This window comes from Bacillus sp. FSL K6-1003 (genome assembly GCF_037964945.1).
Classification (GTDB): domain Bacteria; phylum Bacillota; class Bacilli; order Bacillales; family Bacillaceae; genus Bacillus; species Bacillus mojavensis.
In genome coordinates, this window is sequence record NZ_CP150176.1 from 2988567 (window position 1) to 3046237 (window position 57671).

Below are 57671 nucleotides of genomic sequence, written 5' to 3' on the forward strand. Positions count from 1 at the left end.
CTACCGAATCCTGAATGGCGTGTATGAGAGAGCGAAGTGAAGACGCCATATTGTTAAAGCTTTTGCCCAGTTCGCCCAGTTCATCTTTTGAACGGATATCAATCGTTTCTGTTAAATCTCCTTCACTGATCCGTTTTGAAGATCCAACAAGCTGTTTCAGCGGCGTCGTGATCGATCGAATAACCAATGTCATTACGATAATACCGACGAGAATGGCTGCAATCAGGACAATTGTTGCGAGGTGAAGTACAGGCTTAGCCGCATCATGAATCTCGTCCAGATACATCGTTCCGCCTATCTTCCATCCCGTTAGCTTGTTCGTATCAAAGGCCATTTTTTTCTTATCGCCGTTCATGCTGTATTGAAAATCGCCTTTATCGGCAGACAGCATCTGTTCAAGCCAGTCGCCTTTCAATTCGGTTCCTGAAGTCTCATTAGGATGCGCAACGACCTTTTTGTCTTTCGTCATAATAAAAGCATAGCCTTCTTTGCCGATGTTCACTTGTTTCGTCGTTTTCAGCAGGTTATCAATCGTCATGTTGATTGCGATAACGCCTGATCCGTCTTTTGTCTGCTGGGCAATCGTCACAACCATTGTGTTCGTAGATGCTGTTTTGTATGGATCTGTTATGACGACTTTGCCATTATTGGCAACCGCTTTTTTGTACCAGTCCCGTTCAACGGGATTATAATCGCTTGGCATCGGCAGATCTGGGTAACGGGTAAAGCGCCCGTCTTTGTCACTTGTATAAATAGATTCTACGTCTTTATTAATTTTAATATATTGTGAGAATTTCTCTTCAATGCTGGCATTGCTCTTTGCTTTATATTTCTTTTGTGTCAGCCATTCGCTGAAGTATTCGGCGCTGTTTTCTTTTTCTCCGATGCTGGTGTTAATGATTTCGTTTAGTTGCTGTACATTTTCTAATGCGCTTCCCATCATCTGTCTGTCGAGCGAGCTGCTGGCAGATCCATAAGCAATCGCCGCTAATATGGCAACTGGTATGACGAGAATCGATAGAAAGGAAACAAGAAGCTTCCGTGTAATTGATCTCTGTTTGATAAGTTGGAGTATTTTTTTCATCAGTTCATTTCTCCTTTTTTATGCTACCCTTCATATCGGCTGAAAATGGGTAAATATATACATTAAAAAAGAAGAAATTCAAGAAAAATAACTAAATCCCTATTAAAAATTAGTGATTAAGACCTATTAATCATCCAATTTAAATCGTTTTGTCAAATCTCGCAGCTCTTCAGACATTTTTTCAAGCGTCTGTGCCGATGAGCTGATTTCTTCCATGGAGGCAAGCTGCTCCTCGGCTGAAGCGGCGATATCTTGAATGCCGTCCGAACTTGCTTTAGAGATAGCGGCGATATCTATAGAAGCAGCGGATATTTCCTGAGAACCCGCCGACAGCTGTTCAACCGTCGCATTCATGTTTTGCAGTTCTGCGGCAATTTGATTCGTCATTTTTGATATATGGTTAAAGCTTTGTTTTGTTTCGTCTGTCATGACCAGGCCTGTTTCCACTTCTTTATTTACAGATTGAAGCACGTTTAATGATGTATGGATCTCTTTTACGATTTCGCTGATCAGCGATTCAATTTCCTTAGCTGAATCTGCCGACTGTACCGCAAGTTTTCTCACTTCTTCAGCGACCACAGAAAAGCCTCGTCCGTACTCGCCTGCTCTTGCCGCTTCAATGGCGGCATTTAATGCTAAAAGATTGGTTTGATCTGCGATGCCGTTGATAACACGTAAAATATTTGTGATATCCTTTGATTTAATTTCCAGGCCTTTGACCACCTGCTCCGCTTCTTTCACAGAATGATCAATCGTATTCATTTGGCCGGCTGTTCTCTGAACGAGTGTTTCCCCTGCGCTTGACACTTCGGTGGAATCTGCAGAGGTTTCTGTAATGACTGCCGCCGCCCGAGCCAGCTCTGCCAGTCCGTCGTTCATTTCGTTAATTTGTTCTGTTGTTGTCTCGATTCTGTCGCTCTGGTTTTCGCTTCCGTTTGAAAATTGTTCGATTGCCTTTGTAATGTGTTCAGTGGCCTTGCTTGTCTGATCTGCGGAAGCTGTCAGCTCTTCTGACGATGAGGCGACATGTTCTACAGAATCTTTGATGCCGTAGATCAGCGAACGGAGAGAGTGCGCCATATTGTTGAAGCTTTGGCTCAGAACCCCGAGTTCGTCTTTTGATGTGATTTCTATCGTTTCTGTTAAATCGCCTTTACTGATTTTTTCAGCTGACGCAACGATGCGTTTCAAAGGCCTTGTAATCGACCGAATGACAAAATAGGTCGCCGTGATTCCGGCTGCAATGGCAATGGCCAGAACAACTGATGCCATAACAAGCACCTTGCTTGCGGCATCATGGATCTCGTCAGCATACATCGTGCCGCTGATTTTCCAGCCTGTTGTTTCGCTTGTGGCGAACGCCATTTTCTTCTTCTTTCCTTTGTGCGTATATTCAAAGTCACCACTTTTGTCTTTGTAAAGTTTGTCTATCCACTCCCCTTCTAACTGCGTTCCCGCTTTTTCACCGGAGTAGGCGATGACTTCTTTATTTTGGCTGAGGATAAAGGCATAGCCTTCTTTGCCAATACTGATTTCTTTTGCGGTTTCCACAAGGTCATCGATTTTCATATCCATGGCGACAACGCCTGATCCGTCCTTTGTCTGGCGTGCAATGGTGACAACCATTTTTCCTGATGAAATGGATTCGTAAGGTTCGGTCACAATTGTCTTTCCTTTATTAGCCATGGCTTCTGTGTACCAGTCACGTTCTAAAGCATTAAAGTCGCTCGGCATGTCTGCGTGCGGATAGCGTGTGAATGTCCCGTCTTTACTGCTTGAAAACACCGCAGCGACATTGTCATTCATTTGAATAAATTGTTTAAATTCTTGTTTGAGTTCCGTTTTTTTCTTGTCTTTCAACTTGTCTGCTGTCGCCCAGTCGCTGAAAAACGCGAGGCTTTTTTCAGTCGTTTTGATCTTACCGTCAATAATGTTATCTAATATTTGAACGTTTTCCTTTGCGCTTTGCGTCATCTGTATGTCAAGAGATGCAACGGCTGATTGATAAGCGCTTACCGATAGTGCCGCAATTGGGACAATTAAGATCAGCAGGAAAGAAATAATGAGTCTCCTGGCAATTGATGATCTACGAATGGTGGTGAGTGTTTTTTTCATTCCTCTTGAACCTTCTTTCAATAATTTACAAATTATATCGGCTGATATTCCTTTATCTTACATTGAAAATGAAGGAAAAAATGAAAAATAGTTCTAAACTCACCGTTTTAGACAGGTCTTTTTTATTATTTCTTATACAAAAAAACAGCGCTTCATAGGCGCTGTTTTTTGCTCTTATTCAATTTTAAATTTTTTCGTCAGATCACGAAGCTCTTCTGCCATCTGCGCCAGGGTCGTGGCTGATGAACTGATTTCTTCCATAGAAGCAAGCTGCTCCTCGGCCGATGCGGCAATGTCTTGAATGCTTGCCGAGCTTTCTCTTGAAACATCGGCAATTCCGCTCACCGCTGCCGATACATGCTCTGATCGGCCTGACAGCTGTTCTACGGTTGTATTCATCGTCTGCAATTTGTCTGCAATCTCATTTGTCATGGTGAAAATACTTTGGAAGCTTTCCTTTGTATTGTCTGTGACAACCAATCCCGATTGCACTTCTTGATTAACGGCTTTAAACATGTGAAGAGAAGTTTCGATTTCTGCTACGATCTCCTGGATTAGTTTCTCGATTTCTTTAGATGAGTCTGCAGATTGAACGGCCAGTTTACGCACTTCCTCCGCTACAACAGAGAAGCCTCTCCCTGATTCCCCGGCCCGCGCCGCTTCAATGGCTGCATTTAATGCTAGCAGGTTTGTTTGGTCAGCAATCCCGTTGATGACTCGTAAAATACTCGTGATATCTTTTGATTTTCCTTCTAAGCCTTTCACCACTGCTTCAGCCTGCTGAACAGACTCATTAATTGAATTCATCTGCCCGACTGTCTGCTGGACAAACTTCTCGCCTGTACCCGCGATTTCCGTTGATTGAATAGATGCCTTCGTAATGTCTGATGATGTTTGTGAGACTTGCTGGAGCCCTTCATTCATCATGTTCAGCTGATGAGAGCTGGATTCCACTTTTTCGCTTTGCTCTTCGTTTCCGTTTGAGAACTGCTCAATTGCCATTGTGATATGCTCCGTCGCCTTGCTCGTTTGTCCGGCGGATGCAGTCAGCTGTTCGGATGATGCGGCAACATTATTAACCGAGTCTTGAATGGCGCTGATAAGCGAACGCAAGGATTGTCCCATTTCGTTGAAGCTTTCGCCAAGCTCTCCCAGTTCATCTTTCGACCGGATTTCGATGGTTTCTGTCAAATCCCCGCTGCTAATCATTTTTGATGACTGAACCAGACGTTTTAACGGTTTTGTGATCGAACCAACGATAAATAGGATTAATATTCCGCCTATAAGTATCGAAGCAATCAGCACAATCATGCCTGTTGTGAGAACAGATTTTGAGGCATCTTTGATTTCACTCATATACATGGTGCCGGCAATTTTCCAGCCAGTCAGTTGATTTGTCGTATATGTCATCTTTTTATCTTCATGATTCAGGGTATACTGCAGCTCGCCGCTGTCCTTGTCATACATTTTGGCAACCCAGTCGCCTGACAGCTTTTCACCAGCCTTATGGTTTTGATGGGCGACATATGTTTTGTTTTTCGTGGCGATGAAAACATAGCCCTCTTTTCCGACTTTAATCTGTTTCATCTGTTCCAACAGCTTATCAATTGTGATATCCATGGCAACGACACCTGAACCATCCTTCAATTCCTGAGCAATCGTTATGACCATGCTTCCGTCATTGGCTGCCACATAAGGATCGGTCACTATGATGTCACCGCCGGCTTTCATAGCATCCTGGTACCAAGCTCGTTTTCTCGGATCGTAGCCATCCGGTAATTTTTCTTTCGGTGCCTGTACATATGTGCCGTTTTCTGCCCCAGCGTAGATTCTGGCTACGTCTTGGTTAATAGAAACATATTGCGAAAACTTGGCTTTAAGCTCTTCCTGTTTGGATTTTCCTTTAAACGCAGAGCTTCTCAGTGATTCACTGAAAAAGCTGATGCCTTTCGCTTTTGCTCCTAAATCATTTGTAACTGTTGTATTAAATGAATCGACACTATTTTTCGCATTTCCCATGATTTCCTGATCCAGTTTTCCGCTTGCTGAGCGGTAAGAACTGAATTCCAATATAAGAATCGGAATAATTAAAATCACAACAAATGAAATCATTAGCTTTCTAGAAATTGACGGTTTTGTCAGCCAATTGATAAAAGTCTTCATATCCAGTTTCTCCTTCAGGTTTGATACACTATATATCGGCTGCTTTAAAAAGTTTTTAAAATCAGACGCAAGAAATTTCCTTTCCGGCTTTTTCTCTGTTTTTTAACTTTCATTGCCCGAGCCTTGTGCATAGTTTATAAAAAACAAGGGGGGCTTCAGATGATTATTATATCCGGACAATGGCTCCGTCCCCAAGACATTGAAAACTGGCAAATTGACAAGAACCTGAACCCGCTGCTAAAAGAATTGATTGAAACACCCGTTCAGTTTGATTATCATTCGATCGCTGAACTGATGTTTGAGCTTCATTTGCGCATGAATATCGTTGAATCGGCAAAAGCGCTGCATAAAAGCGGAGCGAAGTTCGCCACCTTTGTAAAAACATACGGGAATACAGCGTATTGGCGGGTTTCACCGGAAGGGGCTCTGGAGCTTAAGTATAAAATGCCGCCTTCAAAAGCGATTCGGGATATTGTAGAAAACGGCCCGTTTTACGCGTTTGAATGCGCGACGGCAATTGTTGTGATTTATTACTTAGCTTTGCTTAAAACCATCGGAGAAGAAAAATTCGACGCAGCCTTTGACAGAATTATTTTGTATGACTGGCATTATGAGAAATTGCCGATATATACAGAAACGGGACATCACTTTTTTCTTGGAGACTGTTTGTATTTTAAAAATCCTGAATTTGATCCGCAGAAAGCGCAGTGGAGAGGCGAAAATGTGATTTTATTAGAAAAGGACAAATATTTCGCTCACGGCTTGGGGATTTTAAACGCTCAGCAAATTATTGATAAGCTGAATTCCTTCAGAAGAAAAGGAGCCGTACAGTCCGCTTATCTCCTTTCACAAGCGACCAGGCTTGATATTCCGTCTCTCTATCCCATCACCCGCTAAAAACCCCACCGTCTATTTTGGGGACGATGGGGTTTCAAATGCTTTTCGTTTTCGATAGAAAGGGGCTGTGCCGACATACTGGTTCGCAGCCCATTCCATTTTTTCAAGGTCAGTTCTCGTCACGATGGGATCTTGGCTGCTCCACTTGATACATCGGACAAAATAATACCCTTGGATGGGAGCCATTGTAACTTTTGAATGAGGCCAGTCTTCAAATACAAACTCAATTTTCCCTTTCTTTTTATAAGAATATTGATGAATGTTCATCGTCTGTCACCTCTGTTGGTTACGTTACGATTGGCAAAGCTCAGCTATCAGCGTTCTCACGTCAGCGGATCTATTGAGCATTCCGACTGATTGCCCCGCCCACAGAGACATGTGACCGGAATCTTTGGCTGCGGCGGCATGTTTTCTCATTGGTTTTGTTAACGTGTTTTGCAATGGATAAGGAAGTGTATTTGCCTCTTCAGCTTGTTGCTCTTTCATCCATTGGTTGACTATACCCCTTGCAGGCTTTCCCGAAAACAATGCGGTAAGGCGTGTGTCTGTTCCATGTGCTTCTTTTAATTCCTGTCTGTACGTTTCAGAGGCTTCACTTTCCTCACACATAAGAAATGGAGTCCCGACCTGTACACCTTGGGCTCCGAGACAGTGAGCTGCTTGGACGCCGCGGCGGTCTGCAATTCCGCCTGCCGCAATCACGGGTACTGAAACAGCGTCTGCAGCTTGGGGAACCAGTGACATTAAGCCAATAGAAGACTCTCCGCTGACCGGCAGAAAAGAACCGCGGTGGCCGCCTGCTTCACTGCCTTGCAGCACGATGATATCCATTCCGTGCTCTTCCAGCAGGACGGCTTCTTGCGGCGAAGTAGCCGTTCCGATAAGACAGCACCCATTTTCCTTTAATACATGAATGCTTTCATCAGGCGGGATGCCGAACGTAAATGAACAGGCTCTTACATTGTATGTAAGAATCAGATTTATTTTTTGATGAAAATCCTCCCACTCTTCCTCTTCTGAAGGAAAAGCAGCCGCCTGTTCGGCAAACGGAATGTTCTTTTTCCATGTGTGAACCGTTTTGTCGTCCGGTGCCTTCCTTTTTTCCGGCACGAACACATTTACCTGAAAAGCGCTGCTGGTCAATTCCTGCATCTCGATGATTTGTTTTTCGAGCGTACCCGGACTGAGATATCCGGAAGCGAGACTTCCGAGTGCGCCTTCATTCGACACAGCGGCCGCCAGCCGAGGTGTGACCAGGCCGCCTGCCATCGGCGCCTGAATGACAGGCTTTGATAATGATAATGCTTTCATCCATTGAGTCATAGAAGCACCTCCTGTTAATCCATAATTTTGATATGGCATGTTCGGTGACGCGGGCCGTCAAATTCGCAGAAATAAATACCTTGCCACGTCCCGAGAATGAGCCGCCCATTTTCAATTATGACATGCTGTGAAGCGCCTACCGTACTGGACTTCATATGTGCAGCTGTATTGCCTTCTATATGGCGGTCCAGCTCATGATCCCATGGATAAATCTCATCAAATCTTCGGAGCATATCTCTTTTCACATCGGGATCGGCATTTTCATTAATTGTAATGCCTGCCGTCGTATGCGGACAGTAAATCAGCGCTGCCCCGTTTGCCACCCCTGTTTCTTGGAGAAACGCTTCCACCTCGTGAGTGATTTCAATCATTTCATCTCTTTTGTTTGTTTTGATTTGCAGTGTTTTCAGCATATCGTTTCTCCTTTCAATTCCCCTTCTCTTTGCATATTCGTTCTGTGTTCTTTTTTTCCTGTTACATCAGGCTCATAAACCTGAAGAAAACAAAAACTCCAGCTTTTTGCCGGAGTTTTATTGCCATAGGTATACTCTGGCTTCATAAGGTTTTAACAGCAGTGATGTCGTATGCTTGTGCGGTTCTGTTTCCATATTTGACAGGAGGAGTTTGTCAGTGGATAACGGCAATGCGGGATATCTGCAGAACGCCGGCGAACCCGTCAGATTTGCCACAATCAGTGCCGTTTGGCTCTCGTTTTTGCGAAGGTATGCAAAGATTTGCTGATCTTCCGGCAGAATCAGCTCGTATTGGCCATAAATAAATACATCATATGTTTGGCGGAGTTTGATCAAGCTTTTGTAAAAGTGATAGACAGATGTGTTATCGTTTAGTTGCGCCTCGGCGTTCAGCCATGTGTAATTGTCATTTACCCCAAGCCATGGCTTGGCATCAGAAAACCCAGCGTGAGAAGAAGCATTCCATTGCATGGGGGTTCGTGAATTGTCTCTTCCCTTTTTCCAGACAATCTTCATTACTTCCTCATGAGAAGCGCCTTTTGCGGTCTCAATGTCATACAGCCGCTTCATCGCGACATCATCATAATCCTCAATGGAAGGAAACGCCACATTGGTCATGCCGATTTCCTGTCCCTGATAAATAAACGGCGTACCTTTCATCAGAAAATAAACAGCGGCGAGCGCTTTTGCACTTTCCTTTAAGAAATTCCCGTCGTCTCCCCATACAGAAACAGAACGAGGCTGATCATGGTTTTCCATGAACAAAGCGTTCCAGCCGATTCCCTCCAAACTGTTCTGCCACTCTGTTAAAATTCGTTTGAAAGCAGCGATATCGATGGTTTCATTTATCTCTATATCCCACAGGCCGAGATGTTCAAATTGAAAAATCATGCTGAAAATGCCGGATTCCTCTCCCACCCACTCAGCCGCCTCCTTTGCCGCGACACCGTTTGCCTCTCCGACCGTCATGATCGGATAGCGGGAAAATGTGTTTTCCTTCAGTTCTGTTAAAAAATCTAAAATACCCTCAGCATTCATATGATAAGGAAAGGATGGAACATAGGACAGCCCTTTCGGATTCGGCAGATCAGGCAGCCCTTCTTTTTTCTTAATATGAGAAATGGCATCCACCCGAAATCCGTCTATGCCTTTATCAAGCCACCAATTGATCATGTCATAAACGGTGTTTCTTACCTCTACATTTTCCCAGTTCAGATCAGGCTGCTTTTTATCAAAAAGATGGAGATAGTACTGGCTTGTCTGTTGATCATACTCCCAAGCCGATCCGCCGAAAATGCTTTCCCAATTGTTCGGCTCTTTTCCGTCTTTCCCGTCCTTCCAAATATACCAGTCACGTTTTTGGGATTGTAAAGATGCACGTGATTCAATGAACCATGGATGTTCATCACTTGTATGATTCACGACAAGATCCATAATGAGCTTCATGCCAAGCTCATGAGTATCATGAAGCAGCTGATCAAAATCTGCCATTGTGCCGAAATCGCTCAATATGTTTTTGTAATCTCTAATATCATAGCCGTTATCCGCATTGGGTGAGTCGTACAAGGGGCAAATCCAAATCACATTGGCACCTAGTTCTTTTATGTACGGAAGCTTGGACCTGATTCCTTGAATATCCCCGATACCATCGCTGTTTGAATCTTTGAAGCTTCGGGGATAAATTTGGTAGACCACCGCTTCCTTCCACCAAGCCTTTTTCATACAGCCACTCCTTCCTGTGTGTTTTATATCTTATGTAGAAAAAGGCCATTGAAGCATTCATTTTTTCAGAAAAAAACCTCTTGCCGATGACAAAAGACTGATCAATGTTTCAGAAGCCTTTGGTCCGGTTTTTCTTTGAATGCTCAAAAAAACAGCCGCGTCTAGCCGGCTGTTTTTGATTAAAACTCTGTTTTTTTGATTTCGACAAATCGAATATGATGGTCTTCAGCATCGAGGATTTTAAACTCGCAGCCCTCGGCCTGTATCACATCTCCTGCTTTCAGCTCCATTTTTTGCGTCAGAAGCCAGCCTGCAATCGTATCAATTTCTTCATTCTCAATGGCAATGTCGAGCAGGTCATTCACTTCATCTATTAGCGCTTTTCCATCCATCACATAATGGTGCTCGCCCTTTTTCAAAATATGCGGCGTTTCATCCTGGTCATATTCATCACGGATTTCCCCGACAATTTCTTCGATAATATCCTCGACAGTGACAAGCCCCGCCGTACCCCCGTATTCATCTACGAGAATGGCCATATGAATCCGTTCCTTCTGCATGCGGATTAAAAGCTCCTGAACAGGAATGCTTTCAATGACCCTGATGACAGGTCTCATAATTTGCTTCAGTTTAATCGGCTGGCCTAGAAAATACGCTTTAAACATATCTTTGCTGTTGATAATCCCTAAAATATGATCCTTATCTTCTTTGATGACAGGATACCGTGTATACCGTTCGTTAATGATGAGATGAATCGCCTCTTCAAGCGACTGCTCCAGAGAAATGACAGCGATTTCTGTTCGCGGAATCATAATTTCTCTCGCCACGCGGTTGTCGAATTCAAAAATCTTATTCACATAGCGAAATTCGGACTGGTTGATTTCCCCTTTTTCATAGCTTTCTGACAGGATCAGCCTCAGTTCTTCCTCACTGATGACAACCTCATGCTCCTTTACTGAATGAAACCCAAACAGCTTCACAAGAAAACTCGCAGAGCCGTTCAAAGCTTTGATAAACGGATACATGATTTTATAAAACCAGATCAGCGGCTTTGCGATCCATAAACTGACGGCCTCCGCCTTTTGAATCGAAACCGTCTTCGGCGCAAGCTCTCCCATCACCACATGCAAAAAAGTGACGATAATAAATGCAACAATAAAGGTGACGATGTGATTGATGGGTTCCGGCATACCCGTCATTGTAAATAAGGGATGAAGGATGTGCTCCAATGTTGGTTCACCGAGCCACCCGAGGCCGAGCGCCGTGATCGTAATCCCGAGCTGGCAGGCTGATAAATACTCGTCTAGATTAGAAATGATTTTGTGTACGGCAAGCGCACGGCTGTCACCGCTTTCCATGAGCTGATTGATTTTCGAACCCCGAATCTTAACAATCGCAAATTCCGCTGCAACAAAAACAGCCGTAATGCCAATCAAAACAAAAATGGCTACCAATTGTAGAATAAGCAAAAAAAGCCCTTACCGTAAATGGTAAGGGGCCACCTCCTTAACGTTAATTCTCATTACGACCGTTTAAGAAGATCATCACAAACCGAAGAAGTTCAAACAGGGAAACCAGCGCGGCGGCCACATACGTCAATGCAGCGGCACTCAGCACTTTATTTACACCGTGTTCTTCGTTGTTTCGAATGAATCCTTCAGACACAATAATTTGCTTCGCGCGTGAACTTGCATTGAATTCAACAGGCAGTGTGATCAGCTGGAAAAAGACAGCGGCTGAAAACAGAATGATGCCGAGCCCGATGAGGTTCAGACTGCCAAGAAGCATGCCCCCCAAAAAAAGCAAAGGAGCCACTCCGGATGCAAAATTCACAACGGGGAACATTTTATGTCTCAGCACAAGCGCACCATATGATTCCTGATGCTGCAAGGCATGTCCGACTTCATGGGAAGCAACGGATATGGCGGAAATTGAGCGGCCGTAATAAACCGGCTCAGATAAACGCACCACCCGTCTTGTCGGGTCGTAATGGTCTGTTAAAGCGCCTCTTACCGGTTCAACCGGCACGTCGTAAAGACCGTTTATATCTAAAATCCGTCTTGCGGTTTCTGCCCCTGTTCGACCGCTTGAGGCTTCCACTTTTGAATATTTTTCAAAGTTGCTCTTTACTTTAAATTGTGCCCAAAACGACAATCCCAATGCGGCTATTGTTAAAAATATAAACAGCATGCTTCATCATCCTTTTTTAAAGATCGTATGTTTCTTTATTACGATTATTTTAATGAGTTTTCTTTCTCGTGTACAGAAATGCGCTTTTTCTTCCGTCTCGGTGCACACATTCCGATAAGCAAAAGGAACAAGCCGGCCGAAAACAAATAAAAAGAAAAGCCTCCAATCAGCTTATTCAAAAAATGATGCCATGAGAAGCTATCGGAAAAGTGATTGTACGCATTCAAGTCGAAAATAAACAAAATCACTGCGGATGCCGCAAGCTGCGTACCGATCAAAACCACAACGGTTCTCTGAATGATCGTCATCTGTTCCACCTTTTTTCGCTGATTTGTTTTAGTTTATGGAGAAAACCGGTTTTATATGTTTTAGTTCATTTTTTGAAAAACAACACCGGAAGTAGGACATACTGTTATAAAAAGAGCACGGGTGTGATGAACATGAAAGTGACGAGTGAGGAAAAGGAACAGCTGAGTACAGCGATTGACCGAATGAATGAAGGACTGGACGTATTTATCCAGTTTTATAATGAATCTGAAATCGATGAACCCCTTATTCAGCTGGAAGACGATACAGCTGATCTCATGAAGCAGGCCCGCGACCTGTACGGCCAGGAAAAGCTAAATGAGAAGCTGAACACAATTATCAAACAGATTTTATCTATTTCATTATCTGAAGAAGGAGAAAAAGAATGAAGTCAAATCGGATCTTTATCTCATGGCTGAGGTGGCCGTTATTTATCCGAATCGGGCTGATCATTCTTTTTCTAGTTCTTTTGTTCGGGCAAATCATTTATTTACTTGAGCCCAAGCAGTTTACTTCTGTCTTCGAAGGTATTTGGTGGGCCGTGGTTACCGTCTCAACAGTAGGCTACGGGGATTATGTGCCGCACACGCCGCTTGGTCAAGTAGCCGGAATGCTGCTGATATTAATCGGGGCAAGCTTTGTCACTGCTTACTTTGCCACCTTATCCGCTGCCGCTTTCAGTAAACAGCACCGCTACATAGAGGGGAAGGTCGCTTACAAAGGACGGGGCCATGTCATTATTATCGGCTGGAATGAAAAATCAAATCGCCTTTTGAGAGAGCTTCAGCTGGCGGCGCCCTCCAAGACAGTTGTTCTGATTGATGAAACGTTAAAAGAAGGGCCGCTCATTGAAAATGTCCATTTCATACGCGGACACGCCGCAGATGATGAAACGCTGAAACGAGCCAATATTACTGAGGCGGACACAGTTATGGTCACCGCCGACCAATATAAAAGTGAAGCGGAGGCGGACATGCTGTCAGTGCTGATTCTTTTATCAGTCAAAGGATTGAATCCGCTGGCTTACTGTATTGTCGAAATTCTGACTGACCGCTTTGTCACCAATGCAGAACGGGCAGGCGCTAATAAAATTATCGGGACATCTCAGCTCTTAAGCCGCGTGATGCTGGAACATTACCGAGTCAAATTGCAGCTGTCTAAACCGCAAAGCTTAATTGAGCTGACACTCGATAAAAAAGTGCGGCTGATTTCGGTTCCTTCTGAGCTGCAGGGCGCCGCTTATAAAACATGCGTCCTCTATTTTCTAGATCACAACACCACCATTATCGGCATACAAAAAGAGGAAGGGCCTATGATTACCCCTCCTCTTTCATATAAAGTGCTTGAAACAGATCAGTTCCTTGCGCTTTAACCCAGCAGAACATCCTCCAGCTCTTTGACAAGGGAGGCGCCGATATCCAAATACGCCGGATCAATTTCCGCGTCCCGTCTTTCGGGTTCAGAAAATTGATTAAACAGCGATTGAAACGGCCCTCCTTCAGCATGATCATCAAGGCCTGCCTGGAACACCTGCCTCAGCATAAACGGAGTTCCGATACGGACAGCTGCCCCGCGTTCATCGAGACTGCCTTGTATGGCATTGACGGGAATTCTTAAAAACAAATATCCGTCTTTATCATCAATTTTATAATCAAAATAGCCGTGATCGTACTCCCAGCCGCCGTTTATCACATAACCGAGCGGCTTCATGACTTGTTCCAGCTCCTGAAGCAAAAAAGGCTGCCCATCTATCGCGGAAGGTATTGTAATCATCAAACTGCCCCTTTTTTCATTTATCCTGTCCTGCCGCACAAGACTTCATTCAGAGGTTGATTACATGGAAATTGTTTTTTCCTTTGCCCGGCCAACCGAAAAGAAAGCGCATTCAATTAAGAAGTAAACAGTTATCGCTGCAGCAATCCCCGCCGCAGATTCCCATGAAACATATACAACAGCCGCATAGAGTCCTAACTTTGTTAAAAGGGTGTGAGAACGCTTCAATTGCAAAATCTGATGTACTGCATCAGTAAAAATGGCAAGCGGAAGCCCGATCAGAAGAAAGGTGTGGATAAAAAAGTGTGAGAGTGTGCCGCCAAGGTGGGAAGAAAACTCTGTATTCACGGCATCAAAGGATATGAGAATAACGAAAACTGCTGCCGATAAGCCCGCAATGATGAGATGTTTGACGATTTGTTTCATGAACATCAGCACCTTTCTGATTTGATAAAAAGCCGACCGGCTAATGCCAGTCAGCTTTCTTACATTAATCTTCGAGACGTTTTTCAAGCTCAGCTTTTTTCTCTTCAAAGCCAGGTTTGCCAAGCAATGCAAACATATTGACTTTATATGCTTCTACTCCAGGCTGGTCAAAAGGATTGACGCCGAGGAGATATCCGCTCATCGCGCAGGCTTTTTCGAAGAAATAAACAAGATATCCAAAAGTATATGCATTCAGCTCAGGAATGTTGACGATTAAGTTTGGAACGTTTCCGTCTGTATGAGCCAGCATTGTACCTTGGAATGCTTTTTTGTTAACGAAGTCTACCGTTTTTCCGGCTAAATAGTTTAAGCCGTCAAGATCGCTATCCGCTTCTTCGATTGTCAGCTCGTGTTTAGGTTTTTCAACATTCAGCACCGTTTCGAACAAGTCTCTGCGGCCTTCCTGTACGTACTGTCCTAATGAGTGAAGGTCTGTTGAATAGTTGGCAGAAGAAGGATAAATGCCCTTCTCGTCTTTGCCTTCACTTTCGCCGAACAGCTGCTTCCACCACTCCGCAAAATATTGAAGCGCCGGCTCATAGTTGATAAGCATTTCAATCGTTTTGCCTTTATTGTAAAGCACATTGCGAACGACCGCATACTGGTATGCAGGGTTTTCTTCCAATTCTGATGTGGCAAAATCCTTGCTCGCATCAAATGCGCCTTTCATCATGTCGTCAATGTTGACGCCGCTGACAGCAATCGGAAGGAGACCAACAGCTGTTAAGACAGAATATCGTCCGCCGACATCATCAGGAATGACAAATGATTCGAAGCCTTCTTCGTTAGAAAGTGTTTTTAACGCGCCGCGCTCTTTATCAGTTGTCGCATAAATCCGCGCTTTCGCTTCTTCCTTGCCGTATTTCTCTTCCAGAAGCTTGCGGAAAATACGGAAAGCGATTGCAGGCTCAGTTGTTGTACCTGATTTAGAGATGACGTTAATGGAGAAGTCAACATCTTCGAGAAGATCCATGACATCTCTCATATATGATGAACTGATGTTGTTTCCGATGAAAATGACTTGCGGATTGCCTCGTTTTGCTTTTGGCAGTGTATTGTAAAACGCGTGATTAAGCGCTTCAATCGCTGCCCGCGCGCCGAGGTAAGAACCGCCGATACCGACAACAAGCAATACATCAGAGTCAGATTTGATTTTTTCCGCGCTTTTTTTAATACGCGCAAATTCTTCTTTATCATAATGTTCAGGGAGGTCCACCCAGCCTAGAAAATCGCTGCCCGCGCCTGTTTTTTCATGAATATTATGGTGTGCTGTTTTTACAAAGTCGCGCAAATATGTAAGTTCATGTTCGTTGAAGAAAGTCAACGCTTTTGAGTAGTCAAAGCGTACATGCGTCATTGCTTGTCCCTCCATAACGGTATAATGTTTTCATCTTTCACTTTATATGAACTTATCCGTGAAATCAAGTCAAGAAGAAAGGACAGAATGACTGCATTCCGTCCTTTGACATTAGAGTGACGCGCGAAGGATGGCAAGCACGTCATCTTTGTTCAGTTTTTGGAAGTTGCCGAAGCCGCCGTGCTCCATTTCTTTGGCTGCGATATCAGCAATCAGTTCCAGTTTTTCTTCTCCGATCTCATAGTCGGATAGACGGGAAGGCGCACCCAGACTTGTCCAGAACGCAGACAGCTTGTCGATACCTTCAAGCGCAATTTCTTTATCCGTTTTGCCCTCTGTATCAATGTCAAACATATTGAGCATGAGGTTTTTAAAGCGGCCGACATTCGTATCAAGCGTGTATCTCATCCAGTTCGGGAACAGGATCGCAAGTCCGCCGGCATGCGGAATATCATATACAGCTGATACGGCATGCTCCATTGTGTGAGAAGCCCAGTCGCCGAAGTAGCCCATTTGAAGCGTGCCATTCAGAGCGATAGTGCCTGCATATAGAATCGTCTCACGATGTTTATAATTTTCCAGATCCTCCAATAGTTTTGGAGCTGTTTCGATTACCGTCTGCAGAACGGCAAAGCACATTCTGTCTTGCAGCGGTGTGTTTTCGACATTATGGAAGTATTGTTCAAACACGTGGCTCATCATGTCAACCATGCCGTAAACCGTTTGATTTTCAGGCACTGTGAACGTATTTTCAGGGTCTAAAATCGAGAACCGCGGATGAGTTACATTGCTTCCCCATACAAATTTCTCATTTGTTTCCCAGTTTGTAATCACAGAGTCAGGGTTCATTTCAGAACCTGTGGCAGCAAGGGTTAGAACTGTACCAAACGGCAGTGCATCCTCGGCTGTTACTTTCTTGCTGAATATGTCCCAAGCGTCTCCGTCGTATTTCACTCCTGCAGCGATCGCTTTTGTGCAGTCAATGACACTTCCGCCACCCACAGCAAGCAGAAAATCAATATCATGCTGTCTGCATAGGTCAATGCCTTTTTCCACAGTCGCAAGACGCGGGTTCGGCTCGACCCCTGACAGTTCATGGACAGCCGCGCCTTCTTCTTTTAATATGTCTGTTACTTGGTCATAAAGGCCATTACGTTTAATGCTTCCGCCTCCGTAGACAAGCAGAACATTTTTACCGTATTGCTTTAATTCTTTTCTTAATTGTTCAAGCTGACCTTTTCCGAAGATCAGTTTCGTCGGGTTATAATAAGTGAAATTTTCCATTGTAAAACCTCCATATAGTGCTGTATCAAAAAACAGGTTAACAATTGTAACATAAGTTCAAAGAAAAAGGGAAGCAGCCTGATCAGCTGTTTCCCCTTTTGTTATAGAGATGCTTTTAAGATAGCAAGTACATCTTCTTTGTGTAGTGATTTAAACTGGCCGAACGTACCGTTGGCCATTGCCTTGTCGGCAATTGTGTCGAGCTGTTCGTCATTAATATCGTAATCAGCCAGTCGATTTGGAGCGCCTAGGCTTGTCCAGAAAGCAGACAGCTTGTCGATACCTTCAAGCGCGATTTCCTCATCTGATTTTCCAGCTTCCTCCACACCAAACACACGAACCGCCAGCTGCTTCATGCGAGCCGGGTTTTCTGACAATGTATGTCTCATCCAGTTCGGGAAGAGTATTGCGAGTCCGCCGGCATGCGGAATATCGTAAACGGCTGAAACCGCATGTTCTATATTATGAGTGGCCCAATCCCCTCTTGCACCCATTGACAGCATACCGTTTAAAGCGATTGTCCCTGTGTAAAGAATCGTTTCACGCAGTTCGTAATTTTCAAGATCATTGATCAGCTTAGGCGCTGTTTCGATGACTGTGCGTAAGAGCGATTCGCACATGCGATCCTGGTAAGGTGTGTTTGATACATGGTGGAAGTATTGCTCAAACACGTGGCTCATCATATCAACCATTCCGTAGATCGTGTGATTTTTAGGAACAGTAAACGTGTTCACTGGATCCAAAATGGAGAACTTAGGGAACACGAGCGGGCTTCCCCAGCCATATTTCTCTTTTGTTTCCCAGTTTGTGATAACTGAACCTGAGTTCATTTCAGAGCCAGTTGCGGCGAGAGTCAAAACAGTTCCAAACGGTAAAGCTTCCTTCGGCTGGTGTTTTTTCGTTACGATATCCCACGCGTCACCATCATACTTTGCCCCCGCAGCAATCGCCTTTGCACAGTCGATGACACTGCCGCCGCCGACAGCCAATAAGAAATCAATGTTGTTTTCTTTGCAGATCGCAACACCTTTATTAACAGTCGACACACGCGGGTTCGGCTCTACGCCTGCTAATTCATGTACCGTGACACCGGCTTTATTCAGCTGTTCCATCACTTGGTCATAAAGGCCGCTGCGTTTAATGCTTCCGCCTCCGTAGACTAACAATACATTTTTTCCGTAAGGTTTCAGTTCCTCCGGGAGTTTTTCAACTTCGCCGCGGCCGAAAATTAATTTCGTCGGGTTCCAATATGTAAAGTTTTGCATGACATCTCCTCCTTAGATTTTTATTATGCAGAATGCCTGCGCTCCATGTAAAGCAATCAGCTCGTTCTGTTTTCAGCGTATCAGACAGTTTTCATTTGCAAGATGCTGGGAATGGAACAGATACAAGCTGAGTTTGAGCCGTTTCGTCCGGCTTCTCACAATATGGAGAATGCATGTATAGATTCTCCAATATGTCACAATCTATAACTGTTTTAATAATTCATGGAGGAGGTTGTAAACATGAGTACTATTCAGAGAATTTGTCTTGTATTAACGATCATTGGCGCTATTAACTGGGGACTGATCGGATTTTTCCAATTTGATTTAGTAGCAGCCATCTTTGGCGGCCAAGGGTCAGCCCTTTCCCGTATCATTTACGGACTCGTCGGAATCGCCGGCTTAATCAACCTCGGTCTGCTGTTTAAGCCAAACGAAGAAGCTTCACGAGAAGAAGCAGCGAAGCCTGAAATGCGATAGGATAAAAAAAAGCACCGAACATTCCTGTCCGGTGCTTTTTCATGCTTACTTTTTGATAAGATCTTTGCGATTGGACATTTCGATCCACTCTTCAAGCTTATCTTTTAATGTGTTGAAACCTTGTGGTGCAGAAGCTTCTTCGCTCACTTGTGCTGATTTAGGTTTTCTTGGTTTGCTTTCTTTTTTCTCAGGCGCAGCTTGTGTCGCACGAATAGAAAGGCTGATTTTTCCTTTTTCTTCGTCAACAGCTAGTACTTTTACTTGTACTTCGTCACCAACAGAAAGGTGCTCGTTGATGTCTTTTACGAAACCATGAGTTACTTCAGAAATGTGTACCAGACCTTGAGTCTCTTCATCTAATGCAACAAACGCACCATACGCTTGTAATCCTGTAACTTTGCCAGTGTAAACACTGCCCACTTCAAATTTTGCTGCCATTCATAACAACTCCTAAGTTAAATTAAATATCAGTTTATACGCAATTTAAAATTATATCATACATGTCTCATTTCCGCAAAGAAAACTTTTTTATATGATATCAGGTTTAAGCATATCAAAAAGAGGGTATACTGCAAATACCAAAGGCTTTCTAGTATTCCCCCTTTTATTGGATGCGAACAAAAAGTTCGTATCTTTTTTTATGTTGTTTTGTGTAAGAAGCGTTTCATTCTGACCAATGCTTCTTGCAGCTGTTCAATTGATGTCGCATATGAACAGCGGATATATCCTTCTCCGCTCGGCCCAAATACATTACCCGGAACAACGGCTACTTTTTCCTGCAGCAAGAGCTCCTCGGCAAACTGTTCTGAGCTCATCCCAGTGCTTTTGATGGATGGGAAAGCATAAAAAGCACCGCTCGGATGGTGGCAGCTGAGACCGATTTCATTAAGCGTTTCGACAAACAAATTACGTCTTCTGCGGTAGCTCTTTTTCATCTTTTCTACATCTTCTATTCCGTTTTTTAACCCTTCAAGCGCTGCGTATTGCGCCATTGCAGGCGCGCACATCATCGCATACTGATGGATTTTAAGCATCGCGTTGCGAATTTCTGAAGGCGCCGCGGCAAAACCGAGTCTCCAGCCTGTCATGGCAAACGCCTTTGAAAATCCTGAAATGACAACCGTCCGCTCTTTCATCCCCGGTAATGCTGCTATGCTCGTGAATTCCTCATCGTATGTCAGTTCCGCATAAATCTCGTCGGCCAGTACGATTAAATCATGTTTTTTGGCAAACTCAGCAATTTCATGCAACTCTTTCTTTGAGTAAACCGAGCCGGTCGGATTCGAAGGCGAACAAATGAGAATAGCCTTTGTCTTTTCGGTCACTGCCGCTTCAAAATCCTCAGCCGTCGCTTTAAATCCTTTATCAGCCGTCGTATGGACATGAACCGGAACGCCGCCTGTCAAAGAGACAAGCGATTCATACGCCACAAAACACGGTTCTGGAATAATCACTTCCTCACTCGGATTTACAATGGCGCGGATTGCAATATCCAAAGCCTGGCTCGCCCCTACCGTCACAATCAATTCATCGTCAGGTGAGTATGTAAGATTAAACCGGCTGCTTACATAACGGCTGATTTCCTCTCGCAATGAGTATAAACCTGCATTAGCGGTATATGACGTATACCCTTGTTCAAGGGAAAGAATGCTTGCTTCCCGGACATTCCAAGCCGTTACAAAGTCAGGTTCTCCGACTCCTAAAGAAATAACCCCTTCCATCGTTGCCGCCAAATCAAAGAATCTGCGGATGCCGGATGGTTTTATTTGTTTTACATAATCGGATAAATAAGAAGTCATTTACGGTGACACCACGATTCTTTTGTCGTCGTCTCCCGTTTCAAATACTTTGCCGTCGTGCTTGTATTTTTTCAGGATAAAATGTGTTGTCGTAGACACAACTGAATCAAGAGTTGACAGTTTATCAGATACAAAACGCGCAACGTCAGACATTGAATTGCCGCGGATCACGACAGACAGGTCGTATACGCCTGACATCAGGTAGACTGATTCTACCTCTTGGAATCGGTAAATCCGCTCCGCCACTTCGTCAAAACCGACTCCGCGCTTTGGAGTGACTTTAACATCAATCATGGCAGTCACGCCTTCATGGCCGTCCACTTTCCGCCAGTCGATCATAGCGGAATAATCAATAATAACCTTTTCTTTTTCCAATTTGTCAATGATCGCTTTTACTTCATTTACAGGGATACCGGCCATTTTTGCGATTGTTTCCAGGTCGGCGCGGCTGTTTTCGTCTAAAATTTCTAATATTTCTGTTTCTTTATCGGTCAATTTCATTCATTTCACACCTTTGCAATGTCAAGAAATCTTCATGACATTATATCACGTTTTTTGACGAATGCTAAGAAAAAACGAGGAGAAACTTCCGCTAGAACTGACAATTTCAGGGCATAATACAGTACATCCTATGAAGGGAGTGACGGCAAAATGGAGGCGGTTACACCAATAAGGCGTATTAAAGTCGGAGGCGTAAATGTATATTATGAGCACTATCAAAACCCGGGCAAACAAACAATTGTCTGCGTACACGGTTTTTTATCTTCTGCTTTCAGCTTCAGAAAATTAATCCCATTGCTTCGGGACCAGTATGACATCATCGCGCTCGATTTGCCTCCTTTCGGCCAATCAGAAAAATCAAGGACATTTAGATATACCTATCAAAACCTCGCTATGCTTATCATCGGACTCCTGGAGCACTTGCAAGTCAAACAGGCGGCGCTTGTCGGGCATTCGATGGGAGGGCAGATATCGCTGTCGGCTGCTCTATTAAAGCCTGAGCTCTTCTCGAAGATTGTGCTTCTTTGCAGTTCAGGTTATTTAAAACGCTCACACCCGACGATTATCTTCGGGACTCACCTCCCATATTTTCATCTTTATATCAAACGCTGGCTTTCCAAAGAAGGCGTGATGAAAAACTTATTAAATGTCGTCCACAACAAATCGCTGATTGACGAGGAGATGATTGACGGCTACGGCAAACCTTTTCAAGATGAACAGATTTTCAAAGCTATGACAAAGTTCATCCGGCACAGGGAAGGAGATTTACAGTCTGAGGAATTGAAAAAAATGAACAAACCCGCCTTATTGATTTGGGGCGAAGAAGACAAGGTGGTTCCGGTGAAAATCGGCGAACGTCTGCACCATGACCTGCCGGATTCCAAACTGTATTCATTGCGGGAAACAGGCCATTTGGTGCCGGAGGAACGCCCAGAATTCGTTTCCGAACGAATTGCAGAGTTTATCACAGAATAAAAAAACCGGTTTGTATACCGGTTTTTCAAGGCGTGCAAGAGCTGCTGTCTTTAATGAACAGCAGCTGTCCAGCCACATTCAGGCAGCTGTCGATCGGAAGTGTTTGTTCAAAAGAAGCTTCGAAAATATGCTGTATGCTTTTCGCTAACACTTTAGGATCGTCTTCATCATAGACGGCCTGAACGACATCAACAGCCTCCGTTTCATAAAAATCTTCACCATATTTAAACGGGTCCCATTTGGCAATGACATTGATCATTTCCCTGACCGCTTGACTTTCTTCCATTTTCATCACCGCTTATAATAAAATTTGCAGATCTATTTTATCATAGTTACGCTAAGAAAAATAAACATACATAAGAGGTGGAAACAGAATGAACTTTGATAAACAAGAACAGCGCCTCGGCACCCAATCCCTCAAATGGGACAAGACAGGCGAATTATTCGGCGTGACAGACGCCCTCCCGATGTGGGTGGCGGATATGGATTTTCGTGCGCCGGAAGCCATAACAGAAGCATTAAAACAGCGCCTAGAACAAGGGATTTTCGGATATACAGCGCCAGATCAGAGAACAAAAGATGCAGTGTGTGCATGGATGCATAACCGGCACAGCTGGAAGGTGAACCCGGAAAGCATTACATTCAGTCCCGGGGTGGTCACAGCTTTAAGCATGGCGGTTCAGGCTTTTACAGAACCAAAGGATCAAGTGATTGTCCAATCCCCTGTTTACACGCCTTTTTACCATATGATTGAGAAAAACGGCCGGCGTATTTTACATAATCCGCTTAAAGAAAAAGACGGAACTTATGTAATGGATTTTGAAGATTTGAAAACAAAAATCAGTGATCCGAGCGTAAAATTGTTTATTTTATGCAATCCGCATAATCCTTCAGGGCGGGCATGGGGCCGGGAAGATTTATTGAAGCTCGGCGAATTATGCCTTGAACACGGCGTTACAGTCGTGTCAGATGAAATTCATTCCGATTTGATGCTGTACGGTAATGACCATACGCCGTTTGCCTCTCTTTCTGACGATTTCGCTGAGATTTCTGTGACTTGCGCGGCACCTAGCAAAACGTTTAATATCGCGGGTTTGCAGGCGTCTGCAATCATTATTCCAGACCGGCTGAAGCGCGCCAAATTTTCAGCCAGCCTGCAGCGGAACGGTTTAGGCGGATTAAACGCGTTTGCCGTAAGCGCAATCGAAGCCGCTTACTCAAAAGGCGGGCCGTGGCTCGATGAACTGATTTCTTATCTTGAGAAAAACATGGACGAGGCTGCAGCCTTTTTGACCAGCGAGCTCCCGAATGTCAAGATGATGAAGCCTGATGCGTCTTACCTGATCTGGCTCGATTTCCGCGCATATGGCTTGTCTGATGCAGAGCTGCAGCAAAAGATGCTGCACAAAGGGAAAATTATTTTAGAGCCCGGCACGAAATACGGCCCTGGCGGAGAAGGATTTATGCGTTTGAATGCAGGATGCCCTCTGGCAACCTTGCAGGACGGACTGCGCCGAATAAAAACAGCGTTAGAGTAAATATTCGTCACAAACGCCTTTACGTATCAATCGTAAAGGCGTTCTTTATTAAGAAATTTTGTATTTTACTTCTAATGATAAGTGTTATAATAGATTCATATTTTATACGAAAGGATTTCACTCGAATGGAAATTCTAAAAGACTATCTCCTACATATCTGCTTTATTTTGTTTCCTATTCTTCTTTACCAAGTGTTTTGGCTTGGAAAACCGTCGATCATTGTACCAAAAATCAACAACGTATTGGTCACGATATTTGCATGCGGCGCCTCAGTTTTATGCATTATATTCCCTATACAGGAAATGGACTACATCCAATATGGCCTTCAAATCATTCCTGTCATCATTTGTTTATTGTATATAAACACTGCTTCCGGGCTAACAGTCGCCGCATCCGTCTTATGTTTTGAACTGCTGTTTTTTGAGCCTTCCGCCATTTTTGTATACGCTTTGCTGCCTTTTCATATCATCATTCCAACTCTACTTCAAAAAAAGTGGCCATTCATGTCCAAAGCGAGAAAACTGCTGCTGTCTTTATTCATCGGTTGCTTGGAGATCTTCTTATTTTTCGCCTCCATCTTGGTTTTTTCTGCCGTGAATATTTTAAATTTTCAAAATTCAGAAATGATATATTATGAGGCAGCTGTCTCAGGTCTGTTCCGCTGCACCGTTCTTCTTTTAAGCATTTATCTGATAGAAAGCATCGCAGAAAATATCGCCCTGCGTTCCCAGCTTATCCATTCGGAAAAAATGGAAATTGTGAGTGAACTTGCGGCAAGTGTGGCTCATGAAGTAAGAAATCCGCTGACAGTTGTCCGGGGATTTGTCCAGCTGCTTTTTAATGATGAATCCCTTCAAAACAAATCCAGTGCGGATTATCAAAAGCTTGTGCTGTCAGAGCTTGACCGGGCTCAGGGCATTATTACAAATTATCTTGATATCGCCAAACAGCAATTGTACGAAAAAGAGATTTTTGATCTATCTTCTCTTATCAAAGAGACGAGCTCCCTTATGATTTCGTATGCCAATTATAAATCTGTGACAGTAGAGGCGGACGCTGAGCCGGACCTTTTGGTTTACGGGGATGCAACAAAGCTGAAGCAGGCTGTGATCAACCTCATGAAAAACAGCATTGAAGCCGTTCCTACGGGTAAAGGCGTCATCCAAGTTTCAGCGAAAAAAATCGGCCATATAATTGTAATCAAAATCTCAGATAACGGTGTCGGCATGACGGATCACCAAATGCAGAAGCTGGGTGAACCTTATTATTCTTTAAAAACGAATGGAACGGGACTTGGGCTGACTGTGACGTTTTCCATCATTGAACATCACCACGGAACCATTTCGTTCAGCAGCAGCTTTCAAAGAGGAACCATTGTGACGATCAAGCTCCCCGCCGACCTTCCTCACTAGCAAATCAATTGGAACTTTTATAGAATGAATGCGAGGTGATAACAGATGAGTACATTTGAGAAAGGCTCTATCGTAAAAGGATTTTACAAAACAGGTGCATACATAGGAGAAATTACAGATTGCAGACCGCAGCATTATTTAGTCAAAATTAAGGCGGTTCTCACCCATCCCGCTCAAGGAGACCTTCATCATCCAAAACAGGCAGATGTGCCGTTATTCCATGAAAGAAGAGCGCTTGCTTTCGGCGAACAGACTAATATCCCCCATCATATGGTGAAGCCCTATGACAGTGAAGTGCCGGATTATAACGAGTCTTTGCGGGAAGCGGTTGCACAGCTGAGAGCCAAACTGGCCGGAGATGATTCACAATGGGCAAAGCGATCCCTGAACAATCTGGACGTTTTAGAAAAAGAATACTTTACCCGGCCATAACCCAGTCTGACAAAAGATTGGGTTTTTTATGTTGCGCGCCGGAATAGTTCAGATAAATCAATCCTCTCGCCGATTGTCGGCGGTTTTGGTTTTTCTAGGTACTGCTTATCCTGCTCGACAAGCTTAAAAAGCTTATAGGCTGTAAGAGCATCGTCAAGCGCCTTATGATGGGTGCCGGTTCCCTTATCTCCGTACTCTTCCGCAGCCTTCCACAAGCCAGTCAGTGTCCGGTCTCCAAAAAAGTTTTTATATTCAAGAGATAAATCTCTCATCTCCCCTTTAAACGGGAAAGGAATATGGTTAAACATACAATTTTGCTTCAGCACTTTCATATCCATGTTTCCCCACGTGATGATCGTGCAATTTTTTTCAGGGTCAAGCTCATTTAATTTACGGATAAAGTCCTCGAACCTCATCCCCTCATCTACTTGGTTTTGCGTAATGTTTAAAAATGATTTACAGCGCTTCGTCAGCTTGGGGAATTTTTTCGGCCTAATATAACTTGAAAACGTCTCAACTACTTCACCATTAACCGACTTTACAATTCCTGCTTCTATGATTTCCGGAAAAAAATTTTGCGGACTGTATTTTCCTTCGGGCATCGTAAATTCGAAATCAATAATGAGTAAGTTGCCTGCCTCCACTATTTTTACACCTACCTTTCCTCCGATCAGAAGAATGCTATCTTTATAGTATATCGATTCTCCTTCTCTTCATTTCTTCATTTTCTAAAAATAATGAAATTTCCCAACCGCATGGTTTCTTTTAAATGGTGCACTGTTTCTTTATAATTAGTAAGGAACCCGAAATAATAAGAAGGTGATGTTATTTCTATCCGCAAGAAAAACTTTGTCATTGTGTGGCTGGCGAATTTCTTTGTATCAGCCAGCACCACAATGATCATTCCTTTTCTCTCCTTGTATATTGAGACGCTCAGCACCTTTTCCAACGGCTTTGTGCAAAGGTGGAGCGGTTATGTGTTCGGCATTACATTTTTAATGGCTTTTTTGGTATCCCCGTTCTGGGGGCGGTTCGGAGACAAACGCGGTTACAAGAAAATCCTTTTGACAACCGGAATCGGCATAGCCGTCAGCATTTTATTAATGGGCTTTGTCACATCGGTTTATCAATTGTTTTTTCTGCGTATGGCTATGGGGCTTGTAACCGGATTTATTCCGACATCCCTTGCAATGATTTCCGCGCAGACGCCTAAAAGCTCAGCCGGCAAAACGCTTGGCACGCTCCAAATGGGGCAAGTATCCGGAAGCTTGTTCGGCCCGCTTTTGGGAGGCGTGCTTGCTGACCACTTCGGCTTTACGTATACCTTTTTTATCACATCCTTTGTAATTTTCTTGGCCGTTCTTCTCGTGTTATTCGGGGTCAAAGAACAGCCGCTCACAGAGAAGATGAATAAACGTCAGTCTTATACGAGAAAAGAAGTGCTCTCCTATATATTTCACCAGCCCGCGCTTTGGGTCATGATGCTGTTAACCATGCTGATTCAAACAGGAAATTTCAGTATCCAGCCGTTGCTCGCTTTATATGTAAACGAGCTGCACGGACCTGCCAATCTAGCCTTTTTCTCCGGCATGGCATTTTCGGCAACCGGACTCGGCAGTTTGCTGCTGGCAAGAAAATGGGGAGATTTAGGAGACCGCTACGGCCACCGCCGCATCTTAATCGGGCTTTTAATCGCCGCCTCTTTATTTTTTATTCCGCAGGCACTCGCGTCTTCATTCAGTGTGCTTCTTGTTTTCAGGTTTTTATTCGGGATGGCGATGGGCGGCCTTCTTCCATGCATCACAGCGGCAATCCGCGTTCAGGCTCCCGGCTCCATCCAAGGAGAAGTCCTCGGCTACAATGTCAGCTTTCGCTTTTTAGGAAACGTTCTCGGACCTCTTCTCGGCGGTATTATATCGAGTCACTTCAATATCTCTGCAGCCTTTTATGTCACAGCATTTCTCTTTTTCTCAGGTGCCTGCCTGCTTTGGATCATGAAGAAATTCCAAAAAGAATCGTATGCCAAAGCAAGCTGATTTTCAGCAAAAATTGAGGAGTCTTCTAAATTTAACCTTCTCGTAAACTCAAAAGAATGGTACGATATGGCTAGAATTTAGGAGAAAAGAGAGTGACCATGTTACGAAAAATTATCGGATGGATTTTGCTCCTTTGCATAATCCCATTGTTTGCATTTACAGTTATCGCTTCCGGAAAAGAAGTAAAACAAATGAAGTCCCTGGATCAGGTGCTTGATAAGAATATTGATTTGAAAGAGATCAGCCTTGTTCAAAACAGCTACATGTACGACAGGGACGGGTCTCTGGTCTCGGAAATCGTCAGCGATGATGAGAACCGAGTGCTGGTTCCCTTCAACAAGATACCCGAAGAAGTCAAACAGATATTTTTAACTTCCGAGGACCGCCATTTTTACGAACATAAAGGCTTTGACTTTATGGGGATGGTGCGGGCGGCCGCTTCCAACGTGAAGGACAAAAAGATTGACCAAGGGGCCAGCACCATCACACAGCAGCTTACAAGAAACTTGTATTTGAGCCACGAGCGCTCTTTCAGCCGCAAACTGACTGAGCTCGCGTACTCCTATCAGCTTGAGAAAAAGTATACAAAAAATGAGATTCTTGAAGCCTACTTAAATACGATTTATTTTAATAACGGTGTTTATGGCGTCGGATCAGCTGCTGAATTTTATTTCAGCAAACCGCTGAAATCTCTCACACTGGGAGAAATGGCTTTTATTTGCGCTATACCTAATAACCCTACATTATATGATCCTCTCAAGCATTTTGACTACACGAAAAGCCGTCAAGAACGCTTGCTTAAAGGGTTAAAAAATGCCGGGGTTATAACGGACAAAGAGCTGAAGAAAGCCGTAAAACAAAAAATCAAACTGGATGTCGAGGAGAAAGAAGACAAATTTCCAGACTACGTTTCCTACGTAAATGATGAATTCACTCAACTCGTGTCTGAATCTGAAGGTTATGATAAGCGTCTTCAAAGAGCGTCAGGAAAACAAAAAGACAAAATAGAAAACGAGCTGTCCGCTAGAGTCAGCACACTTCTGAAAGACGGCGTAAAAATTTATACCGCACTTGATCCGTACATGCAAAATCAAGTCGTGGCACAAATGAATTCGAAACTGCCGTATGCGGGCGTACAGGGCGGAGCGGCTGTTATTAATCACCAGACGCATCAAGTTGTCGCTCTATCCGGCGGAAAAAACTATCATAAGTATGATTTTAACCGTGCCTACCAAGCATACAGACAGCCGGGGTCATCCATTAAACCGCTTCTCGATTACGGACCTTATATTGAACAGACAGGTGCGACAGCAAGCAGCACAATTGATGCCGGCAAATTTTGCAGCAGGGATTACTGTCCGCAAAACTACAATAACCGCACATACGGCACAGTGACGCTTGATACAGCGTTTAAAAACTCGTATAATACACCAGCCATCAGAATGCTGGACCGTGTAGGCATCCAAAAAGCTTTCAGCTATATTGAACCGTATCATTTTTCAAAGCTTGTCAACAGCGACTATCTGCTGCCGGCGGCGCTTGGCGGATTTACACACGGCATGACGCCTCTCGAGATGACAAAGGCGTATACAACATTCGGCAACAGCGGCAGCTACACGCCGAGCCACGCGATTACAAAAGTGACGGATTTAAAAGGAAAAACGATTTATAAATGGAATGACAAAGCGACACAAATATTCAGCGTCCGCACAAACATGCAGCTGAAAAAACTGATGTCTTCCGTTGTCAAAAGCGGGACAGGGAAAAAAGCATATTTTAATGCGCCTTATATCGGCGGAAAAACGGGAACCTCAAATGATTATCATGATATGTGGTTCGTCGGCCTGACAGATACGTACACAATGGGTGTCTGGGTTGGAAAAGATACACCGAGTAGCGTTGAATACCTTCACAGTATCAGCCCTCAGCTTTCCATCTGGAAAGGAACGCTGCAAGCGGCTTATTAAAATCGGAGGGGATCTGCAGTGACATCAGAACAAATTCCAAATCGCGTATTACTGTTTGACGGTGTGTGCAATTTATGCAACGGGGCCGTTCAATTTATCATAAAACGTGATCCAAACGGTTTAATTTCATTTGCATCGCTTCAATCGGAAACAGGACAGAGCCTGCTGAAAAAAAGCGGGCTTCCGACTGAGCATTTTGACAGCTTTGTTTTTATTGAAGACGGCCAGGTTTACACTAAGTCAACTGCAGCCATAAAGGTTTTCAGGCATCTGCGGGGCCTATGGCGGCTCTTTGTCCTGTTTCTTGCAGTGCCGAAACCTGTCAGAGATATGCTCTATTCCGTTATCGCCAAAAACCGCTATAAGTGGTTCGGCAAAAAAAATGAATGTATGCTCCCCTCCCCTTCTATAAAAAATAGATTTTTACCATAAACGAAAAAATGGCTAGCTTACACAGGTAAGCTAGCCATTATGCTATTATAAAGCTTGATAAATATGAACAGAATACCGATAACAAATGTAAACCAAAACAGCAGTTCCATTAGAATGAATCCGACCAATGACATGATAGAAAGTGTTGAATAAATCCTGTAAACAACGAACACAAAGTAAGCAAGTGTAACAACTGCAAACCAGATCACAATCCAGAAGACATTTTGCAATAGCACAAAGGATACGATCCCGCCGCCTAAATAAATGATAGAGCCCATTCTGATTGTTTTCAGGTTGTTTCCTTCAGGATCATTTGCGAAAAACAGCAGTGACAGCTCAGTCACGGTATTCGCAATTAATTTCAGAGCGGACAGAACCATAAAATATAAAAGCGCAAAAGCCGCAAATAACGCTAGTCTGATTCCTTTCTCTGAGAAGTAATCGAGCATTCCATCGTACATTCCAAATGAAGAAAGCATCTTCAATGCATAGAGTGAGGTTGAAATGGATAAAGACGAACTAAAAAGCAGGATCGCAATCAGCGGAAAGTATCCTGTCAAATAAGTATTTTTCATATAAAAAAGTCCCTTTCTATAATCTACCTCATTTATTATGGAGGACTTAAAACACATTGACAAGATAAATTATTCCATTTTTTCTCCTTTTTACGAATTACGGTCCCAAATCTTCACAAAGCGCCATTTTGAGAGTAAAGTAGTACGCAGGAATCATAAAACGTAAGGAAGTTTTATATGAAAAAAACATTAAAACTGCAAACCAGACTCACCATATTTGTCTGTATCGTTGTGTTAATCGCACTGCTCATCACCTTTTTTACCGTTGGTGCCCAAACCTCCAAAAGGATACGTGATCAGGAAAGAGACACAGCGCTCCAAACTGCTGAAATGGTTGCCGACGCACCGATCACTGCCTCCGCTTTGGAGAGCGGAAAAAAACAGAAGGAACTGCTCAGCTATACGCTGGACGTCCAGAAAATTACCGGCACAGAATTTGTCGTCGTTATGGATATGAACGGCATTCGCAGAACCCATCCGGACCGCAGCAAAATCGGAAAAAAGTTCAGCGGCGGGGATGAAGCCGAAGTATTAAAAGGACATGTCCATATCAGCACCGCCTCAGGCACGCTTGGGAAATCGCAGAGAGCGTTTGTGCCTGTCTACGCCAAGAATGGAAAACAAGTCGGAGCCGTTGCGGTCGGCATTACAGTGAATGAAATTGACGAAGTCATCAGCCATAGCTTACGGCCGCTCTATTTTATTATTTGTGTCAGTATATTCGTCGGCGTCATCGGGGCTGTTATCGTCGCACGTACGGTGAAAAGTATCATGTACGGACTTGAACCATATGAAATCGCGACACTTCTTCAAGAACGGAGCGCCATGCTTGAATCAACGAAAGAAGGCATACTCGCTGTCGATGAGCACGGCAAAATCAAGCTTGCCAATGCGGAAGCGAAGCGTCTTTTCATTAAAATGGGCATAGAAACAAATCCCGTCGATCAGGATGTCAATGACATCCTGCCAAAAAGCCGCCTGAAAAATGTCATTGAGACCAGAAAACCACTTCAAGACAGAGATGTGCGCATTAACGGATTAGAGCTTGTATTTAATGAAGTGCCTATCCAGCTGAAAGGACAAACCGTCGGAGCGATTGCGACTTTCCGGGACAAAACCGAGGTAAAACATTTAGCTGAACAGCTTTCCGGTGTTAAAATGTATGCAAACGCACTGAGAGCGCAGTCTCATGAATTTATGAACAAACTGCATGTGATATTAGGTCTCGTCCAGCTGAAAGAGTATGACGATCTTGGAGATTATATTAAAGATATTGCCATTCAGCAAAAATCAGAAACAAGTGAAATCATAAATGATATCAAAAGCTCCGTACTGGCCGGTTTTCTGTTGGGAAAACAGAGTTACATACGAGAGCAGGGCGCAAATCTCGATATTGAATGCAGCGGGGTTATTCCAAATGCAGCAGATCCTTCAGTCATTCATGAACTGATTACGATTATCGGAAATCTGATCAACAATGCCTTAGATGCTGTTGCCAATATGCCGAAAAAACAAATCACGATGTCCATGCGTTTTCATGACAAAATATTGGACATCGAAATTACCGATACAGGAGCCGGCATGTCTGAAGAAGACCAAGTCAAGGTATTCGAACAAGGCTATTCAACAAAGGGCAAAAACCGGGGATTCGGCCTTTATTTCACCCAGCAAAGCATGGAGAATTTGAAGGGTCAAATGATTATCACCAGCGAAAAAAATGAAGGAACCACATTCAGTCTTCGAATCCCGTACGAACCGAAGGAGGAAAACCATGATTAATGTACTAATAGTTGAAGATGACCCCATGGTGGGTGAATTAAATAAACGATATTTAAGCCAAATAGAAGGCTTTCAGCTGAAAGGAATCGCCTCTTCCTTTCAAAGCGCTCTGCATATTTTAGGCGAGCATCACATCGACCTCATTTTGCTTGATATTTACATGCCGGGTAAAAACGGGCTTGAGCTGCTGACGGAATTAAGAGCCCAAAATGAAGCGGTTGACGTGATTGTTATCTCTGCGGCAAGCGAGCTGGACGTCATCAAAAAAACACTTCGTTACGGAGCTGTGGATTACTTAATCAAACCGTTTGAATTTGAACGTTTTCAGACTGCCCTTTCTGATTACAGACGAAAACAAAAAGTCTATTCCACCCACCGAAACATGAGCCAAAAAGAATTGGACGCGGAACTGTTTCATAAGAAGGAAGCGACAGAAAAAGTGCATCTGCCAAAAGGGCTGACAAAAAGCACGCTGAAGCTGATTTGGTCCAGCATACAATCCTTTGAAAACGAATCCTTTACGACAGAAGACCTGGCGAATCATACTGAAATATCTCAAGTATCCATCCGAAAATACTTAAAATTTCTTGAGGATATACAGGTTCTGAATGTCGAAATGGCGTACGGAACGATCGGGAGACCGGTGTTTCAGTACAATGTCAATACAGGCAACCTTAACGGAATTAAGCAATATTTATAAAAAAACGCACTGTTCATATCGAGCAGTGCGTTTTTCTCTGTCACATCTTTTGCCAAGCTGCTTGAACCTTTCGCCAATAAGCTATACAAAAATAATAAAGGGCTTTTCGGCATATTTGAAATACAATTCTAAAAATACATATTTTTTAAAAAATTATGCATAATTCTATTTATTTCTTGTAAGTAAAATGATAAATTATGATTGGTTAGTTGATCCCTAGACTAAGTCATAAGTCACACTCCAGAAAGAGATGTCACGGTTTTCCGCCCGGAACACCTTCCGCATCCTTCTCTTCCCCGCCTTTCGAAGGAAACACCCACATCACACTTACTAAGGGAAGATCAGAACTGCCTCAGCTCATTCTAATTGTTATTATCTGAAAATTTTATCGATTCTAAGAATTGAGTGAGGCATCCATCCCATGACTGACCGGATCAGCTCAGGCCAAATTTTTCTGGGGGGTTATATCTTGAAGAAACGCAAAATCGGATTGGCGATGTCACTTGTCATCGCAGCGGGCACCATTTTAGGAGCGTGCGGAAACAGCGAAAAAAGCAGCGGTAACAGTGAAGGCAAAAACAAATTCAGTGTGGCGATGGTTACCGACATTGGCGGGGTGGATGACAAATCTTTTAACCAATCAGCATGGGAAGGCATCCAAGCCTTCGGTAAAGATAATGGTCTGGAAAAAGGGAAAAACGGATACGACTACCTGCAATCTAAATCAGATGCAGATTATACAACAAACTTAAATAAATTAGCGCGTGAGCATTTCGACTTGATCTATGGCGTCGGCTACTTGATGGAAGATTCAATCAGTGAAATCGCCGATCAGCGCAAAAATACAAACTTTGCGATTATTGACGCAGTCGTCGATAAAGACAACGTCGCAAGCATTACGTTTAAAGAGCAGGAAGGCTCATTTCTTGTCGGAGTGGCCGCAGCCTTAACAAGCAAATCAGGAAAAATCGGATTTGTGGGCGGCATGGAATCCGAGTTAATCAAAAAATTCGAAGTCGGCTTCCGTGCAGGGGTTCAGGCCGTAAAACCTGACGCAACTGTCCAGGTGAAGTATGCGGGCGGATTCGATAAAGCGGACGTTGGAAAAGCAACCGCCGAGAGCATGTATAAGTCAGGGGTTGATGTGATTTACCACTCCGCAGGCGCCACCGGCACAGGTGTCTTTACAGAAGCCAAGAACCTGAAAAAAGAAGACCCGAAGCGTGATGTTTGGGTGATCGGAGTCGATAAAGATCAATACGCAGAAGGCCAAGTAGAAGGAACAGACGATAACGTCACCCTTACTTCCATGGTCAAAAAGGTTGATACAGCAGTTGAAGATTTAACGAAGAAAGCAAGCGAAGGCAAATTCCCCGGCGGAGAAACGCTTACATACGGGCTTGATCAAGACGGAGTCGGCATTTCTTCCTCTAAACAAAACCTATCGGATGATGTAATCAAAGCGGTTGATGATTGGAAGAAAAAAATTATCGACGGACTAGAAGTGCCGGGAACAGAGAAAGAGCTGAAAAATTTCAAAGCTGAATAAGAATCGCGGGGATAAGGAGAAGAGCCCTTATCCCTTGTTTTTCTTTCAGAGCAAAGCTGCACATTTCCTTGCGGCTTTTCTATTGCCAGTCTCTAATTTAAAAGCATGAAAAAAAGGAGCGGTCAATTCTGTGGAATATGTCATTGAAATGCTCAATATACGCAAGGAGTTTCCCGGTATCGTCGCAAATGACAACATTAATCTTCAGGTCAAAAAAGGCGAAATCCACGCGCTGCTCGGTGAAAACGGAGCGGGCAAATCAACTTTGATGAACGTCCTGTTCGGGCTGTATCAGCCAGAAAAGGGAGAAATTCGGGTCCGCGGTGAGAAGGTGCACATCAACAGCCCGAACAAAGCGAATGATCTCGGAATCGGCATGGTGCATCAGCATTTTATGCTTGTCGATACATTTACAGTTGCTGAAAATATTATTCTCGGGAAGGAGCCGAAAAATCTCGGGCGGATTGACCGAAAACGGGCTGTCCGAGAGGTTCAGGACATTTCCGACCGATACGGACTTCAAATTAATCCCGAGGCAAAGGTAGCAGACATATCCGTCGGCATGCAGCAGCGTGCAGAAATATTAAAAACCCTCTACCGCGGGGCTGACATCCTGATTTTTGATGAACCGACAGCTGTGTTGACGCCTCATGAAATCAAAGAGCTCATTCAAATCATGAAGAACCTCGTCAATGAGGGAAAATCAATTATCTTAATCACCCATAAACTGAAAGAAATCATGGAGGTTTGTGACCGCGTTACCATTATCCGCAAAGGAAAAGGCATCAAAACACTGGATGTCCGGGATACACATCAAGACGAGCTCGCCAGTCTGATGGTCGGCCGCGAGGTATTGTTCAAAACAGAAAAAAAAGCGGCTCAGCCGGGATCTGCAGTGCTGGCGATTGACAGAATTACCGTAAAAGATACTCGCGGAGTAGAAGCTGTAAAGGATTTGTCGCTCTCTGTCAATGCCGGAGAAATTGTCGGCATAGCCGGCGTTGACGGAAACGGACAGTCAGAGCTGATTGAAGCGATTACAGGACTCCGAAAAACGGAGTCTGGAACCATTTCCCTAAACGGAAAACAGATACAAAACTTGACGCCGAGAAACGTAACGGAGTCCGGAATCGGGCATATTCCGCAGGACCGCCACAAACACGGTCTCGTCCTGGATTTTCCAATCGGTGAAAATATCTTGCTCCAAAGCTATTACAAAAAGCCTTATTCAGCATTCGGTGTTTTACATAAAGGCGAAATGTATAAGAAAGCCCGCAGCGTGATCAGCGAGTACGATGTCAGAACCCCCGATGAATATACTCACGCGCGGGCATTGTCAGGCGGAAACCAGCAAAAAGCAATTATCGGAAGGGAAATTGACCGAAATCCTGACTTGTTAATCGCAGCCCAGCCGACTCGCGGCCTTGATGTTGGAGCGATTGAATTTGTCCATAAAAAACTCATTGAACAGCGTGATGCCGGAAAAGCCGTTCTTCTTTTATCGTTTGAGCTTGATGAAATCATGAATCTCAGTGACAGAATCGCCGTCATTTTTGAAGGCAGCATTATATCCAGCGTTAATCCGCTGGATACCACTGAGCAAGAGCTCGGCCTCTTGATGGCGGGAAGCACGCAAAGGGAAGCGGGGAAAGCAAATGGTTAAACGACTCTCTCATTTACTCGTGCCGCTCATTGCGATCATGCTCGGCTTGCTGGCCGGCGCACTTATTATGCTTGCGAGCGGATACAGTGTGACCAGCGGCTATTCCGCTTTATGGAATGGGATATTTGGAGAAATCTATTACATCGGGGAAACCGTCCGGCAGATTACACCTTATATTTTATCCGGATTAGCTGTTGCTTTCGCATTCCGAACCGGACTTTTCAATATCGGGGTAGAGGGACAACTGCTAGTGGGCTGGACAGCGGCCGTTTGGGTCGGAACGGCGTTTGACGGACCGGCTTATATTCACATGCCGCTTGCACTGCTCACAGCGGCTGCAGCAGGCGGTTTATGGGGATTTATTCCCGGCTTTTTAAAAGCACGGTTCTATGTTCACGAGGTCATTGTCACCATTATGATGAATTATATCGCACTGCATATGACCAATTATTTGATTTCAAAAGTCATGACAGACAATCAGGATAAGACGGAAAAAATTCACGAATCCGCCTCACTTCGCTCGCCGTTTCTTGAGCAGATTACGGATTATTCAAGGCTTCACTGGGGAATCGTCATCGCCCTTCTCGCAGCTGTTGTTATGTGGTTTATGATTAACAAAACAACGAAAGGCTTTGAGCTTCGGGCAGTGGGATTCAATCAGCACGCGTCTCAGTACGCCGGTATGAGCGTGCGGAAGAATATTATGACCTCCATGCTCATTTCAGGAGCTTTTGCAGGCCTTGCAGGTGCCATGGAAGGTCTGGGAACATTTGAATACGCAGCTGTCAAAGGCGCATTTACCGGCGTCGGCTTTGACGGTATTGCCGTCGCTCTCCTGGGTGGGAACACTGCGGCCGGTGTTGTGCTTGCGGCAGCTTTGCTTGGCGGCCTCAAAATCGGAGCGTTAAATATGCCAATTGAATCAGGCGTACCTTCTGAGGTTGTCGATATTGTGATTGCCATTATCATTCTGTTTGTTGCTTCAAGCTATGCCATTCGTTTTGTCGCGGATAAGTTGAAGAAAAAGGGGGCGAACTAAGTGGACGTTCTGCAGATTTTATCAATCATTGTCCCGGCCACACTCGTATACGCAGCCCCGCTTATTTTAACTGCTCTCGGCGGCGTATTTTCCGAGAGATCAGGCGTTGTCAATATTGGCCTCGAAGGCCTCATGATTATCGGAGCATTCACCAGTGTTTTATTCAATTTATTTTTAGGCCCTGAATTGGGAGCCGCGGCGCCATGGCTCTCACTCGTTGCCGCCATGGCAGCCGGCGCGCTGTTTTCACTGATTCACGCGGCAGCGGCGATATCGTTTCGCGCAGATCAGACAGTCAGCGGCGTCGCCATTAATATGCTGGCGCTTGGGGCTACTTTATTTATCGTAAAGCTGATTTACGGAAAAGCGCAAACAGACAAAATTCCCGAGCCTTTTTATAAAACGAGTATTCCCGGCTTGAGCGACATCCCTGTATTGGGAAAAATCTTCTTTTCAGATGTCTATTATACGTCTATTCTCGCAATTGTCCTGGCCTTTATTTCGTGGTTTATCTTGTTTAAAACGCCGTTCGGCCTCCGTATTCGTTCCGTCGGAGAACACCCCATGGCGGCCGATACTATGGGGATCAATGTCTACAAAATGCGCTATATCGGCGTGATGATCAGCGGATTGTTCGGCGGCCTCGGGGGCGGCGTATATGCGTCAACCATTGCGCTCGACTTTACGCATTCTACCATTTCCGGGCAAGGGTTTATCGCACTCGCGGCCCTTGTATTCGGAAAATGGCATCCGATCGGCGCACTCGGCGCCGCCCTGTTTTTCGGATTCGCCCAAAGCTTAAGCATCATCGGCTCTCTGCTCCCTCTTTTTAAGGACATACCGAATGTATATATGCTGATTGCCCCTTACGTATTAACCATCCTGGCCTTAACCGGTTTTATCGGACGCGCAGATGCGCCAAAAGCAAACGGCGTGCCTTATATCAAAGGAAAACGGTAAGACACCTCCCTGGGAAGCGGCTTCTCAGGGATTTTTTCTGATCCAAAATACCTTCTTAATTTAGTTGTTTATTAATTATTTAACTTAAAAAAATATCCTTTGTTAGCGCTTTCTTGTAGACTGTAACAAACAATACATGGGGGTGTACGACAATGGGAGCAATTCACAAAACAGAGGAAGTTTTACCTGAGCACAAAGACACACAGGAGAAAAGCCTGTTTAAAAAAATATGGACCTGGGAAATCGGCGTGATTCCTCTCCCATTATATACAGCATTAGCTGTCATTATTATTCTTGCGGCTTATTACAACGAGCTGCCCGCAAACATGCTGGGCGGGTTTGCCATCATTATGATTTTAGGTGTCTTTCTTGGCGATATCGGCCAGCGGATTCCGATTTTGAAAGATATTGGCGGTCCTGCTATTCTATCTTTGTTTGTGCCATCTTTTTTAGTTTTTTATAATGTGTTGAATCCATCATCAATAGATGCTGTTACCAATTTAATGAAAACATCTAACTTTCTTTATTTCTATATCGCTTGTCTTGTTGTAGGAAGCATTCTTGGAATGAACAGAACTGTTTTAATACAGGGATTCATCAGAATGTTCGTTCCTTTAGTAGCGGGCACAATTGCGGCGGTTGCGGCTGGCGTGCTCGTCGGATTCATCTTCGGCTACAGTGCCTATGATTCCTTTTTCTTTGTTGTTGTGCCGATTATTGCCGGGGGAATAGGTGAAGGAATTTTGCCTCTCTCCATTGCTTATTCGCAAATATTGGGGTCTTCCGCTGATGTGTATGTGTCGCAGCTGGTTCCTGCCGCTATCATTGGAAACGTTTTCGCTATTATCTCTGCTGCTTTAATGAAAAAACTGGGCGAAAAACGGCCTGATCTAAACGGCAATGGGCGTCTCGTTAAATCTAAGAAAGCAAACGATATTTTCAATCAAAAAGAGGCTGAAGCTAAAATTGACTTTAAACTGATGGGAGCCGGAGTACTGCTCGCCTGTACGTTCTTTATTTTCGGCGGTTTACTGGAGAAATTTATCTTCATCCCAGGCGCTATTTTAATGATTATTTCAGCAGCCGCAATCAAATATGCAAATATCCTTCCGAAAAAAATGGAGGAAGGCGCATATCAGCTTTATAAGTTTATTTCATCAAGCTTTACATGGCCGCTTATGGTAGGCCTCGGGATTCTCTTTATCCCTTTAGATGACGTGGCATCTGTGATTTCTATTCCGTTTGTCATCATTTGTATTTCAGTTGTCGTTGCCATGATTTCTTCCGGATATTTTGTAGGCAAACTGATGAACATGTACCCTGTTGAATCCGCAATCGTGACCTGCTGTCACAGCGGTCTCGGCGGAACGGGAGATGTCGCCATTTTGTCCGCTTCAGGAAGAATGGGCCTTATGCCATTCGCCCAAATTTCTACCCGCCTGGGCGGAGCAGGAACTGTCATTTGCGCGACAATTTTACTTCGCTTTTTCACTTCATAATCAGAAAAAGAGTTCCGTTTTAGACGGAACTCTTTTTTATTTGTTCACAATCCGCATATACTCCCTGGACCCAAACGGCCTATCCTTAGATTCCGCCTCACTCATATTAGTTGACAGGTGGTGCTCCAATAAATACAGTTCCCATTCATCATTGTCTGCCACACGGGCACGGCCGTCATACTGATTCAGCATGAATGCCCCTGCAAATATCGAGCAGAATAAACCTGAGCACATAAGGACCTTTCTCTTCACATGATCAGCTCCTTACATACAGCTTGATCAGGAGCGATTTTAAATATACAAATGATCTGATTTTTGTTAAACTTATTTTGAGGTCAAAAGAACTCGTAAAATTCAATCGCGGAAGGTTGAAGCATGGCGGCTTCCAAAAAAGTGCGATATAATTTGGACTGGGTCGTTTGACCGTATATTCTAATTATTTATACATAGAACAAGTTTCAATTAGAGAAAAGGAGGTCTTGTCTTTGCAGCTCTTACATTTTGCTATTTTATCGCCTTTTGTATTTGCTTTTATCATTCCCTTTCTGGCAAAATACGCAAAAAGAGTGCATACGGGCTGGTTTGTTCTGATCCTGCCCGTCTTGCTGTTTATATACTTTCTTCCAATGATCAGAATGACTCAATCGGGAGAAACATTACGATCGGTATTGGAGTGGATTCCTTCATTAGGCATTAACTTTACCGTTTATGTAGACGGTCTCGGACTGCTATTCGCCTTACTGATAACAGGGATCGGCTCGTTGGTCACTCTTTACAGTATCTTTTATTTATCGAAAGAAAAAGAACAGCTTGGGCCTTTTTATGTCTATTTATTAATGTTCATGGGCGCCATGCTCGGTGTTGTTCTTGTTGACAACGTCATGGTTCTCTACATGTTTTGGGAGCTTACCAGCCTTTCGTCCTTTTTGCTGATTGGATATTGGTACAAGCGTGAAAAATCTCGCTACGGCGCAGCAAAATCGCTCTTGATTACGGTAAGCGGCGGACTGTGTATGCTGGGAGGATTCATTCTCCTTTATCTGATCACAGATTCATTCAGTATCAGAGAAATGATCAATCAGGTTCAGTTGATTGCCGGCCATGATTTATTTATTCCGGCGATGATTTTGATTTTACTAGGCGCATTTACAAAGTCCGCCCAGTTTCCTTTTTACATTTGGCTGCCTGATGCCATGGAAGCGCCGACGCCTGTCAGCGCGTATCTCCATTCAGCCACGATGGTCAAAGCGGGAATTTATGTGATTGCAAGATTCAGTCCGATTTTCGCCTTTTCAGCTCAGTGGTTTTGGATTGTTTCTCTCGTCGGGATTTTTACCATGGTTTGGGGCTCATTCCATGCCGTCAAACAAACCGACTTAAAATCCATTTTGGCGTTTTCAACGGTCAGCCAGCTCGGCATGATCATTTCGATGCTTGGTGTCAGCGCTGCAGCCCTGCATTACGGCCATACAGAGTATTACACAGTGGCCGCCATGGCTGCTATTTTCCATCTCATCAATCATGCTACCTTTAAAGGAAGCTTGTTTATGGCAGTCGGCATCATTGATCATGAAACAGGTACGCGGGATGTCAGAAAGCTCGGCGGACTGATGGCGATTATGCCGATTACATTTACGATTTCCTTGATCGGCACATTTTCAATGGCTGGTCTCCCGCCGTTTAACGGATTTCTGAGTAAAGAAATGTTTTTCACCAGCATGCTTCGTGTGACACATGTCGATTTGTTCAACGTCCAGACGTGGGGAGCGCTGTTCCCTGTCCTCGCTTGGGCAGGAAGTGTGTTTACATTTATCTACAGCATGAAACTGCTGTTTAAAACATTTAAAGGCAATTACCAGCCTGAAAAACTCGAAAAACAGGCTCATGAAGCGCCGATTGGAATGCTCATATCACCTGTCATTCTTGTTGCGCTCGCTGTCAGTCTCTTCTTTTTCCCGAATATATTGTCCTACAGCTTGATAGAGCCTGCGATGAATTCGATCTATCCGACACTGCTGGACAGCCATGAGAAGTTTCATGTTCATATTTCGCAGTGGCATGGGTTTACAGCCGAAGTCCTGATGACACTGGGCATCATCGTTGTCGGTACGATCGGATACTTGACGATGAATAGGTGGAAAGCGATCTATAAGCAGCTGTTTCCATCGAAACTCACGCTCAATCGGTTATATGAGAAGCTCCTGACCATCATGGAAAAAGGCTCTTATCGAGTGACAAAACAATATATGACCGGATTTTTACGGGATTATCTTCTGTATATCTTCGCTGGATTTATCATTCTGATGAGCGGGGCTCTCGTTTTGAAAGGCGGATTTTCCTTTACAACTGAGGGGATGGCGAAAATCGGCATATTCGAAATGATTCTGACACTTGTGATGATCAGCGCGACAGCGGCGACTGTATTTGCCAGATCCAGACTGACGGCGATTATTTCACTTGGTGTTGTCGGTTATACGCTTGCATTGTTTTTTGTTATTTTCAGAGCGCCCGATTTGGCTTTGACCCAGCTGGTCATTGAGACGATTTCCGTCGCCCTGTTTCTGCTTTGTTTCTATCATTTGCCGAAACTGCGGCTGAAAAAGAAAACGAGAACGTTCCGAATGACAAACTTTATCATCGCTTTAGGAGTCGGCATGATTGTCACCCTGCTCGGTATCGCATCCTCAAGCCAGCGGACAAAAGACAGTATCGCCTCCTACTTTACAAAGCACAGCCATGATCTAGGCGGAGGAGATAATGTCGTCAATGTCATTCTCGTTGATTTCAGGGGTTTTGATACAATGTTTGAAATTACGGTATTAACGATTGCCGCTCTCGGCATCTTCAGCATGATTAAAACAAAAGTAAAAGAGGAGGGGAAAAGCGGTGAATGAACAAAAAACAAATGACCTTATTTTGCAGACCGTTACAAAGCTTGTATCCTTTATCATTTTGCTTTTCTCTTTCTATTTATTTTTATCAGGCCATAACGCGCCTGGAGGAGGATTTGTCGGCGGGCTAATCACATCCTCTTCCATCGTTTTGCTGCTGCTGGCTTATGATTTAAAAACCGTGCGTTCCATTTTGCCGGTTAATTTCATTTACGTCGCGGGAGTCGGTCTGCTGCTCGCTGTCTTAACAGGAGTTGGCTCTTTTGTCTTCGGAGCGCCCTTCTTAACCCACACATTCGGTTACTTTCATCTGCCGATTTTAGGGAAAACGGAGCTCGCCACGGCGACGCTTTTTGATTTAGGCGTTTATCTAGTTGTCGTAGGCATTACGATGACCATTATTCAAACGATTGGAGAGGAAGAATAATGGAAATCTTAATGGCTGTTACGGCCGGTATTATATTTATGGCTGCTACCTATTTGCTGCTGTCTAAAAGCCTGCTTCGGGTCATTATCGGAACAGCGCTTTTAAGCCACGGCGTTCATTTAATGCTTTTAACTATGGGAGGATTAAAAAAAGGCGCCGCTCCGATTTTGAGCGAGCATGCCAAGTCATTTGTCGATCCGCTTCCGCAAGCCCTGATTTTGACCGCTATTGTCATTTCTTTTGGGGTTACATCCTTCATCCTCGTCATGGCGTTTCGGGCCTATCAGGAATTGAAATCGGACAATATGGATCAAATGAGGGGAAATGATCAACATGAATAATTTTGTTATATTGCCAATCCTGATCCCGCTGTTGTCGGCCATTCTGCTGATTTTCATGAACAAACACATCATGCTCATGCGGATCTTCAGCACTGCTGCATCCGCACTCGGGATTGTGATCAGCGTTTTACTCGTACAGACCGTTTTTACAAACGGCATTCAGACACTGAATTTGGGCGGCTGGAAAGCCCCCTACGGAATTGTGCTTGTTGCAGATCAATTTGCCAGCCTGCTCGTTCTCACAACGGCAGTTATCGGCTTATTGGTTGTGCTTTATTCCTTCCGTTCTATCGGTGAGAAATGGGAAAGCGCCTTTTATTACTCAGGCGTGCAGTTTTTGCTGGCCGGGGTAAGCGGAGCGTTTTTAACAGGCGATTTATTTAATATGTACGTATTTTTCGAGCTTCTGCTTATCGCTTCTTATATGCTGATTGTATTAGGCGGCACAAAAATTCAGCTGCGGGAATCGATTAAATACATTGTGTTTAATATCGTGTCATCAGCATTGTTTGTCATCGGCGTAGGCTTTTTATACGCTGTGACCGGCACCTTAAACATGGCGGATTTAAGTGTGAGAATCAGCGAATCCGGCCAAACTGGGCTGATTACTGTAATCGGTGTCCTGTTACTCATCGTGTTTGGTATGAAGGGCGGAATTTTCCCTCTCTACTTTTGGCTTCCCGGCTCTTATTACGCTCCTCCGGCTGCCATCTCCGCATTGTTCGGCGCATTGCTGACAAAGGTCGGATTATATGCGATCACAAGAGTGTTCACACTGATTTTCATTCACGATACAGCGTTTACCCACCAGCTGATGATATGGCTCGCGGCTCTCACTGTCATCTTCGGTGTCATCGGTTCACTTGCCTATCAGAATGTCATGAAAATCGTGATCTATAACATTATTACCGCTGTCGGCGTTATTTTGTTCGGTGTTGCAATTCATACGCCAGCATCCATTCAAGGTGCGATTTACTATCTGATTCACGACATGCTGATTAAAGGCGCATTATTTATGCTGGCAGGCACGCTGATTGCTTTGACTGGAACAGCAAGCCTTCAACGAATGGGCGGGCTGATCAAGCGATACCCCATTCTTGGATGGATGTTCTTCATTTCGGCTATATCTCTTGCCGGCATCCCGCCTCTCAGCGGATTTGTAGGCAAATTTAAAATTGCGGAAGGCGGCTTCGCTGAGGGTGAATTTACGATTTCCATGCTGATCCTGCTTTCAAGCCTGCTCGTCCTGTATTCCGTGTTGAGGATCTTTATTCATGCGTTTTGGGGCGAAGAAAAAGAAACACCAAAGCAAAATCTTAGAACAGCTAAAGGACTTCTATATCCGGCAGCTATTTTTCTCTTCCTGTCTCTTCTCTTCGGATTGGGTACAGAATGGGTGTCACCGTACGTTGATCAAGCGGCCGAGACATTGCTGAATCCGGAAAAATATATTGAAGCTGTTTTGAAGGAGTAGATCGCATGGCATTTCAAATTTTATTAAATGTGTTTCTTGCTTTTTGCTGGATGTTCCTGAGCAATGATGGAAGCGCCGCCGGATTCATTACAGGCTTTATCCTGGGAATGATCTCCCTCTTTTTCTTCCGGCGCTTCCTTGCTCATCCGTTTTATCTCTGGAAAATGTTTTCGATTATCAAACTTTTTTTGATCTTTATAAGGGAATTATACCTTGCCAACGTCAGTGTGCTGAAAACAGTCCTATCGCCAAAACTGGATATCAAACCAGGCATATTCGCATTTAAAACGGAACTGACAACGGATTGGGAAATTACCCTGCTTTCACTGCTTATTACATTAACACCGGGAACATTGGTAATGGATATTTCCGATGACCGGACCATTCTCTATATTCACGCGATGGATATTGAGGATGCGGAAAAAGCGATTTTTGATATTCGTGAGTCATTTGAAAAAGCCATACAGGAGGTGAGCCGCTGATGTTTACGTTAATCCTTCAAATCGCGCTCGGCATTATGGCGGTGTCCACCCTGTTGTATGTCATTCGCGTCATCAAAGGGCCGACTGTTCCTGACCGGGTTGTGGCTCTGGATGCAATCGGCATTAATCTGATAGCGATGACAGCGCTTGTCTCCATCCTGCTGAATACGAGTATTTTTCTTGATATCATATTATTGCTGGGTATTTTGTCTTTTATCGGAACCATTGCGTTTTCTAAATTCTTAGAGAAAGGGGAGATTATCGAAAATGATCGTGATCGCTAAAATAGCAGTGGCAATATTGATCCTAATGGGGGCGCTAATTTGTCTTGTGGCTTCCTTTGGGACGCTTCGCCTTCCCGATATGTACACACGCTCTCACGCTGCTTCTAAAGGCTCAACGTTAGGCGTCAATATGATTCTGCTCGGTGTCTTCTTCTTTTTGTGGTTTATAACAGGAGAGATATCGGCAAAAATTCTGCTCGGGATTTTCTTTATCTTTATTACGTCGCCGGTCGGGGGACACTTGATCTGCCGAGCTGCGTACAACTCTGGCGTCAAGCTGGATGAAAGAAGTGTACAGGATGACTATAACGGAATCAGAAACTTTGTGATTAAACGAAAAGAGGATTCTTACCTATAAAAATGAGCAGCCGGACAGGCAGAGTTCCGGCTGTTTTTTTATTTTGTGATGACAGCCAGCGTGCATCTGGATATACAGATCAGCCTTTCTTGCTCGTCATAAATGTGAATCTGATACACAATGGTCGTTCTGCCTTTATGAACGGGCTCGGCTACGGCCTTTACCGTCCCTTCCTTGACAGATTTCAGATGATTGGCGTTGATCTCCAAACCGAAACATACTTGTGTACTAGAATCGATTAGATGCTGCGCACCCACGCTCGCCGCAGTTTCCGCAAGAGCCACTGAAGCACCTCCATGCAAATAACCAAAGGGCTGGACTGTCCGGTGATCCACCGGCATCACTGCCACGCAGCGTTCCGCTGTGCTTTCTACAATTTCAATTCCCAGCGCGCCAAGCAATGTATGTTTCATATCCATAGTTTACACTCCCTTATTTAAAGCACACCGTCTGATTTTGCAATCAACACCGCTTCCGTCCGGGAACCGACATTAAGCTTGTTGAAAATCGACGTCAGGCTGTATTCAATGGACCGCTTGCTTAAATGAAGCGCATCTGCAATTTCTTGGTTGGTAAAACCTTTTTCAACTTCTTGAAGAATCAGGCATTCTCTTGGTGTGAGCACATCTTGTTCTTTTTGAGAGGAAGGGGCCGGCTTTGTTTTTTGCTGAGTCATCAGCTGTTTAAAGTAAGCGAAATCGACTAAAATTTCTCCGTTGAGCACGTGATATATGTATTGGGTGATCTTTTCCTTTGATTCGGTTTTGCTGATGGCGCCGTGCAGACCAGCACGAATCGCTTCCTCAAAATAATCCTCGACCTCATAACCGGTATATACGATAATTTTACAATGAGGATTCTCTTGTAAAATCTGTTTAGAAAGCTCCATCCCATTGACATCGCCGCCTAAGTTCAAATCCATTAAAATGAGATCATATGATGAGAAATCATGCTGGCGTATGAACTGTTCGCTGGGTTCAGGACTGAGACAATCAACAGACAAATTCGAATCCGTTTCCAAAATTGTCTTGGTGCCTTCCATGACAGCCGGATGGTCATCAATCACTAGTATCTTTTTCATGTTTTCCTCCCTTTTACTCACTCATTTCCATTTTATAAAAAAGACTTGGCTTATGCCAAGTCGTTTCCGTTATAAAACCATTACAATTCCATTTCAATATCGGCCTTAAAGCCCTTTCCTTCACTTGTTTCGATTCGGAGGCGTCCATCTAAAGCCCTGACTCGCTCCTTAATGCCAGAAAGACCCATACTCATGGAATGTTCGTTGGTTTTCTCTTGATCAAATCCCACACCATCGTCCTCATAATGGAGAACAATTTTGTTTTGAATGCTGATCAGCATAATAAGCACTTCCGTCGCCTGAGAGTGTTTCACTGCATTCGATAAAAACTCTTGAATGATCCGGTACAAATTCAGCTGCGAATCCAAATCAAGCGACGCCGTAAATCTGCCGGTATTTAAGCGAATATGAAACGGAACCCGCTCCTGCTGCTGCGCCACCAGCTTGGACAACGCCTTCACCAGTCCCAAATCATACAAAAGCTGCGGCCGCAATTCATGACACGTCTCTCTCGTCATCGAAATCACATCAGACATCTGCTCATTCATCTGTACAAGCTTGTCCTGCACCTCTTCCTGACACGGATTATTATCCTTCTTAAAATCAGCCAAAAACAGCTCACACTGGCGCTTTAATGAAATCAAATCCTGAAGAACGGAATCGTGGAGATCGCGGGCGAGATCAGAGCGTTGTTTTTCTTCGATCGCAAACATTAGCTTTTTCAGCCATATCGGGTTTGTTCCCTCTTGTTTTAAGTCCTTCAAATGTTCCATGAGTTCTTCAATCTGCATGACATTTTCCATTGACACGCTCGTGTAAAAAGAAAGTGTCTTCAGCCATGATATTTCATCACGTGTTAGCCGAGGAGTGTTAATATTAGATAAACAAAGCAAAACATAAGAACTTCCGCCTCGTTCACCAACTTTCATGAGAAAACCCTGATTAACTTCGATAATTTTCCCGATTTCTGAAGTTACGTTTTCAAATTCCTTTTCATATAGTTGCCAATCCGGCTCCTTGACTTGCTTATCTAGATATATCACTTTGTGATCAGGAGCAATTTCGAAGGTATATGCCTTGCTTACAAGCAGGACATCCAAAATAGTATTTTTCAATTCTTTAAAGACTTGTTGAAGAGAAGTTACGCTTCTCATAAGCTGAGTGTATTTAAAAATACTGTCCTGATAGTTGAATTTTTCAGAAAACCGTTTTAATCGAAATTTAAAATCTATGACCTCTTTGAAATAGAAGACAGAGAACATGACAACAAAAATAAATACAGTTTGGCGTGCAGGATTCATTTGTATTCCCACTAGATCAAACCAAACTAATGCTCCAACTGTAAGTAGAGTTGGTATGATAGCAAGGAGAGTATAATATCTCATCCTTCCTAAAATAAATTCTATATCAAACATTTTATTAGCCACAAACTGATACACTAAACCGAAAGGAATAAGTACAAGCAATGACGCTGAAATTAACGCCGGGAAAATATAGTTACCTGTAAGTATAATCGGAAGAACATAAAATATTAAAAATGGCGCAAATGAAAGTGTATTTGTTAAAATTAATAATTTAATAATAAACGAATGCTCAGCATATTTATGTTTATTTAGATGGAAGTATATCGATACAAAAGCAAATAAAGTTAAAGCCGCAAAAGAAACCAAATTAACAGTCGCCAAAAAGTCAATATCAACTTGAAGATAGGCACGATAAAACTCAATCACAATGTTAAATATTGGGATTACATAAAGAGCCGAGATTCTTTTCAAAAAAGTTTTTCCTATCTCTTTAAGATATCCTTGTATAAACTGAAGATAAAGAATAGGAGAGGATATAAAAGTAAACAAGTTTATATACCTATTAATTCTATGTCCTCTAAATGGTCCACCTGCACTTATATAAGCTATTGAAATGTCTAATAACAGCAAAACAAGAATATAACCAGCAAATGACTTTCTTACTTTACTTACCTTAAGTATATAAAAAATACATATTATGCTTAAAAAATAAAAAACCAAGGGAAGTACGAACAAAAAGAAACTATAAGTTCTATTTAAAGTAACTAAATCAAAATCTTCGAGATGAATCTTTTTTCCATACCTTAAAATATCCAAACTGTTAATATGGCTCAAATATCCCCATTTCAAATGCTTTGTTGATGGTTTTTCTTCATTAATTTTTAATATGATATCTCCCGTTCTGAGACCAACAAATTGTCCATACGAAGACTCTGATATTTCTTCTATTACAAATTGATTTTTATGATTTTTTTGAACCTTAGTACCAATAATAATACCATTCATACTGATATATGTTATGTAGCATATATAGAGAACACTCAAAGCAATTATGGTTAATGTGAATTTTTTTATTAAGTTCTTCAATTTAAAATTCACCTATTAACCATCCCATTCACGGGTTGTTGGGCTAGACAGATGATAATCATTGTAAGCTTTAATTATTGTTTCAGTTTCGTCTGAACTAAAACCTATAAGACAAGCTTCTCTATTTTTCAATTTTTTTAAAACCTCAGGATAACTTAAAAAGTAGTTAATTAGGTCTTGCATTTTCATCACCCTTTTTATAATTTAATAAGTGTTTCTTTATCAAATCTTTTTTCTCTTTATATAAATTTAATTGTTCTATAGCAGAAATACATTTTTGCTTATATAGCTGCAATAATACTGAAACGTATTGGGTAACTCCTGCCTTAATTAACTTTTCTGCGAATTTATCCTTATTTAATAACGCCTTATGATACAAATCCTTATTTGAAAATAAGTACAATAATTCTTTCGAAGCTTCATTAAATACACGTTTAAGATATAAATAAATCAATGTTTGTTTATTTTTTTCAATATCACTGCGATTTCCAGAAAAAAGAACATGATAGTCTCCAGAAATTTGGGCTACAATTCCCTTATAATAGGAGTATCTTTCGACTATTTCATTATATTCATCTGTAGCTAATATAACACCTGTTACATTAGCTAATGCTATCAAGCTCCCACATTTTAATCTAATTACCTCTAAACACTCATCCTCTGTTTTGGATTTATTAGTGATATCGTCATGTTGACCTTGCATGGCCTCTTTCACATATTTTAAAACATATTTAAAAATCAAAGGATTGATATCCATGGAATGAATACTTGTTAATCCTATTGTATATAAGAAAAGCGCAGCATTTAAGGATTCTGATCGATTAATTTTCATCCATAAAGCCTGATGATTATCTTCATCTTCAAGATCATCCATGATATCTGATGAAAGAATAAGAATTTCTATTCCTGCACCGAGCTTTGTTGCAACCTCTAAATTCTTCCCTCCAAAAACCACATAATGTAAAATTGCAGATTCAGCAAAGGAGAATATTTCTTTAGAATCGATAAATGAGTAAAGAAGTTGTGTCAAATCTTCGTTAAAACTGTATTGCTTTATAATTTCTTTCATTTCCCGTTTGATATCAACCGGATCTAAACACATCTGCTCAATAACGACTTCCCCCCTCCCCTTCCATTTTACTAAATGGGCTATCCAAAGGACAGCAGGTTTTTCGTTTTTTAACAATCATATAATACTTTATCCATTTATTGTACGGGAAGAACGAAAAAAAAGACTTGTTTCCAAGTCTTTTTTACGAAATTTTCATTGCGTATGTGAATTTATCGAGCTGATCAATGCTTTTGTTAATGTTTCGTAATGAATCTGTCGTTTCTTTAATATCAAGTTCGAGTCGGAATAACAATTGTTTTACTTCTTCAAGTTTCTTTTCCATCGTTTCCACACTCCTTTTTTTGAAAGATCAATGAATTGTGTATGGTGAACGAGTCCTAGGTATTTGATCTGTTACTAATAGTGTATCTGGTTTCGAGTTATTTTTCACCGAAAAGTATACAAAAAGATCCTGCGTGACACCGCAAATATCAATAGGTCTTTGTGCTTAAAGGAATCACAATGAGAACAGGACTATTTTTCTACGTGTAAAAACGGTGATTTCGGATGGAATTGAGAAAGATTCTTAATTCCTTTGATTTTATTGTATTTAACTGTTTCACCAAGTAAGACTATAGTCCCCCTTGCTGCTTTTTCAAAGTTTAATACGCGATTCTTGGCGTATCGTGACCGACAAACACCGAAAAGACCGCAACGCAAAGTTGTGGCCTTTTCGCTTTGTCATATTCGGCACCTGAGTGATCTATACATATAGACATATCCCCTTTTTGCGAGGTGCTTCCATGAGATATCCTTATCCTTGGCTCTACGTCTATCCATACGACATACGCCGTCCGCCTACTCCTGCCGCCAATACAGCGACCTTTATCCGTTCCGCACAGGATGCCGCCGGGCTGCTTGCTGATGCTCAGCTTGTACTTAGGCGCATTGCGGGGTCACAGGAGCTTTCGCGCCGCATCATGACCGCAGCGGAGCAGTCAGATAAACAGACAGTAAAACGTCTGATCAAACAGACAGGCGTCCGGCATGATGTGGATTCGGTCTTTAATCCCGATGGCATATACATCAGCCTAATCAGCACGCAAAGCCGAATCATCGTGGCGTTGCGATGGTCAGAAGACCGCAATTACTTTTCGCCCATGAGCTTATGACACCACTCCAAGGCTTCCAAATAACAGTCGTACGCTTCTTCCTTGTCCAATTCTTTTGCTAATTCTCCGCAAGTGTCCCAATTGTTGGTTTCGATTAACTTCACAAGCTCAAGCATTTGGTAATAGTCATTTTGATGACCTAATAACGCTTGACCTACTTCATCTATTAAAGGCAATTCTTGAATAATCTCTTCTATTTCTCTGTGCAAAAGGGTGTCTATGAGAGAAAACATCCCGATCAGCATATACGAGGCCGGCTGCGGGCGCGCTGTTTTTCTTGCCAACAGTTCACATAGTTTTGCTCTCATTAAAGAAATTTTTATGATTTCGTGTTTGCTGGAATTCCCTTTTCTGCTTAAATCCTTAAAGGATAGGATGTATATCCACCGTTTGATTTCGTTAAACCCAAGAAGCATGATAGCCTGCTTAATGCTGTCGATCTTTTGGGTTAAGCGGTTATGAGAAGAGTTTAAGAATTTTAAAATTTGATATGACAGTGATAAATCACGTTCTATGTACTCAGTTACACGCTGGATGTTAGGCTGCTCTTTGCTTAATTCGTTGAGCAATTCATAGTAAGAATAAAAATGGGTCGACAGATCATGGCCGCTGATGATACGCGGTTCGCTGAAAAAGTAGCCTTGAAATAACTGAAAGCCATCTTGCACCGCCTGTTCATATTCTTTGCGTGTTTCTACTTTCTCAGCTAAAAAAATCAGGCCGCAACTGCTGTAGGTTTGCAAAATGTTTCGGCGTTCCATTCGGGTGGTTTTAAGAAAATCAATTTTCAATATATCAATATAGCTCATGAGCTTTTCCAATAATTTTTCATTTTTCGGGTTTATCGCGTAAAAATCATCGAGTGCCAGCGTATACCCCATTTTTTTCAGCTCTCTGCACCTTGAGACGAGAGCCGGAGTGATCGGTATATCTTCAAGGATTTCAATCACAAGCTGTTTTGGATTGAAGGAGGTGGGGAGATCCGAAAACATCAGGCTTTCAGTGAAATTGACAAAACAGCGTTTTCCTTCCGTCAGCTTCTCGATTCCGATGTTTAAAAAGCTGTTAATCACCAAATCTGTTGTAGCCTGATCGCCGTCTGCAGCGGAATACACATTCTCTTCGCTCTCTCTATATAAAAGTTCATAAGCGACAACCTGTTCTTTTCGATTAAATATAGGCTGTCTTGCAACAAACACCCTCATTGATTTATCCTCCTTACAAAACACGCGGCTTTCCACCCTAAGTATATCAAATAATTTGACGAAATTTGTCTAAACATGAAAAATATTATTCCCACAAAAAAACTGGCCTCTTCGCGAACGAAAGGCCAGTTTGCTTTATTCTTCGAGCTCTTCTTCAAGTCTGCTTTTCACTTCATGGATCCGCTGCATTTTGTTGCTCCAGCAGTCCTCGCTTAAATCAACCGGGTATTCTTCAGGTTTGCTGATTCTCTTATATTCCTCCCACAGAAGGCTGAGGTTGTCTTGTACGTATTGCTGAATGTCAGAAATCTCAGGGTTCTGGTAGCATAGGATGCCTTTTTCAAAAATCAGCTCGTGAAGATCCTTCGCATAGAAATTCGTGACGAATTTGCTGATGAAGGTATGAACCGGGTGGAACATTCTCAGCCGCTTCTGGTCATTCACCTGCTCGTCATAAAGCGCAATGTAATCACCTTCAGAATGATGATTTAACTGATTAATAATTCGGTACACTTTCTTTCTGCCAGGTGTCGTCACTTTGTCAGGGTTGGATGAAATTTTGATCGTGTCGACCATTTCTCCGTCTTCTTCGATGGCGACGAGCTTATAAACTGCGCCGAGAGCAGGCTGGTCATAGGCTGTAATCAACTTCGTGCCGACACCCCAGACATCTATGCGCGCTCCCTGAGCCTTTAAATTCATAATGGTATGCTCATCCAAGTCACTCGATGCAATGACTTTCGCGTCTGTAAACCCTGCTTCATCAAGCATTTTCCGGGCTTTTTTTGACAGGTACGCCAAATCGCCGCTATCCAGGCGGATGCCAATGAAGTTGATGCGGTCTCCGAATTCCTTGGCCACTTTAATCGCATTCGGCATGCCTGAACGGAGCGTATCATACGTGTCGACTAAGAAGACGCAATCCTTATGCGTTTCCGCATATTTTTTGAACGCTGTATATTCATCGCGGTAGGCCTGCACAAGCGCATGTGCATGTGTGCCTGATACCGGGATATTAAAGCGCTTTCCGGCTCTTACATTGCTTGTCGCGCTGAAACCGCCGATTAAGGCTGCTCTCGCTCCCCACATAGCCGCATCCATTTCATGCGCCCGTCTTGTTCCGAATTCAAGTGCAATTTCGTCGCCAATGACGCCCTTGATGCGCGCCGCTTTTGTCGCGATTAATGTTTGGTAATTCACAATGTTAAGCAAAGCTGTTTCAATAAGCTGCGCTTCTACAAGGGGAGCTTCCACCCTCATAATCGGCTCATTGTTAAAAACCAGCTCTCCTTCTTTCATGGAATAAAGAGAACCTGTAAAAGATAAACCGCTCAAATAATCAATAAAATCTTCATGATAACCAAGCTCATCTCGTAAATAAGTCAGGTCACTATCGGTAAACTTGAAGTTTTCCAGATATTCAATGGCTTTTTCCAAGCCCGCAAAAACCGCATAGCCATTCTCAAACGGAAGCTTTCTGAAAAAAAGCTCAAAAATCGCTTTCTTTTCATGAATGCCGTCTCTCCAGTAAGTTTCCGCCATATTGATTTGATAAAGGTCTGTATGTAATGACAGGCTGTCATCTTTAAAACCGTACTCTAACACTGTTTTTCCCCTTCCTTACTCTGCCACTTGCGCTCCGATGCTGTTTGCAAAATGGGAAAGAGCCCACGTATGCCCCTCCTGATTAAAGCTGGCAACAGCCTGTTTATGCACAACAATCCGGAAACCTTTGTTGTATGCATCAACCGCTGTATGCAAGACACAGATATCTGTGCAGACGCCGGCTAAATGCAGCTCGTCAATCTGCCGCTCTCTGAGTTTCAGCTCTAAATCAGTACCCGCAAAAGCAGAATATCTCGTTTTTTCCATGTAATATACATTATGATCATGTGCATGTTTCTGATATAGAGGCAAAAGCTTTCCGTACAGGTCTTTTCCTTCCGTACCCTTGATATTATGCGGTGGAAACAGACGGGTTTCAGGGTGATATTGATCCCCTTCATTGTGAGAATCTACTGCAAATACGACGTAATCACCGTTTGTGATAAAGTGTTCTGTCAAATTGACGATCGCCTCTTCAATCATTCTGCCGGGCTCCCCGCAGGTCAATTTTCCGTCACTCGCCACAAAATCATTCGTATAATCAATACAAATAAGTGCTTTTTTCATAGCCGGCCTCCCCGCCATCAGTATGAGAACATTATATCTTATCTCCCGTTGTAAGGGAATTGCCATGAATAAAAAGACAAACGGTCCGTTTGTCTCTTAAGATTTCAGCACCGACCGATTAAAAATGTCGTCCTGAATATATATAGATTCATGATTTACCGCACTGTCCGCCGCAATGACAAGGCCTAAAGGCGTCTGAAACTGAAGATCAGATACGACTTTAAAAGGCACTCCGTTTCGGTTCGCCATTTTTACATAAGGGGAATAAGACTGATACTGAAGCTCCCCATTGATAAGAAGAGATATATGTTTATTACGTTTAAACGCCTGCTCCGCTTCGTCATATGGTTTGCTTCTGAGCACCTGCCCTTTTGTCAGTACCAAAAGCACTCTTTCCCGCAATGAGCCTAAAAACAAGTGGCGCTCGTCAGGTTTTGTTTCCAGCGGCCCGTACATTCCTTGCTGTAAATAGAGATCCAGCGTTTCATCACTCAAAAGCTCGTCCTCCCGTCTTGTTTGTCTTCATTATCGCCTGATCCTGCGGGGGCTAAACTTTCAAGGACTGTTACATTTCCGTTACCCAGTGAATGATTTTTTTTGCCAGCTCACCAGCAGGCTCTTCCTCTGTATGCCGGCGCAAAGAAGCCTCCAGCCGTTCTGGCAGCGATGATTTTTCTTCCTCGTATGAAATTATCGTGCTCCACTCCAGCTGCGGAACGGCTACGAGCGTATGCAGCTCTTTTCTGTTTTCATGCAGATATACGTCAGTGATCATTCCTGTTTGTGTGCTGATATTTGCTTTTCTGATTTTCATAACATGACCTCGCTATTTAAAAGACTATCCATATTATACAATAAAAAAGCAACAGCCTCTCTAGAAAAGGCTGTTACCCGTTAAACGAAACGGTATCATCAATGATATCGGCATCGTTAAAATTTGTTTTACTATATTCGTTATTGATCTTCACAAAATCCCCAAGCTGAAATGTGCCAGACCCAGCACCTGTGTGATCAACGCTTTTCGGCGCAATCGCAAACACATCTCCAAAGCTGGCTGCAGCATCACCTGATATAGACATAATATATATTGGCCCTACAATCGCAGGCATTTCCCCACCTCCGCACTGATTTACAGCATCATATGCGGAAAGGAGCCGATGGTGCCCGCCTATTCAGCGGGACGTTCGTTTTCTTCAAGGCGTGAACGCTGGCGCAGCTTGATCAGCCGCACGATATTCAAGAAAAACGCCTTGACTACCGCATACACCGGCACAGCTAAAATCATGCCGAGAATGCCGCCGAAGCTTCCGGCTCCGATCAACAGCAAAATGATGGTAAGCGGGTGCGTATTCAAACGTTTTCCGATAACGAGCGGAGAAAGCAGATTTCCGTCGAGCTGCTGAACGATCACAACCACGATGATCGCAAAAAGCGCTTTGGCCGGTGAATCCATAAAGCCGATAATGACAGCCGGCGCAGCGCCGAGAAAAGGTCCGACATATGGAATGATATTTGTAATGGCCATGACAATTCCAAGAATCAGCGCATATGGCAGCCCTGTTATCAAGTATCCAATAAAGCACGCTGTCCCTACAAAAAGACAGATTAACAGCTGTCCCTGAAAATATGCAGCGAGTGTGTCGGATAAATCTTTAAAGATTTTTAGACCTTCTGTCCGGTAAGAAGCCGGAAGTATTTTGACTGCCAGGTGCGGAAAGCGGTGTCCATCCTTCAGCATATAAAAGAGGATAAACGGAACAGTGATAATGACAAGTGTGATATTAGTCACGACACCAAACACCGCGGATAAACTGGATGTAATATTTTGCGGCAGGTTTTGGAGAAAGCTTGTCAGAGACTGTTCAATTTTTGATATGGATACATAATCCTGTGTCATCATCCAGGTAAACCATTGAGAGTGAGATAAATCCTTTGTCAATGCCTGAATCTGTTTTATATATTCAGGAAGATTGTTAAACAGCCCGGTCACCTGCGATGTAATGACAGGCCCGACTGCCGCAGAAACAAAGGCAAGCAAACCGATAAATACTAAATAAATGAGCAGAATCGATAATGTCCGCGGCATTTTTTTCTCAAGCAGGCGGACGACCGGATTAAAAATAAAATACAGAATTCCTGCGATCAGCATCGGGAAAAACAATGTTGTGATAAACACGATAAACGGCTGAAACACAAATGAAACTTTTGTTGCTACGAAAATAATCAGCAAAACAAATAAAATTTGCAATGTCCAAAAATGGACTTTTGATTTCAACAAGCTTGTTCCTCCTAGTTTTTCTTTGTCTTACAGATAAAAGAACTTGCACCCCATTATTGTAACAAAAATGAACTGATATCAGAACTTTTAATCAGTGAATGGACTGTTGATTATGCAGACTGTGACATACGGCAGGGACGCCGGACTGACTTATGTACATAAGGTGTCTCTGTTTTCAACGATGACGGGGCGTTTTTACAGCGCTTAACTGAAAAATAGGACGTCCCGGTGTACGCCTATTTTTCAAACGCAAGCACTGTTACACCCGTTCACTGTAATCTGGCGTGACGGAAA

Annotated in this window: 63 protein-coding genes (2 of these 63 cut by a window edge); 26 read left to right on the forward strand and 37 right to left on the reverse strand. The window is 43.3% G+C overall.

Annotation, left to right across the window (positions count from 1 at the left end; translation table 11 throughout):
• The 3 genes from mcpA to NSU16_RS15340 all read right to left on the reverse strand — a co-directional run.
• Nucleotides 1-1084, reverse strand: the 5' portion of a protein-coding gene (mcpA, locus tag NSU16_RS15330) for a methyl-accepting chemotaxis protein (RefSeq protein WP_339191406.1). It extends 902 nt beyond the left edge of the window; 1084 of the gene's 1986 nt are visible here — the first part of the coding sequence; the start codon lies at nt 1082-1084; its stop codon lies beyond the left edge, outside the window.
• 126 nt (nt 1085-1210) lie between these two features.
• On the reverse strand, nt 1211-3199 hold the full coding sequence (locus NSU16_RS15335; RefSeq protein ID WP_286058055.1) for a methyl-accepting chemotaxis protein: 1989 nt from the start codon (nt 3197-3199) through the stop codon (nt 1211-1213).
• Nucleotides 3200-3373: 174 nt separating this feature from the next.
• The gene (locus NSU16_RS15340; RefSeq protein ID WP_168748621.1) at nt 3374-5362 is read right to left on the reverse strand and encodes a methyl-accepting chemotaxis protein; all 1989 of its coding nucleotides are present in this window, start codon (nt 5360-5362) and stop codon (nt 3374-3376) included.
• Nucleotides 5363-5521: 159 nt separating this feature from the next.
• Between NSU16_RS15340 and NSU16_RS15345 the strand changes: the two genes are divergently transcribed.
• Nucleotides 5522-6259, forward strand: coding sequence for a protein-glutamine gamma-glutamyltransferase (locus NSU16_RS15345; RefSeq protein ID WP_010331642.1), 738 nt, complete (start codon nt 5522-5524; stop codon nt 6257-6259).
• A 12-nt stretch (nt 6260-6271) separates the two neighbouring features.
• Here NSU16_RS15345 and NSU16_RS15350 read toward each other — a convergent pair whose 3' ends face one another.
• The 7 genes from NSU16_RS15350 to NSU16_RS15380 form a co-directional block, all read right to left on the reverse strand.
• Complete coding sequence (locus NSU16_RS15350; protein ID WP_010331643.1) at nt 6272-6526, reverse strand: hypothetical protein; 255 nt, start codon at nt 6524-6526, stop codon at nt 6272-6274.
• A gap of 24 nt (nt 6527-6550) precedes the next feature.
• Entirely contained in the window at nt 6551-7582 is a 1032-nt protein-coding gene (locus NSU16_RS15355) for a nitronate monooxygenase (protein WP_339191408.1), read from the reverse strand.
• A gap of 14 nt (nt 7583-7596) precedes the next feature.
• Nucleotides 7597-7995: a secondary thiamine-phosphate synthase enzyme YjbQ gene (locus tag NSU16_RS15360; protein WP_229149053.1), complete on the reverse strand. Its 399-nt coding sequence runs from the start codon at nt 7993-7995 to the stop codon at nt 7597-7599.
• Between the two features lie 117 nt (nt 7996-8112).
• Nucleotides 8113-9777: an alpha-glucosidase gene (locus NSU16_RS15365; protein WP_339191410.1), complete on the reverse strand. Its 1665-nt coding sequence runs from the start codon at nt 9775-9777 to the stop codon at nt 8113-8115.
• Nucleotides 9778-9956: 179 nt separating this feature from the next.
• A complete protein-coding gene (locus NSU16_RS15370; RefSeq protein ID WP_168748626.1) occupies nt 9957-11246 on the reverse strand; it encodes a hemolysin family protein in 1290 nt (429 codons plus the stop codon).
• A gap of 43 nt (nt 11247-11289) precedes the next feature.
• The gene (locus tag NSU16_RS15375; protein ID WP_010331648.1) at nt 11290-11967 is read right to left on the reverse strand and encodes a zinc metallopeptidase; all 678 of its coding nucleotides are present in this window, start codon (nt 11965-11967) and stop codon (nt 11290-11292) included.
• Nucleotides 11968-12011: 44 nt separating this feature from the next.
• Nucleotides 12012-12275 carry a hypothetical protein gene (locus tag NSU16_RS15380; RefSeq protein ID WP_010331649.1) on the reverse strand — a complete coding sequence of 88 codons (264 nt, stop codon included), beginning with the start codon at nt 12273-12275 and terminating at the stop codon, nt 12012-12014.
• A gap of 132 nt (nt 12276-12407) precedes the next feature.
• On the opposite strand from NSU16_RS15380, the gene NSU16_RS15385 reads away from it, so the two are divergent.
• Both NSU16_RS15385 and NSU16_RS15390 read left to right on the forward strand, forming a co-directional pair.
• Nucleotides 12408-12662 (forward strand): protein mistic, encoded by a 255-nt coding sequence (locus tag NSU16_RS15385; protein ID WP_024122645.1) that lies wholly within the window; start codon nt 12408-12410, stop codon nt 12660-12662.
• Nucleotides 12659-13645 (forward strand): potassium channel family protein, encoded by a 987-nt coding sequence (locus NSU16_RS15390; protein WP_010331651.1) that lies wholly within the window; start codon nt 12659-12661, stop codon nt 13643-13645. Before NSU16_RS15385 ends, NSU16_RS15390 begins: the two co-directional genes overlap by 4 nt.
• Here NSU16_RS15390 and NSU16_RS15395 read toward each other — a convergent pair.
• The 5 genes from NSU16_RS15395 to NSU16_RS15415 all read right to left on the reverse strand — a co-directional run bounded on the left by NSU16_RS15395 (nt 13642) and on the right by NSU16_RS15415 (nt 18438).
• The gene (locus tag NSU16_RS15395; protein WP_268448467.1) at nt 13642-14046 is read right to left on the reverse strand and encodes a YugN-like family protein; all 405 of its coding nucleotides are present in this window, start codon (nt 14044-14046) and stop codon (nt 13642-13644) included. The two genes, NSU16_RS15390 and NSU16_RS15395, sit on opposite strands and share 4 nt — an antisense overlap.
• Before the next feature lie 60 nt (nt 14047-14106).
• Nucleotides 14107-14478: a hypothetical protein gene (locus NSU16_RS15400; protein ID WP_339192700.1), complete on the reverse strand. Its 372-nt coding sequence runs from the start codon at nt 14476-14478 to the stop codon at nt 14107-14109.
• Nucleotides 14479-14536: 58 nt separating this feature from the next.
• Nucleotides 14537-15889, reverse strand: coding sequence for a glucose-6-phosphate isomerase (locus NSU16_RS15405; RefSeq protein ID WP_010331654.1), 1353 nt, complete (start codon nt 15887-15889; stop codon nt 14537-14539).
• Between the two features lie 111 nt (nt 15890-16000).
• Complete coding sequence (locus tag NSU16_RS15410; RefSeq protein WP_268471502.1) at nt 16001-17173, reverse strand: iron-containing alcohol dehydrogenase; 1173 nt, start codon at nt 17171-17173, stop codon at nt 16001-16003.
• 101 nt (nt 17174-17274) lie between these two features.
• Nucleotides 17275-18438: an iron-containing alcohol dehydrogenase gene (locus tag NSU16_RS15415; RefSeq protein ID WP_010331656.1), complete on the reverse strand. Its 1164-nt coding sequence runs from the start codon at nt 18436-18438 to the stop codon at nt 17275-17277.
• 240 nt (nt 18439-18678) lie between these two features.
• Here NSU16_RS15415 and NSU16_RS15420 point away from each other — a divergent pair, with 240 nt between their 5' ends.
• Nucleotides 18679-18915 (forward strand): DUF378 domain-containing protein, encoded by a 237-nt coding sequence (locus tag NSU16_RS15420; RefSeq protein ID WP_010331657.1) that lies wholly within the window; start codon nt 18679-18681, stop codon nt 18913-18915.
• Between the two features lie 45 nt (nt 18916-18960).
• On the opposite strand, the gene yugI is transcribed toward NSU16_RS15420, so the two are convergent.
• The 3 genes from yugI to NSU16_RS15435 form a co-directional block, all read right to left on the reverse strand.
• The gene (gene yugI, locus NSU16_RS15425) at nt 18961-19353 is read right to left on the reverse strand and encodes a S1 domain-containing post-transcriptional regulator GSP13 (protein ID WP_010331658.1); all 393 of its coding nucleotides are present in this window, start codon (nt 19351-19353) and stop codon (nt 18961-18963) included.
• A gap of 200 nt (nt 19354-19553) precedes the next feature.
• Nucleotides 19554-20714: an aminotransferase gene (locus NSU16_RS15430; RefSeq protein ID WP_339191412.1), complete on the reverse strand. Its 1161-nt coding sequence runs from the start codon at nt 20712-20714 to the stop codon at nt 19554-19556.
• Nucleotides 20715-21215, reverse strand: coding sequence for an Lrp/AsnC family transcriptional regulator (locus NSU16_RS15435; RefSeq protein ID WP_010331660.1), 501 nt, complete (start codon nt 21213-21215; stop codon nt 20715-20717).
• Nucleotides 21216-21365: 150 nt separating this feature from the next.
• Between NSU16_RS15435 and NSU16_RS15440 the strand changes: the two genes are divergently transcribed.
• On the forward strand, nt 21366-22190 hold the full coding sequence (locus tag NSU16_RS15440; RefSeq protein WP_268448463.1) for an alpha/beta hydrolase: 825 nt from the start codon (nt 21366-21368) through the stop codon (nt 22188-22190).
• Between the two features lie 25 nt (nt 22191-22215).
• Here NSU16_RS15440 and NSU16_RS15445 read toward each other — a convergent pair whose 3' ends face one another.
• Nucleotides 22216-22476 (reverse strand): YugE family protein, encoded by a 261-nt coding sequence (locus NSU16_RS15445; protein WP_010331662.1) that lies wholly within the window; start codon nt 22474-22476, stop codon nt 22216-22218.
• Nucleotides 22477-22564: 88 nt separating this feature from the next.
• On the opposite strand from NSU16_RS15445, the gene NSU16_RS15450 reads away from it, so the two are divergent.
• From NSU16_RS15450 to NSU16_RS15460, 3 genes are all read left to right on the forward strand, one after another.
• Nucleotides 22565-23728: a MalY/PatB family protein gene (locus tag NSU16_RS15450; protein ID WP_168748632.1), complete on the forward strand. Its 1164-nt coding sequence runs from the start codon at nt 22565-22567 to the stop codon at nt 23726-23728.
• A 125-nt stretch (nt 23729-23853) separates the two neighbouring features.
• Nucleotides 23854-25140, forward strand: coding sequence for a HAMP domain-containing sensor histidine kinase (locus NSU16_RS15455; protein WP_010331664.1), 1287 nt, complete (start codon nt 23854-23856; stop codon nt 25138-25140).
• Between the two features lie 45 nt (nt 25141-25185).
• A complete protein-coding gene (locus tag NSU16_RS15460; RefSeq protein ID WP_339191413.1) occupies nt 25186-25572 on the forward strand; it encodes a kinase-associated lipoprotein B in 387 nt (128 codons plus the stop codon).
• 26 nt (nt 25573-25598) lie between these two features.
• On the opposite strand, the gene kapD is transcribed toward NSU16_RS15460, so the two are convergent.
• Entirely contained in the window at nt 25599-26216 is a 618-nt protein-coding gene (kapD, locus tag NSU16_RS15465) for a 3'-5' exonuclease KapD (protein WP_010331666.1), read from the reverse strand.
• A 77-nt stretch (nt 26217-26293) separates the two neighbouring features.
• Nucleotides 26294-26497, reverse strand: a complete 204-nt coding sequence (locus NSU16_RS15470; RefSeq protein WP_026014598.1) for a hypothetical protein — start codon at nt 26495-26497, stop codon at nt 26294-26296.
• Between NSU16_RS15470 and NSU16_RS15475 the strand changes: the two genes are divergently transcribed.
• The 3 genes from NSU16_RS15475 (at nt 26469) to NSU16_RS15485 (ending at nt 30007) form a co-directional block, all read left to right on the forward strand.
• The gene (locus NSU16_RS15475) at nt 26469-27608 is read left to right on the forward strand and encodes a multidrug efflux MFS transporter (RefSeq protein WP_326227688.1); all 1140 of its coding nucleotides are present in this window, start codon (nt 26469-26471) and stop codon (nt 27606-27608) included. The genes NSU16_RS15470 and NSU16_RS15475 overlap by 29 nt on opposite strands.
• Nucleotides 27609-27700: 92 nt before the next feature.
• Nucleotides 27701-29575, forward strand: coding sequence for a transglycosylase domain-containing protein (locus tag NSU16_RS15480; RefSeq protein ID WP_339191416.1), 1875 nt, complete (start codon nt 27701-27703; stop codon nt 29573-29575).
• A gap of 18 nt (nt 29576-29593) precedes the next feature.
• Entirely contained in the window at nt 29594-30007 is a 414-nt protein-coding gene (locus NSU16_RS15485; protein ID WP_339191418.1) for a thiol-disulfide oxidoreductase DCC family protein, read from the forward strand.
• A gap of 17 nt (nt 30008-30024) precedes the next feature.
• On the opposite strand, the gene NSU16_RS15490 is transcribed toward NSU16_RS15485, so the two are convergent.
• Nucleotides 30025-30582, reverse strand: coding sequence for a YufK family protein (locus tag NSU16_RS15490; RefSeq protein WP_010331673.1), 558 nt, complete (start codon nt 30580-30582; stop codon nt 30025-30027).
• A 177-nt stretch (nt 30583-30759) separates the two neighbouring features.
• On the opposite strand from NSU16_RS15490, the gene malK reads away from it, so the two are divergent.
• From malK to maeN, 7 genes are all read left to right on the forward strand, one after another.
• Nucleotides 30760-32361 (forward strand): malate sensor histidine kinase MalK, encoded by a 1602-nt coding sequence (gene malK, locus NSU16_RS15495; protein WP_339191420.1) that lies wholly within the window; start codon nt 30760-30762, stop codon nt 32359-32361.
• On the forward strand, nt 32354-33061 hold the full coding sequence (maeM, locus tag NSU16_RS15500) for a two-component system response regulator MaeM (protein ID WP_024122665.1): 708 nt from the start codon (nt 32354-32356) through the stop codon (nt 33059-33061). Before malK ends, maeM begins: the two co-directional genes overlap by 8 nt.
• Nucleotides 33062-33530: 469 nt before the next feature.
• On the forward strand, nt 33531-34610 hold the full coding sequence (nupN, locus tag NSU16_RS15505; RefSeq protein WP_168748636.1) for a guanosine ABC transporter substrate-binding protein NupN: 1080 nt from the start codon (nt 33531-33533) through the stop codon (nt 34608-34610).
• Nucleotides 34611-34740: 130 nt separating this feature from the next.
• Nucleotides 34741-36273 carry an ABC transporter ATP-binding protein gene (locus NSU16_RS15510; RefSeq protein WP_268504717.1) on the forward strand — a complete coding sequence of 511 codons (1533 nt, stop codon included), beginning with the start codon at nt 34741-34743 and terminating at the stop codon, nt 36271-36273.
• Nucleotides 36266-37312, forward strand: coding sequence for an ABC transporter permease (locus tag NSU16_RS15515; RefSeq protein WP_339191421.1), 1047 nt, complete (start codon nt 36266-36268; stop codon nt 37310-37312). The genes NSU16_RS15510 and NSU16_RS15515 overlap by 8 nt, the downstream gene beginning before the upstream one ends.
• Nucleotides 37313-38272 carry a guanosine ABC transporter permease NupQ gene (gene nupQ / locus NSU16_RS15520; RefSeq protein WP_010331679.1) on the forward strand — a complete coding sequence of 320 codons (960 nt, stop codon included), beginning with the start codon at nt 37313-37315 and terminating at the stop codon, nt 38270-38272.
• A gap of 152 nt (nt 38273-38424) precedes the next feature.
• Nucleotides 38425-39771: a sodium/malate symporter MaeN gene (maeN, locus tag NSU16_RS15525; RefSeq protein ID WP_268447276.1), complete on the forward strand. Its 1347-nt coding sequence runs from the start codon at nt 38425-38427 to the stop codon at nt 39769-39771.
• Nucleotides 39772-39807: 36 nt separating this feature from the next.
• On the opposite strand, the gene NSU16_RS15530 is transcribed toward maeN, so the two are convergent.
• Nucleotides 39808-40023: a hypothetical protein gene (locus tag NSU16_RS15530; protein ID WP_268448442.1), complete on the reverse strand. Its 216-nt coding sequence runs from the start codon at nt 40021-40023 to the stop codon at nt 39808-39810.
• 233 nt (nt 40024-40256) lie between these two features.
• Between NSU16_RS15530 and NSU16_RS15535 the strand changes: the two genes are divergently transcribed.
• Genes NSU16_RS15535 through mnhG form a run of 7 tightly spaced genes read left to right on the forward strand, consistent with a single transcriptional unit; the run spans nt 40257 to nt 46028 of the window.
• Nucleotides 40257-42665, forward strand: a complete 2409-nt coding sequence (locus NSU16_RS15535) for a Na+/H+ antiporter subunit A (protein WP_339191423.1) — start codon at nt 40257-40259, stop codon at nt 42663-42665.
• Nucleotides 42658-43089 carry a Na(+)/H(+) antiporter subunit B gene (locus NSU16_RS15540; RefSeq protein ID WP_339191425.1) on the forward strand — a complete coding sequence of 144 codons (432 nt, stop codon included), beginning with the start codon at nt 42658-42660 and terminating at the stop codon, nt 43087-43089. The genes NSU16_RS15535 and NSU16_RS15540 overlap by 8 nt, the downstream gene beginning before the upstream one ends.
• Nucleotides 43089-43430 carry a Na(+)/H(+) antiporter subunit C gene (locus NSU16_RS15545; RefSeq protein ID WP_010331684.1) on the forward strand — a complete coding sequence of 114 codons (342 nt, stop codon included), beginning with the start codon at nt 43089-43091 and terminating at the stop codon, nt 43428-43430. The genes NSU16_RS15540 and NSU16_RS15545 overlap by 1 nt, the downstream gene beginning before the upstream one ends.
• A complete protein-coding gene (locus NSU16_RS15550) occupies nt 43423-44904 on the forward strand; it encodes a Na+/H+ antiporter subunit D (protein ID WP_339191426.1) in 1482 nt (493 codons plus the stop codon). The genes NSU16_RS15545 and NSU16_RS15550 overlap by 8 nt, the downstream gene beginning before the upstream one ends.
• A 5-nt stretch (nt 44905-44909) precedes the next feature.
• Nucleotides 44910-45386, forward strand: a complete 477-nt coding sequence (locus NSU16_RS15555) for a Na+/H+ antiporter subunit E (protein ID WP_010331686.1) — start codon at nt 44910-44912, stop codon at nt 45384-45386.
• The gene (locus tag NSU16_RS15560; protein ID WP_010331687.1) at nt 45386-45670 is read left to right on the forward strand and encodes a Na(+)/H(+) antiporter subunit F1; all 285 of its coding nucleotides are present in this window, start codon (nt 45386-45388) and stop codon (nt 45668-45670) included. Before NSU16_RS15555 ends, NSU16_RS15560 begins: the two co-directional genes overlap by 1 nt.
• Nucleotides 45654-46028 (forward strand): monovalent cation/H(+) antiporter subunit G, encoded by a 375-nt coding sequence (mnhG, locus tag NSU16_RS15565; RefSeq protein ID WP_010331688.1) that lies wholly within the window; start codon nt 45654-45656, stop codon nt 46026-46028. Before NSU16_RS15560 ends, mnhG begins: the two co-directional genes overlap by 17 nt.
• A gap of 38 nt (nt 46029-46066) precedes the next feature.
• Here the strand turns inward: mnhG and NSU16_RS15570 are convergent, their stop codons facing one another.
• The 6 genes from NSU16_RS15570 to degQ all read right to left on the reverse strand — a co-directional run bounded on the left by NSU16_RS15570 (nt 46067) and on the right by degQ (nt 50893).
• On the reverse strand, nt 46067-46447 hold the full coding sequence (locus NSU16_RS15570) for a hotdog fold thioesterase (protein ID WP_229149090.1): 381 nt from the start codon (nt 46445-46447) through the stop codon (nt 46067-46069).
• Between the two features lie 17 nt (nt 46448-46464).
• Nucleotides 46465-47109: a two-component system response regulator ComA gene (comA, locus tag NSU16_RS15575; RefSeq protein WP_010331690.1), complete on the reverse strand. Its 645-nt coding sequence runs from the start codon at nt 47107-47109 to the stop codon at nt 46465-46467.
• An 80-nt stretch (nt 47110-47189) separates the two neighbouring features.
• Complete coding sequence (comP, locus tag NSU16_RS15580) at nt 47190-49499, reverse strand: two-component system sensor histidine kinase ComP (protein WP_339192701.1); 2310 nt, start codon at nt 49497-49499, stop codon at nt 47190-47192.
• Between the two features lie 15 nt (nt 49500-49514).
• Nucleotides 49515-49682 carry a competence pheromone ComX gene (locus NSU16_RS15585; protein WP_044158946.1) on the reverse strand — a complete coding sequence of 56 codons (168 nt, stop codon included), beginning with the start codon at nt 49680-49682 and terminating at the stop codon, nt 49515-49517.
• Nucleotides 49666-50568 carry a polyprenyl synthetase family protein gene (locus NSU16_RS15590; protein ID WP_168749496.1) on the reverse strand — a complete coding sequence of 301 codons (903 nt, stop codon included), beginning with the start codon at nt 50566-50568 and terminating at the stop codon, nt 49666-49668. Before NSU16_RS15590 ends, NSU16_RS15585 begins: the two co-directional genes overlap by 17 nt.
• 184 nt (nt 50569-50752) lie before the next feature.
• The gene (gene degQ / locus NSU16_RS15595) at nt 50753-50893 is read right to left on the reverse strand and encodes a degradation enzyme regulation protein DegQ (RefSeq protein WP_010331694.1); all 141 of its coding nucleotides are present in this window, start codon (nt 50891-50893) and stop codon (nt 50753-50755) included.
• Between the two features lie 460 nt (nt 50894-51353).
• Here degQ and NSU16_RS15600 point away from each other — a divergent pair, with 460 nt between their 5' ends.
• Nucleotides 51354-51722 carry a hypothetical protein gene (locus tag NSU16_RS15600; protein WP_268447270.1) on the forward strand — a complete coding sequence of 123 codons (369 nt, stop codon included), beginning with the start codon at nt 51354-51356 and terminating at the stop codon, nt 51720-51722.
• Here the strand turns inward: NSU16_RS15600 and NSU16_RS15605 are convergent.
• The 8 genes from NSU16_RS15605 to NSU16_RS15640 all read right to left on the reverse strand — a co-directional run.
• Entirely contained in the window at nt 51698-52927 is a 1230-nt protein-coding gene (locus NSU16_RS15605; RefSeq protein WP_010331696.1) for an EAL and HDOD domain-containing protein, read from the reverse strand. The two genes, NSU16_RS15600 and NSU16_RS15605, sit on opposite strands and share 25 nt — an antisense overlap.
• A gap of 135 nt (nt 52928-53062) precedes the next feature.
• Entirely contained in the window at nt 53063-54532 is a 1470-nt protein-coding gene (locus tag NSU16_RS15610; RefSeq protein WP_010331697.1) for a nicotinate phosphoribosyltransferase, read from the reverse strand.
• A 15-nt stretch (nt 54533-54547) separates the two neighbouring features.
• Nucleotides 54548-55099, reverse strand: coding sequence for an isochorismatase family cysteine hydrolase (locus tag NSU16_RS15615; RefSeq protein WP_044158950.1), 552 nt, complete (start codon nt 55097-55099; stop codon nt 54548-54550).
• Nucleotides 55100-55195: 96 nt separating this feature from the next.
• Complete coding sequence (locus NSU16_RS15620) at nt 55196-55594, reverse strand: DUF1694 domain-containing protein (protein WP_339191430.1); 399 nt, start codon at nt 55592-55594, stop codon at nt 55196-55198.
• A 70-nt stretch (nt 55595-55664) separates the two neighbouring features.
• Complete coding sequence (locus tag NSU16_RS15625) at nt 55665-55913, reverse strand: YueH family protein (protein ID WP_010331700.1); 249 nt, start codon at nt 55911-55913, stop codon at nt 55665-55667.
• Between the two features lie 73 nt (nt 55914-55986).
• Nucleotides 55987-56208, reverse strand: a complete 222-nt coding sequence (locus NSU16_RS15630) for a spore germination protein (protein ID WP_010331701.1) — start codon at nt 56206-56208, stop codon at nt 55987-55989.
• A 59-nt stretch (nt 56209-56267) separates the two neighbouring features.
• Nucleotides 56268-57377 (reverse strand): AI-2E family transporter, encoded by a 1110-nt coding sequence (locus tag NSU16_RS15635; protein ID WP_010331702.1) that lies wholly within the window; start codon nt 57375-57377, stop codon nt 56268-56270.
• Nucleotides 57378-57636: 259 nt separating this feature from the next.
• Nucleotides 57637-57671, reverse strand: the end of a protein-coding gene (locus NSU16_RS15640; protein ID WP_010331703.1) for a YuzF family protein. Its footprint extends 202 nt past the window's final position; the window shows 35 of its 237 coding nt (coding positions 203-237); its start codon lies off the right edge, out of view; its stop codon occupies nt 57637-57639.

Coding starts and splice junctions, on each gene's coding strand:
- NSU16_RS15335 (WP_286058055.1), bottom strand. CDS start 3,199: ATGAAAAAAACACTCACCACCATTCGTAGATCATCAATTGCCAGGAGA.
- NSU16_RS15340 (WP_168748621.1), bottom strand. CDS start 5,362: ATGAAGACTTTTATCAATTGGCTGACAAAACCGTCAATTTCTAGAAAG.
- NSU16_RS15345 (WP_010331642.1), top strand. CDS start 5,522: ATGATTATTATATCCGGACAATGGCTCCGTCCCCAAGACATTGAAAAC.
- NSU16_RS15350 (WP_010331643.1), bottom strand. CDS start 6,526: ATGAACATTCATCAATATTCTTATAAAAAGAAAGGGAAAATTGAGTTT.
- NSU16_RS15355 (WP_339191408.1), bottom strand. CDS start 7,582: ATGACTCAATGGATGAAAGCATTATCATTATCAAAGCCTGTCATTCAG.
- NSU16_RS15360 (WP_229149053.1), bottom strand. CDS start 7,995: ATGCTGAAAACACTGCAAATCAAAACAAACAAAAGAGATGAAATGATT.
- NSU16_RS15365 (WP_339191410.1), bottom strand. CDS start 9,777: ATGAAAAAGGCTTGGTGGAAGGAAGCGGTGGTCTACCAAATTTATCCC.
- NSU16_RS15375 (WP_010331648.1), bottom strand. CDS start 11,967: ATGCTGTTTATATTTTTAACAATAGCCGCATTGGGATTGTCGTTTTGG.
- NSU16_RS15380 (WP_010331649.1), bottom strand. CDS start 12,275: ATGACGATCATTCAGAGAACCGTTGTGGTTTTGATCGGTACGCAGCTT.
- NSU16_RS15385 (WP_024122645.1), top strand. CDS start 12,408: ATGAAAGTGACGAGTGAGGAAAAGGAACAGCTGAGTACAGCGATTGAC.
- NSU16_RS15390 (WP_010331651.1), top strand. CDS start 12,659: ATGAAGTCAAATCGGATCTTTATCTCATGGCTGAGGTGGCCGTTATTT.
- NSU16_RS15395 (WP_268448467.1), bottom strand. CDS start 14,046: ATGATTACAATACCTTCCGCGATAGATGGGCAGCCTTTTTTGCTTCAG.
- NSU16_RS15400 (WP_339192700.1), bottom strand. CDS start 14,478: ATGTTCATGAAACAAATCGTCAAACATCTCATCATTGCGGGCTTATCG.
- NSU16_RS15405 (WP_010331654.1), bottom strand. CDS start 15,889: ATGACGCATGTACGCTTTGACTACTCAAAAGCGTTGACTTTCTTCAAC.
- NSU16_RS15410 (WP_268471502.1), bottom strand. CDS start 17,173: ATGGAAAATTTCACTTATTATAACCCGACGAAACTGATCTTCGGAAAA.
- NSU16_RS15415 (WP_010331656.1), bottom strand. CDS start 18,438: ATGCAAAACTTTACATATTGGAACCCGACGAAATTAATTTTCGGCCGC.
- NSU16_RS15420 (WP_010331657.1), top strand. CDS start 18,679: ATGAGTACTATTCAGAGAATTTGTCTTGTATTAACGATCATTGGCGCT.
- yugI (WP_010331658.1), bottom strand. CDS start 19,353: ATGGCAGCAAAATTTGAAGTGGGCAGTGTTTACACTGGCAAAGTTACA.
- NSU16_RS15430 (WP_339191412.1), bottom strand. CDS start 20,714: ATGACTTCTTATTTATCCGATTATGTAAAACAAATAAAACCATCCGGC.
- NSU16_RS15435 (WP_010331660.1), bottom strand. CDS start 21,215: ATGAAATTGACCGATAAAGAAACAGAAATATTAGAAATTTTAGACGAA.
- NSU16_RS15440 (WP_268448463.1), top strand. CDS start 21,366: ATGGAGGCGGTTACACCAATAAGGCGTATTAAAGTCGGAGGCGTAAAT.
- NSU16_RS15445 (WP_010331662.1), bottom strand. CDS start 22,476: ATGGAAGAAAGTCAAGCGGTCAGGGAAATGATCAATGTCATTGCCAAA.
- NSU16_RS15450 (WP_168748632.1), top strand. CDS start 22,565: ATGAACTTTGATAAACAAGAACAGCGCCTCGGCACCCAATCCCTCAAA.
- NSU16_RS15455 (WP_010331664.1), top strand. CDS start 23,854: ATGGAAATTCTAAAAGACTATCTCCTACATATCTGCTTTATTTTGTTT.
- NSU16_RS15460 (WP_339191413.1), top strand. CDS start 25,186: ATGAGTACATTTGAGAAAGGCTCTATCGTAAAAGGATTTTACAAAACA.
- NSU16_RS15475 (WP_326227688.1), top strand. CDS start 26,469: ATGATCATTCCTTTTCTCTCCTTGTATATTGAGACGCTCAGCACCTTT.
- NSU16_RS15490 (WP_010331673.1), bottom strand. CDS start 30,582: ATGAAAAATACTTATTTGACAGGATACTTTCCGCTGATTGCGATCCTG.
- malK (WP_339191420.1), top strand. CDS start 30,760: ATGAAAAAAACATTAAAACTGCAAACCAGACTCACCATATTTGTCTGT.
- maeM (WP_024122665.1), top strand. CDS start 32,354: ATGATTAATGTACTAATAGTTGAAGATGACCCCATGGTGGGTGAATTA.
- NSU16_RS15515 (WP_339191421.1), top strand. CDS start 36,266: ATGGTTAAACGACTCTCTCATTTACTCGTGCCGCTCATTGCGATCATG.
- maeN (WP_268447276.1), top strand. CDS start 38,425: ATGGGAGCAATTCACAAAACAGAGGAAGTTTTACCTGAGCACAAAGAC.
- NSU16_RS15545 (WP_010331684.1), top strand. CDS start 43,089: ATGGAAATCTTAATGGCTGTTACGGCCGGTATTATATTTATGGCTGCT.
- NSU16_RS15550 (WP_339191426.1), top strand. CDS start 43,423: ATGAATAATTTTGTTATATTGCCAATCCTGATCCCGCTGTTGTCGGCC.
- NSU16_RS15555 (WP_010331686.1), top strand. CDS start 44,910: ATGGCATTTCAAATTTTATTAAATGTGTTTCTTGCTTTTTGCTGGATG.
- NSU16_RS15560 (WP_010331687.1), top strand. CDS start 45,386: ATGTTTACGTTAATCCTTCAAATCGCGCTCGGCATTATGGCGGTGTCC.
- mnhG (WP_010331688.1), top strand. CDS start 45,654: ATGATCGTGATCGCTAAAATAGCAGTGGCAATATTGATCCTAATGGGG.
- NSU16_RS15570 (WP_229149090.1), bottom strand. CDS start 46,447: ATGGATATGAAACATACATTGCTTGGCGCGCTGGGAATTGAAATTGTA.
- comA (WP_010331690.1), bottom strand. CDS start 47,109: ATGAAAAAGATACTAGTGATTGATGACCATCCGGCTGTCATGGAAGGC.
- NSU16_RS15585 (WP_044158946.1), bottom strand. CDS start 49,682: ATGCAAGACCTAATTAACTACTTTTTAAGTTATCCTGAGGTTTTAAAA.
- NSU16_RS15590 (WP_168749496.1), bottom strand. CDS start 50,568: ATGAAAGAAATTATAAAGCAATACAGTTTTAACGAAGATTTGACACAA.
- degQ (WP_010331694.1), bottom strand. CDS start 50,893: ATGGAAAAGAAACTTGAAGAAGTAAAACAATTGTTATTCCGACTCGAA.
- NSU16_RS15600 (WP_268447270.1), top strand. CDS start 51,354: ATGAGATATCCTTATCCTTGGCTCTACGTCTATCCATACGACATACGC.
- NSU16_RS15605 (WP_010331696.1), bottom strand. CDS start 52,927: ATGAGGGTGTTTGTTGCAAGACAGCCTATATTTAATCGAAAAGAACAG.
- NSU16_RS15615 (WP_044158950.1), bottom strand. CDS start 55,099: ATGAAAAAAGCACTTATTTGTATTGATTATACGAATGATTTTGTGGCG.
- NSU16_RS15625 (WP_010331700.1), bottom strand. CDS start 55,913: ATGAAAATCAGAAAAGCAAATATCAGCACACAAACAGGAATGATCACT.
- NSU16_RS15630 (WP_010331701.1), bottom strand. CDS start 56,208: ATGCCTGCGATTGTAGGGCCAATATATATTATGTCTATATCAGGTGAT.